General features: G+C 63.0%; 54 protein-coding genes and 1 riboswitch. Of the genes, 29 read left to right on the top strand and 25 right to left on the bottom strand.

Features of this window, described 5'->3' with window-relative positions; translation table 11 throughout:
• The 3 genes from groEL to QM609_RS25200 all read right to left on the bottom strand — a co-directional run.
• The coding region (gene groEL / locus QM609_RS25190) for a chaperonin GroEL (RefSeq protein WP_283337595.1) at nucleotides 1-874 on the bottom strand (874 nt) is incomplete at its 3' end.
• A gap of 273 nt (nucleotides 875-1,147) precedes the next feature.
• The gene (locus QM609_RS25195) at nucleotides 1,148-1,705 is read right to left on the bottom strand and encodes a DUF6764 family protein (protein ID WP_039973364.1); all 558 of its coding nucleotides are present in this window, start codon (nucleotides 1,703-1,705) and stop codon (nucleotides 1,148-1,150) included.
• An 80-nt stretch (nucleotides 1,706-1,785) separates the two neighbouring features.
• Complete coding sequence (locus tag QM609_RS25200; protein WP_003941506.1) at nucleotides 1,786-2,571, bottom strand: HAD-IIA family hydrolase; 786 nt, start codon at nucleotides 2,569-2,571, stop codon at nucleotides 1,786-1,788.
• Between the two features lie 82 nt (nucleotides 2,572-2,653).
• Between QM609_RS25200 and QM609_RS25205 the strand changes: the two genes are divergently transcribed.
• Nucleotides 2,654-3,802, top strand: a complete 1,149-nt coding sequence (locus tag QM609_RS25205) for a PucR family transcriptional regulator (protein ID WP_007733721.1) — start codon at nucleotides 2,654-2,656, stop codon at nucleotides 3,800-3,802.
• A gap of 1,428 nt (nucleotides 3,803-5,230) precedes the next feature.
• Nucleotides 5,231-6,691 (top strand): wax ester/triacylglycerol synthase domain-containing protein, encoded by a 1,461-nt coding sequence (locus QM609_RS25210; protein WP_007733717.1) that lies wholly within the window; start codon nucleotides 5,231-5,233, stop codon nucleotides 6,689-6,691.
• 212 nt (nucleotides 6,692-6,903) lie between these two features.
• On the opposite strand, the gene QM609_RS25215 is transcribed toward QM609_RS25210, so the two are convergent.
• The gene (locus tag QM609_RS25215) at nucleotides 6,904-7,407 is read right to left on the bottom strand and encodes a hypothetical protein (protein WP_042450431.1); all 504 of its coding nucleotides are present in this window, start codon (nucleotides 7,405-7,407) and stop codon (nucleotides 6,904-6,906) included.
• A gap of 990 nt (nucleotides 7,408-8,397) precedes the next feature.
• Here QM609_RS25215 and QM609_RS25220 point away from each other — a divergent pair.
• The gene (locus tag QM609_RS25220) at nucleotides 8,398-9,651 is read left to right on the top strand and encodes an NAD(P)/FAD-dependent oxidoreductase (protein WP_021333986.1); all 1,254 of its coding nucleotides are present in this window, start codon (nucleotides 8,398-8,400) and stop codon (nucleotides 9,649-9,651) included.
• Here the strand turns inward: QM609_RS25220 and QM609_RS25225 are convergent.
• On the bottom strand, nucleotides 9,623-11,014 hold the full coding sequence (locus QM609_RS25225) for an amino acid permease (RefSeq protein WP_021333985.1): 1,392 nt from the start codon (nucleotides 11,012-11,014) through the stop codon (nucleotides 9,623-9,625). The genes QM609_RS25220 and QM609_RS25225 overlap by 29 nt on opposite strands.
• Nucleotides 11,015-11,203: 189 nt before the next feature.
• On the opposite strand from QM609_RS25225, the gene QM609_RS25230 reads away from it, so the two are divergent.
• The 7 genes from QM609_RS25230 to QM609_RS25260 all read left to right on the top strand — a co-directional run bounded on the left by QM609_RS25230 (nucleotide 11,204) and on the right by QM609_RS25260 (nucleotide 18,677).
• Nucleotides 11,204-11,674, top strand: coding sequence for an SRPBCC family protein (locus QM609_RS25230; protein WP_003941500.1), 471 nt, complete (start codon nucleotides 11,204-11,206; stop codon nucleotides 11,672-11,674).
• A 34-nt stretch (nucleotides 11,675-11,708) separates the two neighbouring features.
• A complete protein-coding gene (locus QM609_RS25235) occupies nucleotides 11,709-12,161 on the top strand; it encodes a hypothetical protein (protein ID WP_007733713.1) in 453 nt (150 codons plus the stop codon).
• On the top strand, nucleotides 12,151-13,170 hold the full coding sequence (locus QM609_RS25240) for a DNA polymerase III subunit beta family protein (protein ID WP_042450437.1): 1,020 nt from the start codon (nucleotides 12,151-12,153) through the stop codon (nucleotides 13,168-13,170). The genes QM609_RS25235 and QM609_RS25240 overlap by 11 nt, the downstream gene beginning before the upstream one ends.
• Before the next feature lie 72 nt (nucleotides 13,171-13,242).
• Nucleotides 13,243-13,956: a phosphatidylserine decarboxylase gene (locus QM609_RS25245; RefSeq protein WP_003941540.1), complete on the top strand. Its 714-nt coding sequence runs from the start codon at nucleotides 13,243-13,245 to the stop codon at nucleotides 13,954-13,956.
• 59 nt (nucleotides 13,957-14,015) lie between these two features.
• Entirely contained in the window at nucleotides 14,016-14,846 is an 831-nt protein-coding gene (locus QM609_RS25250) for a CDP-alcohol phosphatidyltransferase family protein (protein ID WP_029254795.1), read from the top strand.
• A gap of 21 nt (nucleotides 14,847-14,867) precedes the next feature.
• Complete coding sequence (locus tag QM609_RS25255; RefSeq protein ID WP_003941536.1) at nucleotides 14,868-17,045, top strand: AAA family ATPase; 2,178 nt, start codon at nucleotides 14,868-14,870, stop codon at nucleotides 17,043-17,045.
• A 9-nt stretch (nucleotides 17,046-17,054) separates the two neighbouring features.
• Nucleotides 17,055-18,677 (top strand): amidohydrolase, encoded by a 1,623-nt coding sequence (locus QM609_RS25260; protein WP_054186906.1) that lies wholly within the window; start codon nucleotides 17,055-17,057, stop codon nucleotides 18,675-18,677.
• A gap of 82 nt (nucleotides 18,678-18,759) precedes the next feature.
• On the opposite strand, the gene QM609_RS25265 is transcribed toward QM609_RS25260, so the two are convergent.
• Complete coding sequence (locus tag QM609_RS25265; protein WP_007733703.1) at nucleotides 18,760-18,912, bottom strand: hypothetical protein; 153 nt, start codon at nucleotides 18,910-18,912, stop codon at nucleotides 18,760-18,762.
• A gap of 198 nt (nucleotides 18,913-19,110) precedes the next feature.
• Between QM609_RS25265 and QM609_RS25270 the strand changes: the two genes are divergently transcribed.
• The gene (locus QM609_RS25270; protein WP_054186905.1) at nucleotides 19,111-20,349 is read left to right on the top strand and encodes an HNH endonuclease signature motif containing protein; all 1,239 of its coding nucleotides are present in this window, start codon (nucleotides 19,111-19,113) and stop codon (nucleotides 20,347-20,349) included.
• Nucleotides 20,350-20,437: 88 nt separating this feature from the next.
• Here QM609_RS25270 and QM609_RS25275 read toward each other — a convergent pair whose 3' ends face one another.
• From QM609_RS25275 to QM609_RS25285, 3 genes are read right to left on the bottom strand one after another with little or no spacing between them, the layout of a single operon-like run.
• Nucleotides 20,438-21,457 carry a DUF2804 domain-containing protein gene (locus QM609_RS25275; RefSeq protein ID WP_007730095.1) on the bottom strand — a complete coding sequence of 340 codons (1,020 nt, stop codon included), beginning with the start codon at nucleotides 21,455-21,457 and terminating at the stop codon, nucleotides 20,438-20,440.
• Between the two features lie 2 nt (nucleotides 21,458-21,459).
• Entirely contained in the window at nucleotides 21,460-22,212 is a 753-nt protein-coding gene (locus QM609_RS25280) for an isocitrate lyase/PEP mutase family protein (RefSeq protein WP_007730096.1), read from the bottom strand.
• A gap of 46 nt (nucleotides 22,213-22,258) precedes the next feature.
• Complete coding sequence (locus tag QM609_RS25285; RefSeq protein WP_003945041.1) at nucleotides 22,259-23,527, bottom strand: cytochrome P450; 1,269 nt, start codon at nucleotides 23,525-23,527, stop codon at nucleotides 22,259-22,261.
• 128 nt (nucleotides 23,528-23,655) lie between these two features.
• Between QM609_RS25285 and QM609_RS25290 the strand changes: the two genes are divergently transcribed.
• The 3 genes from QM609_RS25290 (at nucleotide 23,656) to QM609_RS25300 (ending at nucleotide 27,172) form a co-directional block, all read left to right on the top strand.
• Complete coding sequence (locus QM609_RS25290) at nucleotides 23,656-24,291, top strand: TetR/AcrR family transcriptional regulator (RefSeq protein ID WP_042926208.1); 636 nt, start codon at nucleotides 23,656-23,658, stop codon at nucleotides 24,289-24,291.
• Nucleotides 24,292-24,300: 9 nt separating this feature from the next.
• Nucleotides 24,301-25,725 (top strand): hypothetical protein, encoded by a 1,425-nt coding sequence (locus QM609_RS25295; protein ID WP_054186904.1) that lies wholly within the window; start codon nucleotides 24,301-24,303, stop codon nucleotides 25,723-25,725.
• Between the two features lie 67 nt (nucleotides 25,726-25,792).
• On the top strand, nucleotides 25,793-27,172 hold the full coding sequence (locus QM609_RS25300) for a hypothetical protein (protein ID WP_283337596.1): 1,380 nt from the start codon (nucleotides 25,793-25,795) through the stop codon (nucleotides 27,170-27,172).
• Here QM609_RS25300 and QM609_RS25305 read toward each other — a convergent pair.
• The gene (locus tag QM609_RS25305) at nucleotides 27,129-27,554 is read right to left on the bottom strand and encodes an NUDIX hydrolase (RefSeq protein WP_054186909.1); all 426 of its coding nucleotides are present in this window, start codon (nucleotides 27,552-27,554) and stop codon (nucleotides 27,129-27,131) included. The two genes, QM609_RS25300 and QM609_RS25305, sit on opposite strands and share 44 nt — an antisense overlap.
• 190 nt (nucleotides 27,555-27,744) lie before the next feature.
• Here QM609_RS25305 and QM609_RS25310 point away from each other — a divergent pair, with 190 nt between their 5' ends.
• From QM609_RS25310 to mnhG, 6 genes are read left to right on the top strand one after another with little or no spacing between them, the layout of a single operon-like run.
• Nucleotides 27,745-30,582: a Na+/H+ antiporter subunit A gene (locus QM609_RS25310; RefSeq protein WP_047268846.1), complete on the top strand. Its 2,838-nt coding sequence runs from the start codon at nucleotides 27,745-27,747 to the stop codon at nucleotides 30,580-30,582.
• The gene (locus tag QM609_RS25315; protein WP_003945054.1) at nucleotides 30,579-31,211 is read left to right on the top strand and encodes a Na(+)/H(+) antiporter subunit C; all 633 of its coding nucleotides are present in this window, start codon (nucleotides 30,579-30,581) and stop codon (nucleotides 31,209-31,211) included. Before QM609_RS25310 ends, QM609_RS25315 begins: the two co-directional genes overlap by 4 nt.
• Nucleotides 31,208-32,908, top strand: a complete 1,701-nt coding sequence (locus QM609_RS25320; protein WP_003945059.1) for a Na+/H+ antiporter subunit D — start codon at nucleotides 31,208-31,210, stop codon at nucleotides 32,906-32,908. Before QM609_RS25315 ends, QM609_RS25320 begins: the two co-directional genes overlap by 4 nt.
• On the top strand, nucleotides 32,905-33,477 hold the full coding sequence (locus QM609_RS25325; protein WP_003945063.1) for a Na+/H+ antiporter subunit E: 573 nt from the start codon (nucleotides 32,905-32,907) through the stop codon (nucleotides 33,475-33,477). The genes QM609_RS25320 and QM609_RS25325 overlap by 4 nt, the downstream gene beginning before the upstream one ends.
• Nucleotides 33,474-33,743, top strand: a complete 270-nt coding sequence (locus tag QM609_RS25330) for a monovalent cation/H+ antiporter complex subunit F (RefSeq protein ID WP_003945061.1) — start codon at nucleotides 33,474-33,476, stop codon at nucleotides 33,741-33,743. The genes QM609_RS25325 and QM609_RS25330 overlap by 4 nt, the downstream gene beginning before the upstream one ends.
• The gene (mnhG, locus tag QM609_RS25335) at nucleotides 33,740-34,084 is read left to right on the top strand and encodes a monovalent cation/H(+) antiporter subunit G (RefSeq protein ID WP_003945045.1); all 345 of its coding nucleotides are present in this window, start codon (nucleotides 33,740-33,742) and stop codon (nucleotides 34,082-34,084) included. Before QM609_RS25330 ends, mnhG begins: the two co-directional genes overlap by 4 nt.
• Here the strand turns inward: mnhG and QM609_RS25340 are convergent.
• The 5 genes from QM609_RS25340 to napA all read right to left on the bottom strand — a co-directional run bounded on the left by QM609_RS25340 (nucleotide 34,050) and on the right by napA (nucleotide 38,537).
• Nucleotides 34,050-35,417, bottom strand: coding sequence for a phosphatase PAP2 family protein (locus QM609_RS25340; protein ID WP_054186903.1), 1,368 nt, complete (start codon nucleotides 35,415-35,417; stop codon nucleotides 34,050-34,052). The genes mnhG and QM609_RS25340 overlap by 35 nt on opposite strands.
• 107 nt (nucleotides 35,418-35,524) lie before the next feature.
• Entirely contained in the window at nucleotides 35,525-36,649 is a 1,125-nt protein-coding gene (locus tag QM609_RS25345) for a glutamate--cysteine ligase (protein WP_003945034.1), read from the bottom strand.
• A gap of 90 nt (nucleotides 36,650-36,739) precedes the next feature.
• A complete protein-coding gene (gene sodC, locus QM609_RS25350; protein WP_007730117.1) occupies nucleotides 36,740-37,441 on the bottom strand; it encodes a superoxide dismutase[Cu-Zn] in 702 nt (233 codons plus the stop codon).
• 95 nt (nucleotides 37,442-37,536) lie between these two features.
• Nucleotides 37,537-38,133 carry a LytR C-terminal domain-containing protein gene (locus tag QM609_RS25355; protein WP_054186902.1) on the bottom strand — a complete coding sequence of 199 codons (597 nt, stop codon included), beginning with the start codon at nucleotides 38,131-38,133 and terminating at the stop codon, nucleotides 37,537-37,539.
• 53 nt (nucleotides 38,134-38,186) lie between these two features.
• Nucleotides 38,187-38,537 (bottom strand): nucleoid-associated protein NapA, encoded by a 351-nt coding sequence (napA, locus tag QM609_RS25360; RefSeq protein ID WP_007730120.1) that lies wholly within the window; start codon nucleotides 38,535-38,537, stop codon nucleotides 38,187-38,189.
• Between the two features lie 244 nt (nucleotides 38,538-38,781).
• Between napA and QM609_RS25365 the strand changes: the two genes are divergently transcribed.
• The 3 genes from QM609_RS25365 to QM609_RS25375 are packed head-to-tail and all read left to right on the top strand — an operon-like array spanning nucleotide 38,782 to nucleotide 41,150.
• Nucleotides 38,782-39,381, top strand: a complete 600-nt coding sequence (locus QM609_RS25365) for a peptide deformylase (RefSeq protein ID WP_003945053.1) — start codon at nucleotides 38,782-38,784, stop codon at nucleotides 39,379-39,381.
• Between the two features lie 10 nt (nucleotides 39,382-39,391).
• Nucleotides 39,392-40,333: an N-acetylglutamate synthase, CG3035 family gene (locus QM609_RS25370; protein WP_439131452.1), complete on the top strand. Its 942-nt coding sequence runs from the start codon at nucleotides 39,392-39,394 to the stop codon at nucleotides 40,331-40,333.
• 16 nt (nucleotides 40,334-40,349) lie between these two features.
• The gene (locus QM609_RS25375) at nucleotides 40,350-41,150 is read left to right on the top strand and encodes an exodeoxyribonuclease III (protein ID WP_054186900.1); all 801 of its coding nucleotides are present in this window, start codon (nucleotides 40,350-40,352) and stop codon (nucleotides 41,148-41,150) included.
• A gap of 44 nt (nucleotides 41,151-41,194) precedes the next feature.
• On the opposite strand, the gene QM609_RS25380 is transcribed toward QM609_RS25375, so the two are convergent.
• Nucleotides 41,195-41,545, bottom strand: coding sequence for a GNAT family N-acetyltransferase (locus tag QM609_RS25380; protein ID WP_003945052.1), 351 nt, complete (start codon nucleotides 41,543-41,545; stop codon nucleotides 41,195-41,197).
• Nucleotides 41,546-41,782: 237 nt separating this feature from the next.
• Between QM609_RS25380 and thiD the strand changes: the two genes are divergently transcribed.
• The gene (thiD, locus tag QM609_RS25385; RefSeq protein WP_003945044.1) at nucleotides 41,783-42,625 is read left to right on the top strand and encodes a bifunctional hydroxymethylpyrimidine kinase/phosphomethylpyrimidine kinase; all 843 of its coding nucleotides are present in this window, start codon (nucleotides 41,783-41,785) and stop codon (nucleotides 42,623-42,625) included.
• Between the two features lie 18 nt (nucleotides 42,626-42,643).
• Here thiD and QM609_RS25390 read toward each other — a convergent pair whose 3' ends face one another.
• The 7 genes from QM609_RS25390 to thiO all read right to left on the bottom strand — a co-directional run bounded on the left by QM609_RS25390 (nucleotide 42,644) and on the right by thiO (nucleotide 49,149).
• Nucleotides 42,644-43,495 (bottom strand): adenylate/guanylate cyclase domain-containing protein, encoded by an 852-nt coding sequence (locus tag QM609_RS25390; protein ID WP_007730127.1) that lies wholly within the window; start codon nucleotides 43,493-43,495, stop codon nucleotides 42,644-42,646.
• A 129-nt stretch (nucleotides 43,496-43,624) separates the two neighbouring features.
• A complete protein-coding gene (locus tag QM609_RS25395) occupies nucleotides 43,625-45,076 on the bottom strand; it encodes a M20/M25/M40 family metallo-hydrolase (protein ID WP_187781773.1) in 1,452 nt (483 codons plus the stop codon).
• A 132-nt stretch (nucleotides 45,077-45,208) separates the two neighbouring features.
• Nucleotides 45,209-45,979, bottom strand: coding sequence for an ABC transporter permease (locus QM609_RS25400; RefSeq protein ID WP_047268852.1), 771 nt, complete (start codon nucleotides 45,977-45,979; stop codon nucleotides 45,209-45,211).
• On the bottom strand, nucleotides 45,979-46,983 hold the full coding sequence (locus QM609_RS25405) for an ABC transporter ATP-binding protein (RefSeq protein ID WP_283337597.1): 1,005 nt from the start codon (nucleotides 46,981-46,983) through the stop codon (nucleotides 45,979-45,981). Before QM609_RS25405 ends, QM609_RS25400 begins: the two co-directional genes overlap by 1 nt.
• A gap of 129 nt (nucleotides 46,984-47,112) precedes the next feature.
• A complete protein-coding gene (locus QM609_RS25410; protein WP_007726857.1) occupies nucleotides 47,113-47,865 on the bottom strand; it encodes a thiazole synthase in 753 nt (250 codons plus the stop codon).
• Nucleotides 47,858-48,073 carry a sulfur carrier protein ThiS gene (thiS, locus tag QM609_RS25415; protein WP_003944402.1) on the bottom strand — a complete coding sequence of 72 codons (216 nt, stop codon included), beginning with the start codon at nucleotides 48,071-48,073 and terminating at the stop codon, nucleotides 47,858-47,860. The genes QM609_RS25410 and thiS overlap by 8 nt, the downstream gene beginning before the upstream one ends.
• Entirely contained in the window at nucleotides 48,070-49,149 is a 1,080-nt protein-coding gene (thiO, locus tag QM609_RS25420; RefSeq protein WP_003944311.1) for a glycine oxidase ThiO, read from the bottom strand. The genes thiS and thiO overlap by 4 nt, the downstream gene beginning before the upstream one ends.
• Nucleotides 49,149-49,295: riboswitch (TPP riboswitch) on the bottom strand. Its footprint overlaps the gene before it by 1 nt.
• A gap of 26 nt (nucleotides 49,296-49,321) precedes the next feature.
• Here thiO and thiE point away from each other — a divergent pair.
• Together thiE and QM609_RS25430 are read left to right on the top strand one after the other, a co-directional pair.
• Nucleotides 49,322-50,017 (top strand): thiamine phosphate synthase, encoded by a 696-nt coding sequence (gene thiE / locus QM609_RS25425; protein ID WP_003944422.1) that lies wholly within the window; start codon nucleotides 49,322-49,324, stop codon nucleotides 50,015-50,017.
• Nucleotides 50,018-50,265: 248 nt separating this feature from the next.
• Nucleotides 50,266-50,397, top strand: coding sequence for a hypothetical protein (locus tag QM609_RS25430; RefSeq protein WP_003944354.1), 132 nt, complete (start codon nucleotides 50,266-50,268; stop codon nucleotides 50,395-50,397).
• Between the two features lie 92 nt (nucleotides 50,398-50,489).
• Here QM609_RS25430 and QM609_RS25435 read toward each other — a convergent pair whose 3' ends face one another.
• Complete coding sequence (locus QM609_RS25435) at nucleotides 50,490-51,089, bottom strand: NUDIX hydrolase (RefSeq protein ID WP_042925897.1); 600 nt, start codon at nucleotides 51,087-51,089, stop codon at nucleotides 50,490-50,492.
• A gap of 156 nt (nucleotides 51,090-51,245) precedes the next feature.
• On the opposite strand from QM609_RS25435, the gene QM609_RS25440 reads away from it, so the two are divergent.
• From QM609_RS25440 to QM609_RS25450, 3 genes are read left to right on the top strand one after another with little or no spacing between them, the layout of a single operon-like run.
• Nucleotides 51,246-52,607: a GlnX family signal transduction membrane protein gene (locus QM609_RS25440; RefSeq protein WP_042452116.1), complete on the top strand. Its 1,362-nt coding sequence runs from the start codon at nucleotides 51,246-51,248 to the stop codon at nucleotides 52,605-52,607.
• A gap of 14 nt (nucleotides 52,608-52,621) precedes the next feature.
• Entirely contained in the window at nucleotides 52,622-53,608 is a 987-nt protein-coding gene (locus QM609_RS25445; protein ID WP_003944406.1) for a glutamate ABC transporter substrate-binding protein, read from the top strand.
• A 7-nt stretch (nucleotides 53,609-53,615) separates the two neighbouring features.
• A complete protein-coding gene (locus tag QM609_RS25450) occupies nucleotides 53,616-55,976 on the top strand; it encodes a serine/threonine-protein kinase (RefSeq protein WP_054186926.1) in 2,361 nt (786 codons plus the stop codon).
• A 33-nt stretch (nucleotides 55,977-56,009) separates the two neighbouring features.
• Here QM609_RS25450 and QM609_RS25455 read toward each other — a convergent pair.
• On the bottom strand, nucleotides 56,010-56,970 hold a 961-nt coding region (locus QM609_RS25455; protein WP_283337598.1), incomplete at its 5' end, for an acetate kinase.

Here is a 56,970-nt window from a genome sequence, read left to right on the forward strand (position 1 = left end):
TGGCGATGTCGGCGAGCTGAGCCTTACGACGGTCACCGAAGCCGGGAGCCTTGACGGCAACAGACTTGAAGGTGCCACGGATCTTGTTGACCACGAGGGTGGAGAGAGCTTCGCCCTCGACGTCCTCGGCGATGATCAGGAGCGGCTTGCCGGACTGGATGACCTTCTCCAGCAGGGGCAGCAGGTCCTTGACCGTGGAGATCTTGGAGCTGACGAGCAGGATGTACGCGTCTTCGAGGACGGCTTCCTGACGCTCTGCATCGGTGGCGAAGTACGCCGAGATGTAGCCCTTGTCGAAGCGCATGCCCTCGGTGAGCTCGAGCTGCAGGCCGAAGGTGTTGGACTCCTCGACCGTGATGACGCCTTCCTTGCCGACCTTGTCCATAGCCTCGGCGATGAGCTCACCGATGGACGGGTCGCCGGCGGAAATACCGGCGGTAGCAGCGATCTGCTCCTTGGTGTCGATCTCCTTGGCGGTCTCGAGCAGGCGAGCTGTGACAGCCTCGACAGCCTTCTCGATGCCGCGCTTGAGGCCGAGCGGGTTCGCGCCGGCTGCGACGTTGCGCAGACCTTCACGGACCAGTGCCTGTGCGAGAACGGTAGCGGTGGTGGTGCCGTCGCCAGCGACGTCGTCAGTCTTCTTGGCGACCTCCTTGACGAGCTCGGCGCCGATCTTCTCGTACGGGTCGTCGAGTTCGATCTCCTTGGCGATGGAAACACCATCGTTGGTGATCGTGGGGGCGCCCCACTTCTTTTCGAGAACGACGTTGCGACCCTTGGGGCCCAACGTCACCTTGACAGCGTCGGCGAGGGCGTTGAGGCCTCGCTCGAGGCCACGACGTGCCTCTTCGTCGAACGCGATGATCTTTGCCATTGCGAAGTGATCCTCCGGATAGGGGGTGACACACAAGGTGACCGCTCGTCGGGTCACCTCATCGGCACAAGGCGACCGTTTGACCGGTCACCTCATTACACGGGCGACCGATTTGCCTGGTCACCCATCTACGCCTGTGGTCTAGTCAGTGCCCGCGACGGACGACCGGGGGTGTCTATGGTTCCCGGTCTCACTGCCTCGACCTGGCACTCACGGTTCGCGAGTGCCAACTGCATTTTTAGCACTCGAGCGTGCCGAGTGCAAGGTTGAGCCTCAGCCCGCGATGCAGAACTGTCCGTTACTCAAATTGACCGCGAACGAGAGCACTCCGACGCAGTCGACGCCATTGGCATCGGCTGTAGCGCCCGCCCCGTAACCGGCGATGGCGAAGGTGACATTTCCGTCAGCCGCCCCGGCCCGCGCGATACCGCCGCCGAGCGCGAATGCCTGCGCCTGACCGTTACCGCGAGACGCCCCCAGCGCGGTTCCGAAGCCGTTGGCATATGAATTGGAGTAGCCGTTGTCGGCGGCGACGCTCACTGCCGTACCGCTCTCGGCGGCACCGGCCTGCGCGCGGCCGGCTCCGACGGACTGCGCGCCGCAGCTCGCGGTCTCGGAGACCTGGATGTCATTTGCCGACGGCGGCGAGACACACGCGACGGGCGCCGCGGAAGCAGCTCCCGCACCGGTCAGCGCCAGCCCGGCGGCGAGCCCCATACCTACAGTCATCACAGCCCCTGTTCTCGCCAGGCGGCCCCCCAACCGACTACTGGAAATTCCGCTGACTCGAGAGTATGAGCGACGGAACCAGACTGACGAGATCAAGGGCATAGAAACTCCTTCGTGGAACAAGTTCATTGGATTCGGGCGCGAGAGTACCCGCTCGAGTGAAGTCCGTCACCCCCGCCTGGTCAAGCCTCGAGGACGACCCCGAGAAGGGCCGGGAGATCCGCGACCGAATCGATGACATGATCGGGCTTCTGAACCGAGAGGTCGAGCACTGTTTGCCGAAACTTGCCTGTGCGCACCAGAACTCCGGTCAGGCCGACCCGCTGCGAGGAGAGGACGTCCCCGATCAGATCGTCGCCGACCATCACCGTCGCCTCAGGTTCGACATGCATCAACTCCGTGGCTGTCAGGAACCCCGTGAGAGACGGTTTACCCACTGCGGCGATGTTTACACCCGCCACTTCCTCGAAGCCGGGCAAGTACGTTCCGGTGTCGATCCGAAGGCCGTCTACGGTCTCCCACATCATCCCGCGGTGCATCGCGACGACGGGCACTCCGGCGAGCAATAGTTCGAGCACTCGGCTCAGCGCCTCGTGGGTGAACTCCGGGCCGGCGCCACCGAGAATCACGACCTCGGGATCGGCGTCGTCGAACTCGATTCCCTCGAGATCGGCGGACACGTCACCGTGATTGAGTACCCACGCCCTCGCGTCCGGGTACGTCGCCCGCACGTACTCCCCCGTGAGCCTGGCGGCAGTAACTATCTGGCTCGCCTCCACCTCGATACCGGCGTCGCACAACCCCTGCGCGATGAGTGTCGAACTGCGCGAGGTGGTGTTGGTCAGAAACCCACAGGCCAATCCGCGCCGCCGAACTTCGCGTACTGCTTCCCCTGCTCCCTCGATCGGCTGCCAGGACGTGAGCAGGACTCCGTCGATATCGAACAGAACACCTTCGATGTCGGCCATTGCACCAGCCTATATTCGCCATCGAGGTCCTGCCGAGGCGTCGAAACCCGAAATCCGTCCATCGCTCAGTAGGCTCCCACCCATGGACCTGCGCGACGACGACCTCTTCTCCGTTGCCGGTTCTCTGGCCGAATTGCTCGGCGCTCCCGTCACGATCGAGGACGAGAACTCGACGGTTCTCGCGTACTCCGGCGGCGAGCAGGCCGTAGACGAAGCTCGCATCGGCACGATCCTCGGTCGGCAGGTACCCAGCCGATTCCGCCAATTACTCTCCGATGCAGGAGTATTCGATCGGCTTCACCGAGAGAGCGATCCCATCTACGTCGACCTCGAAGACCCCGCGATCACGCCGCGACTGGTTATCGCAGTTCGCGAGAACGATCACCCCGTCGGCTCGATCTGGGTCGCACTGGCCGGAACACCGACGCCCACACAGGAATCGATACTTCGTTCCGCGGTATCTGTCGTGGCCGAGAGAATCGCCTCGGAGCGTGACCGGGTCGACAGCACACGTCGTCGCCAATCCCAGCGCGTCCAAGCACTGATCGGCGGTGGCGAACCCGCATTCCGCGCCGCCGACGACTTGCGGTTGGCAGGTCCGCTCACGGTGGTCGCGGTCGGAACCGTCACGGGACCACTGCCGGCGGGGTTGGTCGCCTCCTTGAGCTTGTACCTGGACACTCTGGCCGTCGACGCCGTGATCGCACAGTTGATCGACTCGACGTACCTTGTTGTCGGCGCTGACGAAGCGAACGCCCGCCGACTGTTGGAGGACTTCCTCAGCCGCGCCCGCACACGAGCACAACTTGCCGTTGCGGTGGGCCGCACCGTGAAATCAGCCAGCGAATGCCATTTGTCACGCGCCGACGCCGACCATGTTCTGGGCGCGCTGCGACACAACCGGTCCGGCGGGATTGTCGCGGGTATGAACGACACCTTGGCGTCGGTACTGGCCTTACATGTTGCCGACATATTCGACGGACTGAGCACCGCCACACCTATGCACGCCCTGGAAGGGTACGACCGTCGACATGGAAGCGAACTCGTCGCAACGGCCCACACCTTCCTCGACAAGGGCGGTGATGTCGCGAGTTCCTCCGCAGCATTGCATGTTCACCCCAACACTCTCCGCAATCGATTACGCCGCTGCAAGGAGATGTGCGGGGTTGACCTGAGCGACGCGGACACTCGACTGATCCTGATGCTTCAGTTCAAACTACGAAGTTCCTGAGCCGGCGAAGAAGGTATCGGAGCATCTCCCGTGCCGCTCCACTTTGGGGGGTATTCGACAAAATATCACCCAAAAGTATTAACGACCAGTCCGCCAAAAGTCATAATTACCGGCCACGATTCCCAAAACCCAGCAATTCGGCAATCATCAATCTTGCAATCTGGTTAGCGTTCCGCAAGATCTTCCTCTCACGGCCCAAATAGGCCATTTTGGTTGCCTGACCAGCACAAATGAAACACGTTTCAGTTTGGTTCTACAAATTCCTAGTCAAAGTGGACTTGCTCGAGCTAACCTCATTCCCGTCACGCCACATAAGACCCCGAACGCCACACGGATCTCTTAGCAGAACGATCGCAAGGGTCCGTGCACTAGTCGAACCTGCTCTTTGTGGAATGCAACAAGCATGCGCCGATGTACAAAAAGTCTTCCAGATCTATCGAAAGGATGGAACTTCATATGATCGCAATGTTCCTTCAAGCAACGGCTGCGTTGTTCACCGGATTACTGGACAATGTATGGAGCGGATCCCTAGTGCCCGGCATCGAGGGCGCCACCGGCTCGCTAGCCGGATTAATCGAGACCGGCTCATCGCAACCCTGATCCATTTCAGAACATCACCCAACGACAGGAGTAAACGATGGATCTAGGATCGATGGTGCCTTACCTCAAGGAACCGATAATTTTGCAGATCATTTCATTGCTCGTATACAGAGGCTCCATGGCGTCAGTCGACTTCGACTGGCAACCCCCACTCGGCTGACTTCAACAGAATTTCCTACCGTGATAAAAATCTACCGCAAGGAGCGTTAGCATAGTGGATACAGCAAGTATAATCGACGCAGTCACGAGCATTGATTCGCAATCATTGCTACCCCCGTTCGTTTATGTGCAGGCAATAGTCGACGGCATCTTCAAGTCTATCTCCGCAGCCATCAACCTAATGGCTAGCGGTTCTGCAGGTATTGGTGGAAGCATTCAGACCGCCCTCGGCTCGACCGTTGCCCCGTAGTCGGGAGAGGAGACAATAATGTTCGATCTTTCAATGAGCTATCTGTCGGATCTGGTGGGATTTGGCTCAATCGACCTAGTAGGTACGTTCGCGAAGTATCTCAACACCCTGTCCGCGTACACGCCGACGCCGCTCTAAGGAAAGGTGATTTACAATGCTGCAAAGATATATCACCAGTTTGATCGCCTGGGCTACTGGGACCATAGAGTTGACCGGCCTGGGAAGTACCATTCTGCAGAAGTAAATTCTCTGGTGCAACTTCTCTACTCTGAACTTCGATGATCCCCGAGGCTCCAATTCGCCTCGGGGGTCATTTCGCGTTCCAAGCACGAGAGTTTTCCAGGCACGAGAGTTCCGGGCCACGAGAGTTCCGGGGCACGGACACTTTGATCCGGCACCCGCCACGTGAGGAGTTCGACATGAGACTGCCCAACCTGCTGGATGCGGCTGTCACACAGGTGAATCCGCGAGACGCGGACTTCGTCTACAACGAGTCCGCCGGCCACCTGAAGCATCTGGTCGGCGTGTACTTCTTCGAAACATCTCAGCACCCAGCCGCAGAATTCACGCAGGCGCAAGCCGTCGATTGGGTCACCGCCAGGCTCGGACACAATCGCATGTTCACCCACCGAATCCAGCACACGCCACTGGGACTCGGCCATCCGTACTGGGTTCCAGACCCCAACCTGGATGTGGGCGACCACGTGCGGGTCAACGCGATTTCCGAGCCGGGTTGGGCACCATTTCAAGAAATGCTCAGCGCCCTGCTGACCTCGAGAATGGATCTCAGCCGCCCACCCTGGGAACTGCACTTTTTCACGGGGATCGAGGGGCTTGACGCTCTACCCGGCAGGCTGACGGCGGTTGTGCTCAAGTCTCATCACAGCGCGGCCGACGGAATCGCGATCCGAATGCTGGGTGAAGCCATATTTTCGGATGCGCAACGGCCGAGGAAATCAGCACCTGCAATACGGTTCCTACGGGGACGTCTCTTCACGCGATCAGTGCTGAGTTTCCCCGGCCAACTTATCCAGTTCGCCAAGAGCATTCCGGGCAATCGGGCTGCTGCCCGTGCGGTAGTCGAGGCGAAGAGTGCTGGAGAATGGGACGAGTGCATCTACGAAAGTACTAGCACCCGCTTCAACTGCAAGGTAAGCGGGTCGGCATTGGTGGAGCCGATCATCCTCGCAGGCAACGAGGTTCGGCATGTGAAGAACGCAGTCCCCGGAGCGACTGTCAACGACGTCCTTCTGGCTGTGGTCGGTTGCGCGATGGCGCGATACCTTACCGAGAAGAGCGAAGCGCCTCGAGGTTCTCTGTTCGCGATGGTTCCGCGGTCCATGCGCAAGCAAGAGGAGTGGGAGTCCGCAAACCAATTGGTGAATCTGTCCGTGAACATGCACACCACGATCACGGATCCGCTGAAGAGACTCGCTCTCATCGCAGAGTCTGCACGCTCGGAGAAGGCCCGTACGTCCCACACAGCGGTCCGGCGGATGAGCACAGTGTTGGAGACCCTACCCGCTCCGATAGCGCGGTTGATGGCATATTCACGTCACCATGACGACTACAAGCCGGATGGGCCGCGGTATCAGCACACGATGGTGAGTAACATTCCGCTCTCGGTCAACGGACTGACCCTGAACGGGGCATCTGGCACTGCCGTACTCGCTAATCAAGCACCGGTCGACGGTGACGGGCTGCGGCACTTCATGGTAGCTGCGAGTGGCGGCAACCTAACGCTCAACGTGATTGCAGACGCCGCAACGATGCCAGATCTAGGCCACTACCTGGAGTTGCTTCGCGCGAGTTTCGAGGAACTGAAGGAAGCCGCAAAGACGCGTGAGCTCGAGAGCAACTCGACCGTCATCGCATCCTGATCCCTTATTCACCAAGACATTACGAGCCCGGCCTACCACTGCGGTAGGTCGGGATTCTTGTCGAGCGGGTAATTCTGCACGTAACTCGCATCCACATGGTCTGGAAGCGCCTCCCGGCACACACTTCTGGCACTCACGCACAAGACTACGCAAAACAGCGCTGCCTGAGTGGGGTGTCAGGCAGCGCTGCTAATCACCGGGGTCCGGATTGACTATGGATGCAGAACGCCCGCACCCGAATTCAGTGCCGGGTAACTACCGGTCGCACCCACCGCATTGGCGGGAATGCATGAGGTCGGCGCACTGACTGTCCCGAAGATAGGCACTGACGCCTTCGATGTGAAACGGAAGTAATTCGCCGAGAAGTTATACATCTGGGCCGCGGTGCCCTGAGTGTCGAACTTCACGTCCAACGCACTGTTCCGAGTTTGGAAACTAATCTTCGGAAGCTGGTATGTCACGCCTACGCCGACATCCGCACCGTCCACGATCAGTTGCGATCCGGTATCGGTGAGAGTGACCGTGCCTGTGTAGCCCGAACCGGAACCGGCCACCAGTGCGGCCGATCCTGCGACGAACGTCGCTGGGTCATAGCGGTAGACAAGCCTGACGTCATCAATGCCGAGGAATGTGACACCCGAGACGCCAGAACTGCTGGGCGTCGTCGCTGAACCGGGCTGAAGGGTGTATGAATTTACCCCGGGCGTGGCATTCACAGTGACGTGGTTAGCCGTGACCGAGGTTGGAACTACCTGATCCACGGTCTGCCCAACACTTACAGCGCGGCACGCCTGGTTATAGCTCGTCACCGTCGTACCTGCAGTTGCCGACGCCGGTGCAACTGCTGCGAATACCATGCCCGCCGAAGCAGTTGCTACTGCTAGAGCGGCCACCGTACGTTTTGCCGTTGAAACATGCATATCTTCTACTCCTCATTCCCTTTCGGGATCGGTTTTTAGCGTTGATAGCACTTCCTGCCAAAACGCAGTTCGAGTAAAGTTGAATTACTGCATTGACAGCCTCCGCATCACCGGAATTTTCGCGGCGAAGGGGAAGTCTTTGAGGCCGTGCGCAGCACGATAGGATTTGTTCACTACCGATGCACGACCGAAATCTTGACAACGGAGATTAGCGATACGACATCACCCGGGAATCATGTCTCGATTCCGAAAAAGATGACGTCCGACCGTGAGAAACCACCTCCAATCAGCTGGTTTGGTAGCACCCATTCCACTGGATGCTCACACCGAGCGGTAAGTTGGAACAGCTGATCGACGATTGAAGGCCATTCACGATTTGCCGTTTATGTGATGACCGTCACCATACCTCAATTACTAGAACTTGTAACAGTTTTTGAAAGAAATCTCTCGACAACTTGAAATGGCGCCCCCACTTACATCCAGGATTTGCACGCGACTAATACCAAGGAACTAACATTCAGCGAAACATTAATACTAAAGTATTAACAACGCAGCTCATTCGAGAGATGGTTAATACTTTAGTATTAATTCAAAAGTTCCAGCGCATTTACGAACCGACTCACTGTGATTCGCTTCCCAAGCGAGGGCTGTGCACTCGCACAACGCATTCCCCGAAGCTGTGGCCGAACGGCCAGTCCTTTTGCCGCCCCCGCGATTCATGCTTGGGAGAAGAGCCGGATGTGACCGGCGTCTCGGTTCGAGCAGAGTCTGTAGAAGGAGTGCGTCATGGGAACTCGTCAAAGCCCCGATCGTGTGGTCGTGGTCGGTGCGGGTGTTGTCGGATTGTCGACGGCCTGGTTCTTGCAGGAACGTGGAGTCGAGGTCACCGTCGTCGATCGCGACGGCGTCGCAGCCGACGCGAGCTGGGGCAACGCCGGTTGGCTGGCCCCCGCATTGACGCTTCCGCTGCCCGAACCCGCAGTGCTCCAATACGGCTTGCGCGCGATGCTCAGCCCGTCGTCCCCGGTGTACGTGCCACTCACCACCGATCTGAAGCTGATTCGGTTCCTGGTCGGGTTCGCGCGCCACTGCACGCCGTCGAAGTGGCAGGAAGCGATGTCGGTCTACACCGAGGTCAACCGAACAGCCTTGGGCGCGTACGACGAACTCGCCGACGGTGGCGTCAAAGAGCTGACCCGCCTGGCCGATCCTTTCCTCGCCGCGTTTGCGTCCGAGAAGGACCGACAGACCTTGGTGGACGAGTTCCATCACGTCGAAGCTGCCGGCGGAGAAGTCGACTTCGACCTCCTCGACTACGACGCGATTCACTCGCTCGAGCCTTCACTCGGCCAGGGTGTGAAAGCCGGTTTGCGTCTGCGTAATCAGCGTTTCATCGATCCCCCGTTGTTCGTGAACTCGTTGGCGGACGCGGTTCGTGAACGCGGTGGAGAAATCGTCAGCGGTTTCGACGTCACGCAGATCGACGATCGGGTCGGCGGAGTCACTGTTCGCAGTGCACACGGTGATTCACGCGACGGCGACGCCGTGGTCATCTCGAGCGGTGCCCGCTTGAACAAGCTCGCAGCACCGTTCGGTGTGCGCAAACTGGTGCAGGCCGGACGCGGATACAGCTTCAGTGTCAAGCCCGAGCACCTCCCCAAGAACCCTGTGTATTTCCCCACCCAGCGCGTCGCATGCACTCCGTTGCACGATCGCTTCCGAGTGGCCGGAATGATGGAATTCCGCAGCCCTGACGCGCCGCTGGATCCGCGCCGCGTGCAGGCGATCATCGATGCGGCCAAGCCGATGCTCAGCGGCATCGACTGGACTGCGCGGGAAGAGGAGTGGGTGGGATCACGACCGTGCACTACCGACGGCTTGCCGTTGATCGGAGCCACGCGCTCGCCGCGCGTGCACGTCGCCGGTGGCCACGGGATGTGGGGAATCGCTCTGGGTCCGTTGACGGGAAAGATGGTGGCCGACTCGATGACCGGTGCTCAGACGCCGACCGTCATGAGTCACTTCGATCCGCTGCGCTGACAGCCGGTTTCACCCACTTGTAGTACGCGCCCGTCAGCAGAACCAGCCATCCGGCGCCGACGAGCAGCGCAACTCGGGTATCGGCGATGACGCCGAGCAACACGATGACAAAAGCCAGGAACACGATCGCGAAGATCTGACCGTACGGCCACAGCGGCACTGGAAACTTCAGTGCCGCTGTTTCGTCTGCACTCATCTGAGCGCGGGAACGGAACTGCGAGAGCAGGATCATGATCCAGACGAAAATGGTGGCGAAGGTCGCCAGCGAGGCGATGACGAGGAACACCTGGTCCGGGATCAGGTAGTTGAGCACTACTCCCACCAACAGGGCAACGGTCATGATGACAACGGTCATCCACGGAACACCGTTGGCGGAGACTCTCTTCATCACCTGCGGGGCCTGGCCGGCATGCGACATTCCGAACATCATGCGACCCGCACCGAAAACGTCGCTGTTGATGGCTGACAGGGCTGCGGTGATGACGACGATGTTGAGGATCGATGCGGCCGTTCCCAATCCGAGGTTCTCGAAGATCTGGACGAACGGGCTGTTGTCGGAGTTGATGGTCTGCCACGGAATGATCGCCATGATGACGGCGAGGGTGCAGATATAGAAGAGAATGATGCGCACCGGGACCGTGTTGACGGCTTTCCTGATGGTCTGCGCCGGATCCTCGGCTTCGCCCGCGGTGATACCGATGATCTCGGTGCCACCGAACGCGAACATGACGATCGCGAAACACGCGACGAATCCGCCGAAGCCCGTCGCGAAGAACCCGCCGTCCGACCAGAGGTGGCTGATTCCGGCATCGGTGTCGTGAACGCCGAATCCGAACACGATGATCGCGATGCCGCCGGCGATCATCGCGATGATGGCGGTGATCTTCACGAGCGTGAACCAGAATTCCAGTTCGCCGAACACCTTGACGCTCAACAGGTTTATCGCGCCGATGAAGAAGACGACAGCCAGAACCCAGATCCATCTCGGTACGTCCGGGAACCAGAACTGCATGTACAGGCCGAAGGCGGTGACGTCGGCGAGGCACACGATCACCATCTCGAACGTGTACGTCCACCCGGTCATGAAACCGGCGAGTGGTCCGAGGTGCTTGTTCGCGTACTCGCTGAACGAACCGGAAACCGGGTTACGGACCGCCATCTCGCCGAGCGCTCGCAACACCAGGTAGACCGCGATACCGCCGATCAGGTAGGCCAGGAGCACCGACGGGCCGGCTCGTTTGATGGCCTCGGCGCTGCCGTAGAACAGTCCGGTTCCGATGGCTGATCCGAGGGCGATGAAGCGGATATGGCGCGCTGTCAGCCCTCGCTTGAGGCCATCCTGCGTCGCGGCGTCGCTGTTCACTTCTCGGTACTCCAGTCGGATGGATCGTCATACGTGCGCGAACCATTGTCCGCTACCACCGCGCGTGTTCCCGCACGACCCTGTTGGACGGCCGTACAGTGACCTGACACACATGGTCCATTGACGGATCGCTTACGATCGACAAAAGTGTTTGTAACTTTACGTAGCATCAACTCGACTGGAGAGACTGTGTCCAACACCCTCGAAGCAAGCATCGACATCGACGCATCACCGCAGGACGTGTGGGCAATCGTCGCCGACCTGCAGCGCATGGGCGAATGGAGCCCCCAGTGCAAGGTGATGAAGGTAATCGGCGGGACCGTGCGTGAGGGCGCCAAGACGATCAACGTCAACCGCAAGGGCCTGCTGGTCTGGCCGACGTCGTCGAAGGTCGTTCGCTTCGAGCCCAACAAGTCGGTGGCGTTCCGCATCGCGGAGAACCGCACGATCTGGTCCTACGAACTCGAGCCGACCGCTACCGGCACCAAAGTGACCGAGCGTCGCGAGGCTCCCACCGGAACGTCGAAGGTCTCGCAGTTCCTCGTCAAGACCGTCCTGGGCGGAAACGCCGACTTCGAGGTCGAGCTCGTCGAAGGCATGAATGCCACCTTGAAGCGTGTGAAGAGCGAGGCCGAGGCGGCTGCACGCACCTCTGCTTGACCCTCGACCTGGTCGAGGCATCAGGATCCGTTCCATGGATCCCGTGATGACACAGATAGCGCAGGCACAAGAATTGGCGAGCTCCGGCGATCGAGCCGGGGCTCGCTCTGCGTTCGAGAAGGTGTGGGAAGAGATCAGCGCCGCCCCCGATGCGCTCCACATCGTCTCCCTCGCGCACTACATGGCCGACGTTCAAGACGATCCGGCTCAAGAGCTCTGCTGGGACCTGCGCGCCCTCGACGCTGCAGATTCGTTGACCGACGCGCGAGCCCAGGAACACCACGCATCGCTGCAGGTCGCCGGTTTCTATCCATCGCTGCACCTCAACCTGGCTGCCGACTACCGCAAACTCGGACGCGACGCCGAGGCCGTCGAGCATCTGACGAAGGCCGAGGCGTCGGTCGGCACACTCGCCGACGACGGTTACGGCCGGATGATCAGGGGCGCTATCGAGCGACTGCGGGCAGAATTGATCCGTGACCACTAGTTCCGCCCTCTTGACGATCGGCGAGATGTCCAGGGCGTCGGCGCTCCCGATCAGCGCGCTGCGGTTCTACGACAAGGAAGGCGTGCTCGTCCCGCATTCCGTCGATCCGCACACCGGTTACCGCTGGTACACCGACGACCAACTCCGCGACGCACGCGTGATCGCCGGTATGCGGCGCGTCGGTGTTCCGATCCGCGACATGATGGCCGTCCTGACCGGACCGGAACCCCATTCGTGCCTCGACGCCCATCTGCGCAACCTCGAGGACGGTCTCGCCGACGCCCGGGCCGAACTGGGACGAATCCACCGCCTGATCGACGCGCTACCTATCTCCGGCGGCGTGGACATCGACTCGTGGGATCTACGACGCGCACTCGACGCCGTGCTGTTCGCCGTGAACGAGGAATCGGAGTTCCCGATACTTCGCGGCGTCCACCTCGACATTCACGACGGCGTCGCTGCGTTTGTCACCACTGATCAGTTCCGGCTCGCGGTCGCCGAGGTGACAGTTCACTCCGCTCTGACGGTGTCCGCTGTCGTTCCCGTCACCTTCGCGCGATTGTTGCGCGACGTCGCCGGCGTCGTGACGCTGACTTTCTCCGCGCGCACGGTGACTGCGTCGTATCCGGGAGGTGAGGTGTCCAGCCCCCTGATCGAGGACGGAGAGTTCCCCGATCACCGAATCCTGCGCGAGCACCACAACGCCGTCGAACTGAGCGGCGACCACCTTGCCGCCCTGCTCAACGGCACCGAGGACAGTGCCGTCGTCAGCGTCGGCGAAGACGGTGGTGCCCGGGTGGATCCGGGCGGAACGGATCCCCGTGAGAAGTTCCGAGTACTGGTCGACCGGCAGCGACTGCGCGACGCCGCCGCAGCCCAACCGGGGCGGCAACTGGTGATCCGAGTAAGCGGTGCGACGCTCCCGCTGGCGATACGCACCGGCGACTGTGTCGGGTACTACTCGTACTTGATGCCACTACAGCCTGTAGGAGAGAAGGCGTTCACGTAATCTATGGATGCTTTACCACCCCGTACTGTCAGTGCGACCAGCAGAAGACCTACCGAGTAGTTAGAGGAGCCTGTGGCACGCCGACCCACACCCCCCGGAACCCCGCAACCCACCGGGATCGGACATATCGTCGATCTGGTTCGCCATGCGATTCCGCCACTTCATCCCGCCGGCCTGCCGTTCGTGCTGGCCCCGCTGGGAGTTGCAGCTCTGGGCCGCAACCGTAAGTGGGTGCGCCGAGCCGGTCTGACCACCGCCGCCGCATGCGCCACGTTCTTCCGTCACCCGCACCGGGTGCCGCCCAACCGCATCGGCGTCGTCGTCGCACCCGCCGACGGCGAGGTGGCGTTGGTCGACAACGCCGTTCCGCCCGCCGAGCTCAATCTCGGAAGCGAGCCGCGCCCGCGCGTCAGCATCTTCCTGTCGGTTCTCGACGTGCATGTCCAGCGCAGCCCTGTCGGTGGAACGGTCAAAGAGGTCGTTCACCAGGCAGGCAAGTTCCTCTCCGCAGATCTCGCCGACGCCAGCGAGGTCAACGAGCGCAACAGCATGCTGATCGAAACCGCCGATGGTCACGACGTTGCGGTTGTCCAGATCGCGGGACTGCTTGCACGCCGCATCGTCTGCTACGCCGGTGTCGGTGACGTCCTGCCGATCGGCGACACGTACGGACTGATCCGTTTCGGCTCACGCGTCGACACCTATTTCCCCGCCGGAACCACACTCCTGGTCGAGCCGGGACAACGCACGATCGGTGCTGAAACAGTTATCGCGCAACTGCCGTGAAGACGCCGAAGATGAAGTCAGCCGTGAAGAAGCCGGGAGCAGCCCAACCCGGCGCGAAGATGCCCAAACGCACCCAGGCGGTGCGGTTGCTGCCGTCCGTCATCACCATCCTGGCGCTGTGCGCCGGGCTGTCCGCCGTCAAATTCGCTCTCGACGGACAACCCGGTACCTCGCTCGCGATGATCGGCGCAGCTGCCGTCCTCGATTCACTCGACGGCCGCATCGCGCGACTGCTCGACGCCACCAGCAAGATCGGCGCCGAACTCGACTCACTGGCCGACTCCATCTCCTTCGGCGTCGCCCCGGCCCTGGTCCTGTACGTGACCTTGCTGGACGGCACCAGCATCGGCTGGATCATCGCGTTGATCTACGCGGTCAGCATCGTGTTGCGACTCGCACGTTTCAACACCCTGCTCGACGACGACGACGTCCCCGCGTATGCACGTGAGTACTTCGTCGGCGTTCCGGCTCCGGCCGGCGCACTCATCGCCCTCACTCCCCTGGCCGCGACGGCTCAGTGGGGTGACGGCTGGTGGTCTTCGCACTTCGTCGTCATCGTGTGGACGCTCTTCTCGGCTGCACTGATCGTCAGCCGCATCCCGACGCTGGCGATGAAGTCGGTATCCGTGCCGCCGCACATGGCGGCCGGCCTGCTCGTCCTGGTGACGTTGGCTGCAGCCGCACTCATCACCTACCCGTACATCCTGCTGATCGTTCTCATCGCGATCTACCTGGTGCACATCCCGTTTGCCGTGCACTCGAAGCGGTGGGTGGCAGCACGTCCCGAAACCTGGGACATCAAGCCTTCCGAACGCCGCGCGATCCGACGCCAACCCAACGTCGGTGGCCGCCGCTCGGCCGCTCGTCTCGGATTGCGGCGACCCCGCTAGTCCACGACGTACTCTCGAGAGGTGACTTCGCCGGAACTCGCCCTCACCGTTCGACTCAACACCTCTGCCGCCGACCTACGCCGCGGGGTCGTGCGCTTGCACCCCGAAGCGTTGGCGGCGTTGGGCATCCGCGAATGGGATGCCATCGCACTCATGGGAGCCCGCGGCACCGCGACCGTCGCGGGCCGTGCACCCACCGGAACCCCGGCAGGCACGATCCTTCTCGACGACGTCACCATGTCGAACGTCGGCCTGACCGAGAACTCATCCGTCGTGGTCGGTCCGGTGACGGTGTACGGAGCGCGATCCGTCTCCGTCACCGGCTCGTCCATGGCGACAAATTCGATCAGCTCGACGGTTCTGCGACAAGCCCTTCTGGGCAAGGTCGTCAGCGTCGGCGACACGGTCTCGCTCCTCCCCCGCGATCTCGGTCCGGGTACGAGCACTTCCGAAGCCACCCAAGCGCTTTCCCGTACCTTCGGCGTCGCGTGGACATCCGAACTGCTCACCGTCACGGCCGTCGAACCTGCCGGTGGTCCGGTCAGCGTCCAGCCGAATTCGGCAGTCAACTGGGGTTCCGGCTCGGCGGGCACACTGACACCGAGTGCGCTTGTTTCCAGTCCGGCCGCCGTCGCGATCGAGCCTGCACCGTCGGTTCCGCTGGATCACCTCGTCGGCGCGCAAGCGCAGGCAGCCAAGCTGACCGAGTGGCTCGGCCTGGCACTCGACGAACCCGAACTGCTCCGTACGCTCGGCGCCTCCCCGCACCTCGGCGTCCTCATCACGGGCCCCGCCGGCGTGGGCAAAGCCACGTTGGCCCGCTCGGTCCTGTCCTCGCGCAAACTTGTCGAACTCGACGGCCCGGGAGTCGGTGCCACCGAGGCGAATACCCGCCTGCAGCGAATCGTCGACGCCGTTGCTGCCGTGCGCGGCGGTGGTGTACTGCTGATCAGTGACATCGACGCTCTGCTTCCGGCCACCGCGGAACCGGTATCCGCACTGATCCTCGAACAACTGCGCAGCGCCGTCGCAACCCCGGGCGTGGCATTCGTCGCGACCTCCGCCCATCCGGAGACCGTCGACGCGCGCCTTCGCGGCCAGGATCTCTGCGATCGAGAACTCGCACTTACCCTGCCGGACGGCGCAACCCGCAAGGCGTTGCTCGAACTCCTGCTCCGCCGCGTGCCCACCGGAACCCTCGAACTCGACGCCATCGCCTCGCGCGCACCGGGATTCGTGGTCGCCGACCTCGCGGCGCTCTGCCGTGAAGCTGCCTTGCGAGCGGCGACGCGGGCGTCCAAATCCGGTGATTCTCCGGAGATCACGCAGGAAGATCTTGTCGGTGCCCTCGAAGTGATTCGGCCACTGTCTCGTTCGAGTACCGAAGAACTGTCGATCGGCAGCGTCACCCTCGACGACGTCGGCGACATGGTCGAAACCAAACAGGCGCTCACCGAAGCGGTGCTGTGGCCGCTACAGCACCCCGACTCCTTCGCACGCCTCGGTGTCGACCCACCCCGCGGCGTGCTCCTCTACGGCCCTCCCGGCTGCGGTAAGACGTATCTCGTTCGTGCCCTTGCCAGCTCAGGTCACCTCAGCGTCCACGCCGTCAAAGGTGCGGAGCTGATGGACAAGTGGGTCGGCGCCTCCGAAAAGGCCGTAAGAGAGTTGTTCCAGCGCGCACGCGATTCGGCGCCCTCGTTGATCTTCCTCGACGAAATCGACGCCCTTGCCCCGCGTCGTGGTCAAAGTTCCGACTCCGGGGTGTCGGATCGCGTCGTAGCCGCGTTGCTGACCGAACTCGACGGCGTCGAACCGCTACGCGACGTCGTGGTGTTGGGCGCCACCAACCGACCGGATCTGATCGACCCGGCTCTTCTGCGCCCCGGCAGACTCGAACGTCTCGTATTCGTACCGCCGCCGGATGCGGAGGCCCGCAAAGCGATTCTGCGTGCTTCCGGCAAGTCGGTACCGCTCGCCGAAGATGTCGATTTGGACATTCTGGCCGTCGATCTCGAGGGATACTCGGCAGCAGACTGCTCGGCTCTCCTGCGTGAGGCTGCACTCGCCGCCATGCGTCGGAGCATGGACGCGGCCGACGTGACGGCCGCGGACGTGGCAACCGCCCGTGAGAAGGTACGTCCCTCACTCGATCCCGAGCAGGTGGCACACCTACAGGCGTACGCGGACAACCGATAAGGACTGACCATGGCTGCTGATCTGGTTCTGTACGGCGACATCGTGACCATGCACGAGGAATCACCACGCGCCCAGGCGCTCGCCGTGACGGGCGGCCGGATCACAGCCGTCGGCGCGCGCACGGACGTCGAGAAACTGGTGGGGCCGGATACCCGCGTCGTCGACGTCGGAGGTGCCACTGTTCTGCCGGGGTTCATCGAGCCACACGGTCACCCTTTGGAAGAAGCCATCGTGCTCGGGCCTGACGTCGTCGACATCCGGCCTGTCACGATCGCCGAGGCGGACGCCGTAGTTGCTGCCGTCGTCGACACTGTTCGTTCGCGAGGTGCTGCCGGCGCTTCTCTGAACGGTTGGGACCCGTTGCTGCAGAAGGGCCTACCCGACCCGACCATCGACTGGCTGGACTCCGTAGCGCCGGAGTACCCCCTCGTGATCATGCACAACTCGGGACACGTCGCGTATTTCAACACGGCGGCAGCAGTGCAGGCCGGCATCACCCGCGATACCCCCGATCCGATCGGCGGATCGTACGGCCACGACGCGACGGGCGCACTCGACGGAGCCGCGTACGAAATGCCTGCGGTGTTTGCAGTCGCGGGCCACGCAGTCACCATCGGTGACGACTTCCCCGCACTGGTGGCGGCCGAATGCGCCCGGCTGAACGCCGCGGGAATCACCACCATCGCCGAATTGTCGTTCGACCCCAAGATGCGGCCAGCCCTGGCCGCGATAGCTGACGCCGGACTGCTCACCACCCGTCTGCGGCTCTACGAAATGTCCAACGACGCACGCACTACCGAGGCGTCGCCGGGCGACGGAAACGACCTGGTGCGCCAGATCGGCATCAAGGCCTGGTCCGACGGTTCGCCGTGGGTCGGCAACATCGCCACCAGTTTCCCGTATCTCGATACCGAAGCCACCCGTGCGCTCGGGATCGCCTGCACGCACGGGCATGCCAACTACACCGGCGAACAGATCCACGACATCAGTTCCGCTTACTTCGCCAAGGGGTGGCAGATGGCGTGCCACGCCCACGGCGACGACGCGATCACCATGGTTCTCGACGCGTGGGAGCAGCTTCTGAAGGAGCACCCCCGGCCCGATCACCGGTTGCGCCTCGAACATGTCGGCGCGATGCGTCCGGATCAGTTCGCCCGCGCAGCGGAACTGGGCGTCACGGTCAGCATCTTCATCGACCACTTGCACTACTGGGGTGACGTTCTGGTGGATGACCTGTTCGGCCCCGAATACGGATCCGTCTGGGCCGCAGCAGGATCTGCACTCGCGGCCGGGCAACGGTTCACCTTCCACAACGACGGTCCCGTCACCCCCGCCAATCCGCTACGAAACATGCAGGACGCCGTCACCAGGCTTTCGCCCAGCGGTCGCGTCGTCGCACCCCAGGAACGGATCCCCGTGGACGCCGCCGTGCGCGCCCATACGGTCAACGCCGCTTGGCAGCTGTTCAGCGAAGATCACATCGGGTCCATCTTTCCCGGCGCCTACGCGGATTTGGTTGTGCTGTCGGCAAATCCCCTCGACGTCGAGCCGGCCGAGCTGGCCGACATCACGGTGCTCGCCACCGTCCTGGAGGGCCGGACGGTGTACGGGGACCTGAGCGCGATCGACTGATCGGTCGCCGCGGACAAGACTGTTGCCCTCCCTGCTCGAGTTCCAAGGATCGTTGCGAGAACGGAAACGACGCTGGGTGGTCTCAGAGTTCGGTGTGGACGTCGTCAACGACCTGGGCAATCGCATGTTTCGCCCAGGCCGTGATCTGCTCGTTCGTGTCGCGGTAGTACGGCAAGGCAACCAATGCAATCGACAGAGCCCATGCGCGGCCGCGCGTCCAAGTGCCCTCGTCCACGTCAACATGAAGCCGGAATGTATGCCGAGCGCTCGGCGTCAGCAGAGTCCATGCAATGAGGCAGTCGAGATTGCCTGCCGCAAATCGAATGAAGATCCGAAAAGTCCCAGAAATCAGAATTGTCGAAAATTATTGCATAGGAACAGTTTTCGAGACCCAAGTCTTGTGTTCGAAACTTTGTTCGATTAAACTTTGAGCATGGACAGTCGGGAAGCGTGGCAGCTGGATGGCGAGGACCTCAAGAGTGAGGTTCTGGATCTGGTGCGCGCCCGACACGAATTGCAGTCGCGGATGGTGTTGCTGATCGTGGAGATGTTTTCCCGTGAGGTTCTCGGCGGGAAGGGTTTTCGGGCGATCGCGCAGTGGTTGCATGGTTCGACGAATCTGGAGATCGGTGAGTGCAGTCTGCTGGTCGGGTTGGCGCGGTTGTTGATGCTCGAACCTGTTGTCGCGGATGCATTCCATCGCGGTGACGTGGATGCGTTGAAGGCGCGGCAGGTGGCGTCGTTTTGTCAGCATCCGCCGAAGAACATGACGCCGGCGGATGTGGACAAGGCCCGCGGGATTCTGTTGGGGTTGGCGTCGAAGAACATCGCCGATTGTGATGCGGTGCGGGCAGCGATCCGGCGGATCGAGAAGCAGTACGGCAAACGCGAAGACGGCGTTCCGGTGGGTGAGGATTCGGAGCGTAACGAGTTCTACGCCTCGAAAGGCTTGTACGGGCGGGTGACCGTGAAGGGTGATCTGGATGCTGTGAACGGGGCACGTCTGATCACGTTGCTGTCGAGTCTGTCGGCGCCGACGCCGGAGAAAGACGGCGTGAAGGACACGCGTACTCCGGCATTACGGCGTGCGGACGGGTTTTGCGAGTTGTTGCGCCGGTACGAGCGGGCGGGGTTGGGTCCGATCGAGGGCGGGGTTAAACCGCACATCACGGTGACTGCGTCGGCGAAAGATATGACAGACCTTAAAGTTCTGAAAGACCTCTTGCCGTCGACTCAGGAACTGGGTTTCGCGTGGACGGATTGGGTGGGCCCGATCAGCATCGACACCGCCCGGATGTTGGCCTGCGACTGCACGGTCACCCGGATCCTCCTGGATGAGAATGGTGTTCCGCTCGACTGCGGTAAGGAAGCGAGAACAGCAACGGTGCCGCAGCGGCGGGCTCTTGCGGTTCGGGATGGCGGGTGTGCGTTTCCAGGGTGCGGGACGCCGTCGGGGTGGTGCGATGCTCACCATATTGTTCACTGGAACGATGGCGGCCCAACGGATCTCGACAATCTGATCTTGTTGTGCGGTCATCATCATCGGACGATGCACCACACGGAGTGGCGGGTGGAGATCGGGCCGGATCGCAAATCGGTGTTCTATCCGCCGATGTCAGTTGATCCGTATCAGCAGCCGATCGGCGGGAACGGCCCACCGACAGCAGCCTGAAGTGAAACAACTCGAGACGCGAGCACCGGGGCACGATCATGCCCCGGTGCTCATGGTGCGTTCCGTCATCTTCGCGGAGACGTACGGCCTACCAGCGGTTCCGAACCTCCTCGGCAAATCCGAGGAGATCTCGAACCACCACGGAGGTACCGTCGTCGAGGATCACTGTGCCGGAGAACTTTCCGAACACCTGATGCTGAATCGAACGCAGCACCCCGACGTCGAAAGTCGCGGCACGGTCGATGATCGGCTCGAAAGTCATCTCGAAGCGACCATCGTTGCTCGAGAAGTTCCACGGAGCGCCGTCGTACGTTCCCTGCGGGATGCCGAAGTCGATCCTGTCCAGTTTGTGTGCCCGCCCTCCGACAAACACGATGTTCTCGCTGGCCGCCGTAGTATCGCCGAAGCCGTAACCGATGTTGAATCCGAACCGCTCGCCGTTCACCACTCCGGATGCAGAACCCCAGTACCAGGTGTTGTCGTAAGTCCAGACTCCCCTGCCCCAATCGAGAACGCCGAACGAGTCCTCCGAGCGAAATGTGAAGTCGTCGCTCCCGATTCGCACGGTCCCGGCAGCGGGCAGGCAGTTGATCTTCTGGTTGTAGTAAAACGATCGGGACGCCTTCGGAAACGGTGTGGCGATCACCATCCGGTCATCGGCAGGACTCGCCAGGAACAAATCGGCATGAAGACCTCGTCCACCGTCGAAAGCCGGGTAGTCGACGATCAGGTGGCGCCCACCGTCCACATGGCGAAACTCGAAGCGAGCTTTACCTTTCGACACCACCACATCACCGTCGTCCGCGCTTTCGGGCAGGCCGAGCCTTCCCATCGGGAACGGCAGCATCACGTTTTCGGTAATCTCGTGTGGTGTTCGGAAATCGAGCCAGGAGACTCCGAGCAAGCCCATGTACCCGTTGTCGGCGACGGTCAACGCGATGCCGTAATCCGCAGTAAGAACGCAGTAGTAGTCCCACTCCTTGATCCGGAACTTCGGAGCGGCGATCGCAGAGCGTCGATACTTGCGAATCTCCGATGGGGCCCAACCCGTCTCGACCAAATGTCCGCCATCGTCGAGAAGCGGGCCGGGCGACATCAGTGTCTGCATTCTTACTTCCAGCGTCCCAAGATCTCGTTCGCACGGTTGGCCAATGCCATCTGGAAGAACGGACCGAAGCTCACACGTGCCACTCCGAGCGGACCGAAACTTGCCGGGTCGTCCTGATCCGGGATTCCGATCGCATTGATCGGAAGTGGGAGCTCGGACGTCAGGCGGCGCTGGGTCGCGTCGTCATGCCGCCCGACGGGGTAAAGAACGTCGGCGCCGGCGTCGGCCGCCAGCTTGAGGCGTGCGATGGCGCGATCGACGCGATCGGACTCGTCACCGACCTGCTTCACGAACAGGTCGGTGCGCGCGTTGACGACAACGTGAACTCCGGCTGCGTCGGCGGCCTGACGAAGCCCACCCACGAAGTCGGCGTGCTCCTGCGCCTCGCGCAAGCGTCCGCCTTCACTGTGAACGGTGTCCTCGATGTTGAGTCCGACAGCGCCGGCATCGATCAACCCGTCGATGAGAACTGCCGGCTCGAGCCCGTAACCACCCTCGATGTCCACCGAGATCGGGGCGTCGACCGCACCGGTGATCTGCTTGATCCGGTGCAGAAGTTCGTCGAAGGTGATGCCCTCGTTGTCCGGCTTGCCGATGGAATCGGAAACCGGATGACTGCCTACCGTCAGGGCTGCAAAACCGGCAGCCACCGCAAGATTCGCCGACCACGCGTCCCACACCGTCGGGAGAATGACCGGATTACCTGGCTGGTGCAACGCCAGTAGAGCAGTTGCCTTGTCGTTGATCGAAGTCATGCGGTGGCTCCTCGAGATCGTGGGGTGTACCTCTCACCTACCGACTCTAGTGAGCGACCGGGCAGCCTGTGCTCTTGTAATCGACCTGGAACTCCTTGATGCCGTTGATCCAACCCGAGCGCAGACGGCGCGGATCACCGATCTTGGTGATGTCCGGGACGTTGTCGGCGATCGCGTTGAACATCAAGTCGATCTCCATACGAGCGAGGTTGGCACCGATGCAGAAGTGCGCGCCCGTTCCGCCGAAGCCCAAGTGCGGATTGGGGTTACGAGTGATGTCGAACGTCATCGGGTTCTCGAACACGTCCTCGTCGAAGTTCGCGGAGCTGTACAGCATCACCACGCGCTGCCCCTTCTTGATCGACACTCCTGCCAATTCCGTGTCCTCGAGCGCGGTGCGCTGGAAGGCGGTGACGGGTGTCGCCCAACGGACGATCTCGTCGGCCGTCGTCTTGGGACGTTCCTTCTTGTACAGCTCCCACTGCTCGGGGTTGTCCAGGAACGCGATCATTCCGTGCGTGATGGCGTTGCGAGTGGTCTCGTTCCCTGCGACCGCCAGGATGAGCACGAAGAACCCGAACTCCTCCGGGCTCAAGGAGTCGCCGTCGATGTCGGCCTGGACCAGAGTGGTGACGATGTCGTCTGCCGGGCAGGTACGACGTGCGTCTGCCATTTGGTACGCGTATCCGAGGACCTCGGTGGACGCGACTGCCGGATCACCCTGGTATTCCGGGTCGTCGTAGCCCATCATCTCGTTGGACCACTTGAACAGCTTGTCTCGATCGTCCTGCGGTACACCGATCAGATCCGCGATCGCTTGGAGCGGCAGCTCGCTGGCAACCTGCTTCACGAAGTCGCCCGGGCCTTCGCTCACAGCGGTGTCGACGATGCTCCGTGCACGACGGTCCAATTCGTCGCGCATGCCGTTGATCGCGCGAGGCGTGAACAGCTTCGAAATCAGCTTGCGGAGCTTGGTGTGCTCCGGTGCATCCTTGTTGAGCAGAAGATGCCGGAGCATCTCGACGGCCTCACGTGGCATGTCGTCGGCGAAACGCGCGATCGCGGTGTTCTCCCAGCTCGAGAACACATCGCTGCGCTGGCTGACCTCTTTGACGTCAGCGTGACGCGAGACCACCCAGTAGCCCTCGTCCTGGAATCCACCGACCGTCGGCGGCTGCTCACACCACCACACGGGTGCGTTGCGACGCAGTTCGGCGAATTCCTCGAAAGGGATCCGCTCCCCGAGGACAGCAGGATCGGTGACGTCGAATCCGGCCGGCAGGTCAGGCGTGCGTGTTGTGTCCGAGATGGTCATGGCGTCCTCTGATCGGTCGAATGTGCGCTACACCACAGAGTAGCTTTCACTAACGGACTGTCAAGTGAAAGACGGAGAGTCTCGTGCAACTGACCCGTGAGAGCCCCCGCGGCACTAGGATCCTGGTAATGACAGATACCTCCGGCAGACTGACGCTGCGAGAGAAGCAGAAGCAGCGAACCCGCGCAGACCTCGTGGATGCCGCCGGCGCGCTCTTCACCGAACGCGGATACGCGGCTGTCACCGTCGAGGACATCGCCGGCCGGGTCGGTTGCAGCCGAGCCACCTTCTACCTGCACTTTCCCGGAAAGATCGACATCCTCAAGGCGCTCGGCTCGAACACCGTCGTATCCAGCACCCTCGCCATATTCCAGGATCTCGACCACGTACTCGATTCCGGTTCGCGCGAAGAATTCGCCGGCTGGATCAACCGCGCTCTCGACTGGTGCCGCGATCACCACCACATGATGCGGGCGTGGGACGAGGCCATGGTCCTCGAACCCGAGTTCCGCACACTGGCCCGCGAAGGCATCTCAGCACTGCCCAACGCTATGCCGTCGTACCTGGCACGCTGGCCGCAGAGCCGACACGACGAGGCGAAACTCCGGGTCGAGCTCCTGCTGACACAAGTCGAGCGCTTCTTCATTCGCTGGGCGGAACAGGGCGCGATCACCGCGGGTGCGGACGTCGCAGCAGACGTTCTCACCGACATCTGGTTTCCGGCACTCACGCCGCCCACGACCGATGTTGCGGCGCCGCGATAGGTTGGCCCGATGCCACTCGATCTTCGAGCGATCCTCACCACCGTCGCTGCGCTCCTGTCCGGGATACTCGCGGCGCTGGCCCTGACCAATCCGGTTCTCCGTGACTGGGCCATCGTGGCCTCTCCGTCGGAAGTAGATCGCTGGATCAGCAGTGGACCCACCGCTGTCGGGCTCGGCGCCGTGGTTGCCGTGCTTGCCTGCGCACTCTCACAGCGTCGCGGCTCCCGTCGGGCAGCCTGGATCGCGATCACCGTCGGGGTCGCCGTCATCGCGATCATTCGGGCAGTCGTGCCCGAGGTTGCGTCACTGGACCTGCTGATCGCCTTGATCATCGTCAAAAGTGTTGCAGCCGGTGCGATTCTGGGTTGTGTGGTTGCCGTCAGTTGGGATCGCACCGCCACGAAGAACGCCACCCTCCTCGGCGTGCTTGCCGCCTTCCTCGCGGTTCGCACGTTCGCCGGCGGGACGGGCCGGATGAGTACGTCTTCGGTAGGTGAGCCGTCGTGGTGGCTGATCGGCGCCACGGCCGCAGCAGCAATCGCCTGTGCAGTGACCGCGCAATCCGGCTTCCGGATCCGCAAGCCCGACGCGGGCGAAATCCGCATAGCGCTCGTGGTGATCGCCGCGCTGGCGATCGGGCATCGAGTGCTCGGCGCCGTGATCGATCGCCAGCAGTACGCGTCCGAGGCAACTGCCTGGATCGTCATGGTCTTGGCAGCGGGCGCTGCGCTCGCGTTGACATGGATCGCCGCCTACCGTCTCGGCGACACCTCCGGTGCTGGTGGCAAGTTCCTCTGGGCCGCAACCGCTCTGGCCGCTGCGTCGGCTCCGCTGTTCGTCGACATCGCGAAGGGTTCCGGCCACTGGGGAGACCTGAAGTCCCCCTGGGTACTGGTGCTTTTCGCAGCCCTGCCGGTCGCCGTCGGATTGCGACTGCACAAGCAGGTGCCAAACCTCGTTCCCATCGCCGTTCTCGTTGCGGTACCGCTGTCAGAACTACTGCCCTTCGACTCCGCGCACGGTGTCTGGTCAATCGCACTGAAGATCGCCTCGCTGGGTCTCGCCGCCGGATTGCTGTTCGGTGCCCTGGCTCCCGGCAGCCTGGTCGACGCCACACTCGGACTCGCCATTCCCTTTGCCGCAATGACCTTCTCGTCGATCGCTGTTCTCACCGATCAGCTCGCTTTCCCACCGATGATGACGTCGATATACATCCAAGGCCAGCTCGATATCGATGCGGTCTCTCCCCACGGCGACGGAGGATTATTCGGACGCGGCGTCGGAATCACCGTCGACTACGTCACCCCTCAGACCGTCGGCACTGCAATCCTCTTCGCCTTGATCATCGGCTTCTGCGGTGCAGCGATCCTCCGACGGTCCCATCCACCCGTCGACACCACGGAATCTCGGATCGAACCGGAGCCAGTCGACTGACACACCGTCACCGGACTGAGACCTGCTATTGCGGTGCAACTGGTACCGGATTGACTATTTTGGAGCAGTGCCCATCGCCCGCAGGACGCTGCTCGTCGCGCTGAGTGGCGTGACGGCATTCGTCGTCACCGTCGTCGCCCTGGCACCGTTCGTGAACAGCCAGTCGACGTCGATTTCGACGGGCGACAGGTTCTGGTCGATCTCGACGATCGGCGCCGGCGTTCTGGCTGTCGTCGCGGTCGGGACAGCCGCGATGATGGCCCGCTGCCGGTTGCGGACCGCGGCCATGACGGTCTTCGGTGGACTCCTACTCGAACTGCCCGGGCTCTACGATCACAACTTCGAGGCACTCTCACCCGTCGGTGCGGGAGTCGCTGTCGGCGCGGTCACGGTTGCTGCCGCTCCCCGGGTCCGAGCCGCTTCCGTCGCGGGAACGATTGTTGCCATGCATGTCTCGGATTCACTCCTCGACGAGGACGCTATTCCTCGGCGGTACGCAGACTACATCGCCGACAACACCAACCAGTTTCAACCACCAGTGTTGGGGGCAACACTGCTCGCGCTGGCATTGGCCGCCGCCTGCGTCGCCGCGTTCTGGTTCCACGACTTCGACAAGGACCACCCCAAAGAACGGATGGCCGTTCGACCGGTGACTATCGCGGCGGTGCTCACTCTCTTCGGGGTCGCTGCGAATTGGTGGTTCGAGATCACCACCGTCACGGCGGCGGTGCCTCTACTACTCGTCGCGCTGGTGATCACGGTGATCTGCGCGCGGGTGCTGGGCGACGGCAGTCGTATCCTGCTGATGTGTACCGCTGCCGTCGCAACTCTGGCGGCGGTCTCGGCGAACCGTCCCGCAACCGAAGCTATGGAATGGTCGAAAACCCCCGCCTCCACCGCCGTCGTGATCGGACTCGTCATCGTCGCCGCGGCAGCGATCGGCGCGATCGCTCCCTCGCGAGTCGTCGGCTACGGATTGCTCCTGACGGTCACGGTCGCCGGGATCGTCAGCTACGCCACGTCGCCGTCGCCGAAGATCGGTGACGTTCTCACGATCAGCGATCTTCTTGTCGCCTTCACCGCTGCGGTCGTCACATACGCGATCGCCAGCGCGATGTACCGAGAGCCACCGCGGACCGGAGCGTCGCGAGCACTCGTCGGACTCGGTGTCATCTTCGGCCCGACGGCGCTGGCCCTGCTCGTCTATCCGCAGTTCGACTACGGATGGACGGCGTACACGCCGCTCGACGAGAACAAGCCCTTCAACGGCATCACGACGGTCGGCCCGTTCGAAATCTCGACCGACATTCTGATACTCGACGCCGTGGCGCTGATCATCGTGGCCGTCTGCGCCTACGTGAGTCTCCGATTGGGGCGGATCAATCGATCCGTTCCTCCGCCGATCAGTCGATCAGATCCATCGACGCCAGGCGATGGAACACTTTGAGCGATCCTGGCGCCACATCGTCCATCGCTGCGTACTCGGCGAGCGTGAAGTAGCGGAACTCGGCGATCTCGCTGGTCGGGTGCGGGTCTCCGGCCATCTCCGCCAGATAACAACTCATGTGCAGGCCCGTGTCCGCGGAATGTCCGAAAGCGTGAGCCTCGAAGACGTCGAGGAACGTGACCGTCCCGTCGACCAGATCGACGTCGAGTTCCTCCCGAATTTCGCGGTGCAACGCCTGCTCGGGCGTCTCCCCCGGGTCGATCTTTCCGCCGGCCATGTAGAACGCCGTCTTGCCCACGGAGCGGGTCTGGATCAGCTTGCGGTCACGAATGTGTGCAAGGGCAGCGGTACGGATGATCGTGGTGGGTGTCGACGAATTCACGTCGTCCAACCTACGTGTATCAGCGAGTGCCGATGATGTCCGAATCGACTCGCTGCACATCGAAACTGCCACGCCCGGTAATATGTACGCAAAGACAACCTCTCCGACAAGGTGAATTGTCTCGTTAATCCGATAGGTTCGATTTTGTTCGGACACCCCGCCGCCCGCTGACAACACGACGGAGTGCCTTTTGCTCGCTATCTTGCTTGCCCATGCCGTTGCCGCCCTCTTGGCTCCGCTTGTGGTGCGCAGGTTAGGGCGAAACGGCTTCTTCCCCCTCGCGATAGTCCCCCTCGCCGGCCTCGGCTGGGTCATCGACAAATGGGGCACCGTCGAGACGCTGCACATCACCTGGGTTCCAGGGCTGTCGATGGACATCGACTTCAGGTTCGACGCGCTCTCGGCCATCATGGCCGTGCTCGTCCTGGGTGTCGGCACGCTCATCCTGGTCTACTGCGCCCGCTACTTCACCGACGACGAACCTCGACTCGGTATCTTCGCCGCCGAGATGGTCGCCTTCGCGGGTGCCATGTTCGGGCTAGTGACCAGCGACAACATGCTGCTTCTCTACGTGTTCTGGGAACTGACGACGGTCCTGTCGTTCCTGCTCGTGGGTCACTACGCCGAACGCGCCACCAGCCGCCGCGCCGCGACCCAGGCACTGCTGGTCACCACCGCGGGTGGTCTGGCGATGTTGGTCGGCATGATCATCCTCGGCCAGGTCGGCGGCAGCTACAACCTGTCCGAACTGGTCGCGAACCCGCCGACGGGGTGGCTCCCGTCCGTCGCGATCGTCCTGATCCTGATCGGTGCGCTCTCCAAATCGGCAATCGTGCCCCTGCACTTCTGGCTTCCCGGTGCAATGGCCGCGCCAACCCCTGTCAGCGGTTATCTTCACGCTGCTGCAATGGTCAAGGCCGGTATCTACCTCGTCGCGCGCCTGGCTCCCGGGTACGCCGATTCGCCGCCGTGGCGCATCACCATCATCAGTTTGGGTCTGCTGTCGATGATCCTCGCCGGTTGGCGAGCCATGCGCGCGTACGACCTCAAACTCGTCCTCGCCTTCGGAACGGTCAGCCAACTCGGCTTCATGATGGTCCTGGTCGGCATCGGCACGCGTGACGCCGCCCTGGCCGGCATGACGATGGTCGTGGCGCACGCGATGTTCAAGGCCGCACTCTTCATGGTCGTTGGCATCATCGATCACACGACCGGCACCCGTGACCTGCGCAAACTTGCTCACCTGGGTAAAGCGGCACCCGCTCTCGCGATCATCGCGAGCCTCGCTGCCGCCAGCATGGCCGGTCTGCCACCGCTACTCGGATTCGTCGGCAAGGAAGCCGCACTCGAATCGGTGCTCGAAACGAACGCGCTCGGCCACTGGTCGTCCATCGCCGTCGTCACGGTGATCGTGTTGGGCTCGATCCTCACCGTCGGCTACAGCGTCCGCTTCATCTGGGGCGCCTTCGGACGTAAGACCCTGAGCAAGCCGAGCCCAGCCGTGAGCAAGATGCACAAGCCGGGTTGGCTGTTCCTGTTCGCGCCAGGCCTGCTCGCTGTTCTCGGTCTGGCCGCCGGCATTCTCTCGCCCCAGCTCGAGAAGCTGCTGACGCCGTACTCCACCACGCTGGCCCCCGGACCGCACGCCGACTACCACCTCGCGCTGTGGCACGGATTCAACACTCCGCTGCTGCTCACCTGCATCGTCATCGCCGGCGGCATCGCGCTCTACATCGCGCAGCGTCAGATCAGCCGACTGCACTTCGAGCACCCGCCGCTCGGCAACGCCGACCGTATCTACGACGCGACCCTGCGCGGCATGGACACCATCTCGATGCGCCTGACCGGTGCCACTCAGCGTGGTTCGCTCCCTCGCACACAGTCGACGATTCTCGCGACGCTGGTCGTTGTGCCGCTGTTCCTGCTGATCATCGACACCGATGGCGGCGGAGTCGACCTTCGGATGTGGGATTCACCCATCCAGTTCACTATCGCGCTGATGATGATCTCGGCCGCCATCGCCGCGACGCTGATGCGCAACCGACTCGCCAGCGTCATCCTCGTCGGACTCACCGGCTACGGCTGCGGCGTGTTGTTCGCGCTGCACGGCGCACCCGACCTCGCGCTGACCCAGTTCCTCGTCGAGACACTGACACTGGTGATCTTCGTGCTCGTGCTCCGGAAGTTCCCCGCCGAAGTCGACGAGAGCAAGGCGATCGGCTTCAAGTGGCCGCGTGCCGCACTCGCCATCGCCGTCGGTATCACCGTCACCACCATCGCGGCCTTCGCGACCAATGCCCGAAACACTCGTCCGATCTACGAGCTGCTTCCCGACGCTGCCTACGACCTGGGCAACGGCAAGAACGTCGTCAACGTCCTACTCGTCGACATCCGCGCATGGGACACCCTCGGTGAGATCTCGGTGCTGCTGGTAGCTGCGACAGGCGTCGCCAGCCTCGTCTTCCGCAACCGCCGGTTCGGTATCGCGCCGCGCGTCGCGGACGCCCCCTCCGTCATCGTCGACAAGGCAGCTGCCAACTCGGACACGACGTGGTTGCGCGGCGGAGACCTCATCGATCCTCGACACCGTTCGCTGGTTCTCGAGGTCACCACGAGGTTGATCTTCCCGACCATCATGGTGTTGTCGATCTACTTCTTCTTCTCCGGTCACAATGCCCCCGGTGGCGGTTTCGCCGGAGGCCTGACGGCGGGCCTGGCGCTGGTACTTCGGTACCTCGCCGGCGGACGCTACGAACTCGGTGAAGCCGTACCCATCGACGCGGGCAAGATTCTCGGCCTCGGTTTGGCGCTGGCCGCGGGCACCGCCCTGGTGTCGCTGTTCCTCGGCGCCCCGGCGCTCTCGTCCGCCGTCTTCGAGTTCACACTCCCGCTCATCGGCCACGTCAAACTGGTCACCGCACTGTTCTTCGACCTGGGCGTCTACCTCATCGTGGTCGGCCTGGTCCTGGACGTACTCCGAAGTCTCGGCGCCCGCCTCGACGCAGAAATCGAGGTGAAAGCACCATGAGCGCAAACATCGGAATGCTGATCCTGATCGGCGTCCTCACGTCGGCCGGTGTCTACCTGCTGATCGAACGAAGCATCACTCGGATGCTGCTCGGTCTACTTCTATTCGGCAACGCCATCAACCTCTTGATCCTGACCGTCGGTGGATCGGACGGGAATCCGCCCATCGTCGGCCGAGATTCGGTCCACGAGGAAATAGCGGATCCGCTCGCCCAGGGCATGATCCTGACGGCGATCGTGATCACGATGGGTATCGCCGGCTTCGTTCTGGCACTGGCGTACCGGTCTTACAAGATCAACACCGCCGACGCCGTCGAGGACGATCCCGAGGACACCAAGGTTCTCAAGCGTCGCCTGCCTGCCGACGCTCCCGACCACGACCGCTCCGACGACCCGGTCACCGGTGCCCCGAGCATCGGCGGCGACGCATTCGACAAGGACGGCAACCCTATTCCCCTCGAACAACTGGTCAACCTCGAGGACATCGAATGCTACGACGACCTCCACGACGGCGACTTCGAGGACGAACCGGTACCCGACTGGGCCACCGACCTTGCTCGTAAGAAGGAATCCGAGAAGCGGCGCAAAGACGCTCGCCAGACCAAGATCGAGGGAGGTGGAGGCGCATGACCATCTCGGACAACCTGATGGGAGCCCTTGCGCCCCTGCCCGTTCTGATCCCGATGCTGGCCGCAGCTGCGACGCTGGTCGTCGGCCGACGTCCTCGTTTCCAGCGCGTGATCACACTGATCGCGCTCGTCGGCGTCGTCGCGGTGTCGGGCTTGCTGCTCTACCTCGCCGACCGCGACGGTACTACGGCCGTTCAGGTCGGCGGCTGGGACTCCCCCATCGGCATCACACTCGTGGTCGACCGTCTCTCGGCGATGATGCTCGTGGTCTCGTCGGTGGTGTTGCTCGCCGTCATGATCTACGCGATCGGTCAGGGTATCCGCGACGGCAGCGAGGCCCAGCCGGTCTCGATCTTCCTGCCGACCTATCTCGCATTGACTGCCGGAATCTCCAACGCGTTCCTCGCCGGTGACCTCTTCAACCTCTACGTCGGGTTCGAGGTTCTGCTCGCCGCGAGTTTCGTGCTCCTGACGCTCGGTGCCAGCGCCGACCGCGTCCGGGCAGGCGTCTCGTACGTGATGGTCTCGATGGTGTCCTCGCTGATCTTCCTGGCGGGCATCGCCTTCGCCTACGCGGCGACCGGCACCCTCAACATGGCCGACATGGCCCTGCGCTTCGACAACATTCCGCCGGGCACACGAACCGCCATCTTCGCTGTCCTGCTCGTGGCGTTCGGCATCAAGGCTGCGGTCTTCCCGCTGTCCGCGTGGCTACCGGACTCGTATCCGACCGCGCCCGCACCGATCACCGCCGTCTTCGCCGGGTTGCTCACCAAGGTCGGTGTGTACGCGATCATCCGCGCACACTCACTGCTGTTCCCGCAAGGAGAACTCGACAACGTACTGATGGTGTGCGGCCTGCTCACGATGGTGGTCGGCATCATGGGTGCCATCGCGCAGAGCGACATCAAACGTCTGCTCTCGTTCACACTGGTCAGCCATATCGGTTACATGATCTTCGGTATCGCACTGTCCACGACGTCCGGGCTGTCCGGCGCGATCTACTACGTCGCCCACCACATCATCGTGCAGACGACGCTCTTCCTCGTCGTGGGTCTGATCGAACGACAAGCCGGGTCGTCGTCGCTGCGCCGTCTCGGCGGTCTGGCGGCGGCCAGCCCGATCCTCGCGATCGTCTTCCTGATCCCGGCGCTGAATCTCGGTGGTATCCCGCCGTTCTCGGGCTTCATCGGCAAGGTCGCGCTCCTTCAGGCCGGTGCGGCCGACGCCAGCGCGTTGGCTTGGATCCTCGTTGCCGGCGGCACGATCACCAGCTTGCTGACGCTCTACGCCGTCGCCCGCGTGTGGACCAAGGCTTTCTGGCGAGCCCGGGCCGACGCGCCCGAAGGTGACCTCGCCGACGTCAGCCCGTCAGCGTTGATCGACGAGTCCGAAGAGGACATCGCGTTCGTCGACCGCGAGGATGTCGGCAAGATTCCGCTCTTCATGCTGATTCCGACGGTCGGACTTGTCATCGTCGGTCTGGCACTGACGGTGTTCGCGGGCCGGATCATCGACATCAGCGACAGAGCGGCGAAGGATCTGCAGGACCGGTCCATCTACATCGACGCGGTTCTCGGCAACCACCGGCCCGTGCCGGTCGACGAAGCTCCCGTCGCTGCAGACGACCCCGCAGCCGTTCCGAATACCGAGGCCCCGAACACCGACGTCCCGAATACCGAGGAGGCTCCGCGATGAAACGCGAACAGGTACTCCGCGTCGGGATCCTGCTGTGGCTGATGGTCGTATGGATCCTGTTGTGGGGCAACATCAGTTTCGGCAACATCTTCGGCGGACTCGCCGTCGGCCTGATCATCATGGTCCTGCTTCCCCTCCCCCGCGTACCGGTCGAGGGTCGGGTACATCTGCTGTCGATTCTGCGTCTGCTGTGGATGATCGTGTACTACGCGATCCAGTCGAGTATCCAGGTCGCGTGGCTGGCGATCCGTCCGTCGCCGCCGCCGGTCACCGGAGTTCTGCGGTACCAACTCGGGATCAAGTCCGACCTGGTTCTCACCCTGTGCATCGACGTTCTCAACCTGATCCCCGGCACGATGGTTCTCGAGATCGACCAGAACCGACGCATCGTCTACGTCCACGTGCTCGACGTCGGCTCGCAGAAAGCCGTCAGCGCGTTCTACCGCTCGGTGGAGGACCTCGAGCGGTTGTTCATCGCGTCGTTCGAACGTGATTCGGACTGGCAACCCAGCCCATGGCACCAGCGCGACTACGAATTCGATGCACCCCGGCAGGAGGACCAACCATGAACGGGTTCATCACCACGATCTTGATCATTTCCGGAGTGATTCTGCTGATCGCCGCCGTACTGACCACGTTCCGATTGCTCGACGGTCCGAGCTCACTCGACCGCCTCGTCGCCCTGGACACGATCATCGCGGTCTCGATGTGTGGACTCGCGGTCTGGGCCGCGTACAGCAAAGACACGACCATTGTTCCCGCGATCGTCGCGCTGGCGCTGGTCGGCTTCATCGGTTCCGTGTCCGTCGCGCGCTTCCGGGTGAGTGACCAGTGATCGGCAACATCCTCGACACGATCGGGGCCATCTCCATCTTCCTCGGCGCGCTGCTCGCGCTGACCGCCGCGGTGGGAATCGTTCGCTTCCCCGACACTCTGCGTCGTATGCACGCGGCCACGAAACCTCAGGTGGTCGGACTGATCTTGGTCCTGATGGGCGCCGTGTTCCTGCTTCGTGGGAGCGTCGACATCTGGATGTTGGTCCTGGTGGGCATCTTCACGCTGCTGACGGCGCCCGTGATCGCGCACAGCGTCGGCCGAGTCGCCTACCGCGAACAGCGCGAAGAGGACGACCTCATGAAGATCAACGAGCTGGAAGACCCGGACTCTCTCCTGTAACGGCATCCCACTCGCCGTCGCGCTCGCCCCACACCGCAAGAGCAGTGCCGGGGCGGGCGAAGAAGGTGGCGAAGTACGCCACCGACATGAGAACCAGGACAGCCATCAGCAGCGGCCCGAAGATCGCCGGGTACTCGGCCATCTGCACCGCAGCGAACCGGTACGAGAGCAACAATCCCGCCAGGAGTGCCGAGCCACCGATCAACAGACGCACTCGGAACCACCCCCAGCCTCGCTCCGGATCCCGTAGCGCCGCATCGAGGGTCAAGCACAGGACGGCACCGGCAATGAGGTCGACGCCGTAGTGGAATCCGAAACCGAGCGTCGCGGTCAGGGTCGCAACGAGCCAGAACGATCCCAGGCTGCGAATCCACCACGGTCCGCTGCGCGAGTGGATGAACAGCGCGACTGCCCACGCGGTGTGCAGGCTCGGCATGCAGTTTCGTGGCGCGGCGTCGTCGAACGGTAGCGACGACGGTGATGCGAAGTCGAAACTGGGCACGATGTTCGGCCAGTAGTCACCGATCTGGAATCCGAAACCACGCGGACCGAAGGCGAACACCGGGCCGACCACCGGGAACAGGACGTAGAAGATCGGGCCGATCAGCCCGATGAGCAGGAACGTGCGCAGCAGGTGATGCGACGGCCATCCCTTACGTACTTGATAGAGAGCAACCACGATCACTGCGACGGGTAGTTCGACGTAGATCCAGTCGAGGGCTGCGGCACCGACGGGGCCCATGGCGTCGACGATCTGGCCCATCACCCACGACGGATTCCCGAGAGCCTGGTCGGCGAGAAAGACGTACTCGTCCCACACGTCGGTGCCGACGAGAATGGTGATCTCCAGCCACGTCTCGGCAACCTTGGCCGCGATGATGAGCAACGCGCCCAGCGCGACGCCGTGCAGAACGCTGAGTCGACGCTCACCGGACAACTTCCACACCGCGTACACCGCGATGGCCGTCAGCACCCAGGTGCCGCCGGTGCCCATAGTCAGCGGTCCACCCGAGAACCAGCGGATCGCGCCGACGACCACGTCGATCACGACGGCCGCGGATACCGCGTAGATGCGTTCTTTGTTGTTCAGTCCGACGAGCGCGAGAGCGAGGCCCACCCAAGGCATGGTCGCGGAGCGGGGAACGAGGAAGTAGTCACCGAACAGGCTTTCCACCGGACCGAGATAGCCCTTGTACGACGCGAACGCCTGCACGCCCAGGACCAGCAGGGTCAATGCTGCTGTGCCGATCAGAAGGAGTCGGTGAGAACTCGACCACGAACGGTCCGACTGTCCGGGTGCGCCCCCTCGTTGGGACCAACTGTCTATCAACACCGGACAATAGTAAACGGCGTGTGAACTGAATATGGACACCCACTGGACAAACGGTTGGTATGCCCGGATTTCCAGTCCGCGAAACAGTCCTTCGCACTGTGAACCTGCTAGGTGCCCAACTCTGCGACCAAGGCGTCGACGACCGCAACCAGATCGCCGCCCGTCGCTTCCGCTACACGACGTTGCCGCTGGTAGGACGCGCCGCGCCGGGGAATGTCCGCCACCGACGCCAACTCGTCCGCGCAGCCGAGCGAGACCGCGATCGGCGCCAAGTCGTCGAGTAGGCGATCCAGATCGTCAGTGACGAGGCACTCGTTTGCGTCGGAGTCGAGGATGATCTCGGCGTCCAGTCCGTATCTCGCTGCGCGCCACTTGTTTTCCTTGACGTGCCACGGCTGCATGTTCGGCAGAGTCTCACCGGCGCTCAGTCTGCGGTCCAGATCGACGATGAGGCAGTGGACCAGAGCAACGAGGGCACCCAGTTCGGCGCGCGTCGAGACGCCGTCGAAGACCCGGACCTCGATGGTTCCCCACTTCGGCGCAGGACGGATGTCCCAGTGCATGCCACCGATCTTGGTGATCACACCGGTCTTCATCTGGTCGTCGATGAACGACTCGTATTCGGCCCAGTTCTCGAACTGGTACGGAAGACCTGCGGTGGGGAGCTGCTGGAACATCAACGCTCGATTGGACGCATAGCCGGTGTCGACACCGGCCCACATCGGCGAGGATGCCGACAGCGCCAGCAAATGCGGATAGCGCTGCAGCAGTGCGTTGATGATGGGGAAAACGCGGTCCGCGGACGAGACACCCACGTGGACGTGCACGCCCCAGATCAGCATCTGCCGACCCCACCACTGCGTGCGTTCGATGAGCTCGTCGTAGTCGGGCGTCCGGGTGACCAACTGAGTCGACCATTGCGCGAACGGGTGCGTGCCCGCGCTGATGAGGTCGACGCCCAGCGGATTCGCAGCGCGACGCAGCAGATCCAGTGACCTGTCGAGATCACTCATCGCCTCGCCGACCGTCGAATGAATACCCGTGACGAGTTCAACGGTATTTCGCAGTAGTTCCTTGGTGATGTGCGGGGTTTCGGAGCCGGCAAGCTCTTCGACCGCCGAAAACACCTCGGCTGCTGTGTTGGAGAGATCTCTGGTCTTGCGATCGACCAGCGCGATCTCCCACTCCACGCCCAGCGTCGGACGCGGCGAACCTGGAAATGGAACTACCACGCAGAGAATCCAATCACAGTGTCGGTAAAAACACCGTGCTGGCTACTGCGTGGTAGTCGCCGGAAGTGATGCAAAACTCAGGTGAGTTTGTCAGCTCTTGGTGATGACACCGCAAGCAACGCGTCCGCCTGCGTCACCGGTGTCGAGAGTCTGCTGGTCCGGTGCCGGCGCGTAACGCGTCGGGATGTTGCCGAAGTTGTCCGCTCCGGCGTGGATCATGACGGATGTTCCACCGTTTGCGACCAGTTCGTCGACGGTGAATGCATCGGTCGTGGTGACCAGTGTGGCGGTGCCGTCTTCGAGGACCTGAACCGAAGTGAGGTCGCCGCTCGCCGGGTGGCCCGTGTGACCCTCGGCCTGGAAGTGTCCGCCTGCCGAGAGGAAGTTACCCGGCTCTCCGCCGCTGGGGGCAACGGAATTGGTCTCGCACTTGGCGACCTGGTGGACGTGGAATCCGTGGAAGCCGGGGGTGAGGCCCTTGGCGTCGAGGGTGACCTTGACGTCGCTACCTTCCTGCGCGAACGTGACCGTTCCGACCTTGGCGCCGTCGGTGCCGTTCAGCGTTGCGGTGACCGTTTCGGCAGAAGCGCCGGCGTGAGCCGTCTCGGAACCGTGGCCGCCCGCGCTTTCGTGCGCGCTGGGATCGGCTGCACCGGTCCACACCGGAGGAGTCGTGCCGGGGACGCTGCTGGGCTCTTCGCTGTTACTGCAAGCGGTCAAGCCGAAAGCGGCAATCGCGACTACAGGGGCAACGACGCGCCAGGACATACGCCGGGTGCTGCTGGGGGCCATCGAACCGCTCCTTTGAGGTGGCGAGAAAGTGCTTCTGATCATAACGGCGCGTGTAGTAGCTGGAACCGACGGGTCAGTTCCACCTTCACGACCGGTCAGTTGGAGGTCACGATCACGATCACGCCAGGTGACGCGTTCGCGATGCCGGCGAATCGAGGCTCTGCGGAGACTCCGAGTTCAGCCGCGATCTTCTGCGCCGCTGCCTTCTCCGCCGCGGACGATCCGTAATACACCGTCGTCGTACTGACGGTGCCCTCGCTGTAGTTACCCGTCTCCTCGACGTTCCAACCTGCTGCCGTCAATTCCTCGGCGGTGCCTGCTGCCAGACCGGAGACGGTGCTGTTGTTGAGAACTCGAACGCTGACATTCGACGTGTCGGTGCCGCTCGCGGAGCTGGAAGTCGTGGTCGTCGCAGTTCCCGAGGGTCGCGACGTGGTGGTGGTATCGCCCGAAGCGGGTTGCGTCGTCGCTGCCGGATTGGAAGTGGCAGGTGCCGGCGCGGGGGCGCTCGTCGTGGCAGGCGCCGAGGATTCGGTCTGCTCTGCTGCGGTGTTCTCGTCGCCCGATCCACCGTCGCTCGATCCACCCAGTGAGGCTGCTCCGAGACCGATGAACACGATCGCCAACGCGATCAACACCATGGCGATTGCGCGAAGCGGAGGTCCGGACGGCTGCTCTTTCGGGGTACTCACGATGTCGACCTTATCGCCAGTGCGTGGACAGCCCGATCATATGTACGCGTGATTCAGGTGACCTCGAAGCCGAGGCGGCGGGCGGCCCTGGCCTTCTGACGGCTGGCACGCAGACGACGCAGGCGCTTGACCAGCATGGGATCAGCCGCCAAGGATTCGGGGCGATCGACCAAGGCGTTGAGAACCTGGTAGTAGCGGGTTGCCGACATGTCGAACAACTCCTTGATGGCTTCTTCCTTCGCACCGGCGTACTTCCACCACTGACGCTCGAAGGAGAGGATGTCGTGCTCCCGGCGGGTGAGGCCGTCTTCGCCGACCTCGTGCATGCCTGCTGTATCTACTACCGAATCGTCGGCGCCAGTGCCTTCGGACTGGTTCCGACTACGCGCGGTTGCGCCGTCCATGTCACTCCTCGACTGCTGTGCTCGGCGTCAGCGAGACTCGTATGCCCGGTGTTCTTTTTCCGACCGAATTCTCGCGGCCGTGAGTTTCCCGGTCCCCTGGCCCGAAGGTAACTCACAATTTCCCCCGCGGCCCACGTTCCGACCGAGCAACGAATTACATCGCTGTTCTTCAGCAACCATTGAACCATGATCGAGTGTGCGGGCCGTGATAACTACGCGGGCGCGCCGCACTATCCTTGTCCGCATGGCTATCCTCCCCATCCGAATCGTCGGCGACCCGGTACTGCACAAGGCGACAGAGCCGGTCACTCAGTCCCCGGCCGAGATCGCCGAACTGATCGCAGACATGTACGAGACGATGGACGCTGCCAACGGCGTCGGTCTGGCGGCCAATCAGGTCGGTGTTCCACTGCGAGTCTTCGTCTACGACTGCCCCGGCGACGACCGCAGCAGCGAGCGTCGACGCGGCGTCGTCGTGAACCCGGTACTCGAGACGTCCGAAATCCCCCAGACGATGCCCGACCCGGACGAAGACTTCGAGGGTTGCCTGTCCGTTCCCGGCGAGCAGTTCCCGACGGGTCGCGCCGATTGGGCGAAGGTCACCGGCACCGACGCCGACGGCAACCCGATCGAGGTCGAGGGCACCGGATTCTTCGCACGGATGCTCCAGCACGAGACCGGGCATCTCGACGGTTTCCTCTACACGGACGTACTGATCGGCCGCAACGCGCGCGCTGCCAAGAAGATCATCAAGCGTTCCGGTTGGGGCAAGCCCGGTCTGACCTGGACGCCGGGGACCGTCGACGATCCGTTCGGTCACGACGACGACGATTACGAAGACTGAGAATTCTGCTCTGAACGGCAACATTTCGATCGGTAGCCGGGTGGTCTTGCGATACAAGCTCCCACCCGGCTATTCGCATCCCATGACCGACGTCATCGGCATCCTCGAGGGCGCCGATCCCATCGCCGTTCGCGCCGGCGACGGTCGGCTGGTCCAGGTCTCCGCCGATCAGGTGATCGCGCTCAAGAGTCTCTCGGCCCGCCCGATTCGCATCGGCGAGATTCGAAACCTCGAAACGGCTGCTGCGGCGGCGTGGCCGGGGGTCGAGCAGGCGTGGATCGACGGTTGGTTGCTGCGCGCCGGTCACGGTGTCACCGGCCGCGCCAATTCGGCTTTGCCGCTCGGTGGTGCGGGGGCGGTTGCCGGCTTCGACGCGAGCACCATCGAGCGGATACGCCAGTGGTTCGGTGACCGCGGCCTGCCAACCCTGCTGCTCCTCCCCGATCGACTCGGCACCGCTCCGGACGGGTGGACCAGCAAGAAGGAAACCATCGTGATGGCCGCCGATCTGGACAATGTCACGCTGCCGCTCGGTCCTCCGGTCACCTCGTTCGCCGACCGCCCCGACCACAACTGGCTGTCGATGTACGACGCCCACGGCGATCCGGCGTACGTCGAGGCGGTCCTCACGGCTGTCGTGGGCACTGCAACTTTCGGCGCGATCGGAAACACCGACACGACGCTTGCCATCGGGCGCGCTGCGCTCACCGAGGCACCCGACCACAAACGCTGGGTAGGACTGACCGGCATTCACGTCGCCCCTGAACACCGTCGTCACGGAATCGGGTCGCTGATCTGCGGAGATCTACTCTCCTGGGGTCGTGAGAACGGTGCGACGCACGCGTACCTCCAGGTTTCGGCGGACAACTTCGCGGCGATCGCGCTGTACGAGCGGCTCGGATTCGTCGAACACCACCGCTACCGATACGCCACCGATCCTGTCGGCGGCTGACGCTAGGCTTGCCCTCGTGCGCATCGCTACCTGGAACGTCAACTCCGTCCGTGCCCGTACCGACAGGATCATCGACTGGCTCGGTCGATCCGACGTCGACGTCCTGGCAATGCAGGAAACCAAGTGCAAGGACGAGCAGTTTCCGTACGAACGCTTCAAGGAAATCGGCTACGAGGTCGCCCACGTCGGGTTGAGCCAGTGGAACGGTGTCGCCATCGCTTCCCGCGTCGGCTTGGAGGACGTGCAGATCGGATTCGAGGATCAGCCCGGATTCGACAAGGATCCCGAGGCAGACCCGGTCCGCGAGGCACGTGCGATCGGTGCCACCTGCGGCGGTGTGCGGGTGTGGAGCCTGTACGTCCCCAACGGCCGTGAGCTGGAAGACCCGCATTACGCCTACAAGCTGGATTGGCTGGCCAAGCTGCGCGACGACGCGGAGGGCTGGCTCAAGCAGGATCCCGACGCGCAGATCGCCCTGGTCGGCGACTGGAACGTCGCTCCCACGGACGACGACGTGTGGGATCCCGCTTTCTTCGAGGGCAAGACCCACACGTCGGAGCCGGAACGAGCTGCGTTCACCGCCTTCACCGAGTCCGGGTTCGCGGACGTAGTTCGCCCGTACACACCCGGTCCCGGCGTGTACACGTACTGGGATTACACGCAGCTTCGCTTCCCGAAGAAGCAGGGTATGCGAATCGACTTCATCCTCGGCTCACCGGCATTCGCAGCTCGCGTCGAGGCGGCCGAGATCGATCGAAACGAGCGAAAAGGCAAGGGCGCCAGCGATCACGCTCCGGTGATCGTGAATCTCGGGTGATCGTGAATCTCGGAGCCTGATCGTCTGTTTGCACCCTCGGGCTTCTAGTCCTCGACGAGCAGTTCCAGATACTCGGGGTGCTCGCCGAGGTACCGCTGAACATAGGTACACACGGGCCGTACCGACCATTCACGTTCACGGGCGCAGTCCATTGCGAACTGCACGAGTACGGCTGCCAGTCCCTGCCCGCCGTACTCCTCTTTGACGACGGTATGCATGTACGCAACCACGTCGCCCGCTTCGGCTCCGCTCCCCGAAATCTCGTCTTCGTCGCGGTATCCGAGGATGCCGACCAACTCGTCGTCGGAGAGCAGTTCGAATCGTTCGTGCGACGGATTGTCCACGAGCGTGACTTCCGGTGAGGTTCCGGTTTTCGAATTTTCGATGTCGTTCATTGCGGCGACCTCCACGGCACGATGTGCACCTGCGCGATCGGCGACAGCTGCGTTCGCACGCTCTCCATAACTGTGATCCATGCCACTCATAGAATCAGCTACCGACGACGCTGTCCCGGGTTCGACCAATTTTTGCACCGGGAACGACCGGATCGCAATCGCAGTTCGCGCCGTCGTTCCCGCGAGAGGTGGGACCGAGCTGCCGTTTCCCCAGGTCCGATCGGTAGGCTCGTCGTCGTGAAGCTGCTGCCCCTGACCCCCGCCGGACAGACCCCGATTCGGGCATTGACCATCGCCGGAACCGACTCCGGTGGCGGAGCCGGCATTCAGGCCGATTCCCGCACGATGGCGATGTGCGGAGTGCACGCCTGCGTGGCCGTCGCCGCAGTGACGGTCCAGAATTCGGTGGGAGTCAGCGGATTCCACGAGATTCCGCCGGAGATCGTCGCCGACCAGGTGCGCGTCGTGGTCTCGGACATCGGCGTCGGTGCGGCGAAGACGGGAATGCTCGCGTCGACGACGATCATCGAAGCGGTGGCCGCGGTTGCCGCCGAGGTTGGGATCGGCCGCGACCGTCCGATTCCGCTCGTGGTCGACCCGGTGTGCGCGTCGATGCACGGCGATCCGCTGCTGCACGAAGAAGCTCTCGACGCGGTCCGCAACACCTTGATTCCGGCAGCCACGGTGGTCACTCCGAACCTCGACGAGGTTCGGTTGATCACCGGTATCGAGGTCGTCGACGACAAGAGCGCCCGCCAAGCGGCAGAAGCGCTGCATGCGCTCGGCGCTCAATGGTCCATCGTCAAGGGTGGCCACCTTCGTACTTCGGAGTTGTCCACCGACCTGTTGTTCGACGGCGACCGTTTCCTCGAATTCAGCAGTGCCCGGATCGACACCGGCAACGATCACGGCGGCGGAGACACGCTGGCTGCTGCGATCACTTGCGCTCTCGCACACGGCTATTCCGTTCCGGACGCGGTGGCGTTCGGCAAGGAGTGGGTGACCAAGTGTCTCGAGGCGTCGTACGACCTCGGCGCGGGACACGGTCCGGTGTCCCCGCTCTGGCGGCTCCAGGTCTAGCGCTCGAGGTCCAGGGCGCTAGTTCCGGCGCACGCGCCAGATTCCCAGGTCGACGGGAACTCCGTTGGGCGTGGTCGCGAAAAACCCTCGCCGCCATGGCCGGATCGTGAGATCGAGATCCTCCAGGGTGCCGGCTTCGAGTTCCTCGAGAGTTGTCGCCGACATCATGACGTTGCCGTCGCCGCCCAGGCCCATCATCCGGGCGGCGATGGTCACGTCGACGCCGAGCCAGTCGTCACCGATCTGACGCGGGGTACCCGTGTGTAGGCCGACGCGCATGCGTGGGGTGTATCCGTCGAGATCGACTTCCGCGAGCGCGTCCTGCGCGGTGAACACCGCCTTCAAAGCCGCATCCGGGCGAATGAACACTGCCATCAGACCGTCGCCCATCCGTTTGACGACGTGTCCGCCGTTGTCGGTGATCGGAGTTTCCACGGCCTGCGCCACCGCACGCAGAAGGGTCAGCGTCGCGCCGTCACCGGCTGCGAGCGACCAGGTGGAGAAGCCCACCAGATCGGTGAAGACGATGGTCAGTTCTTGATCGCCACGTCCGCGGCCCATCTTTTCCAGCGCTGCCTGCCACACCTGCAGTGCTCCGAGGCTCACTTCGCGAGTGGCTGCCGGCTTCTGATCGAGCAATCTGTCAGCGACGCGCGCCACGGCGCGGGCACCGCCGGGGCCGGCGAGCGAGAGCGGGTCCCCGAACCCTGGATCACCGGGTAGTGCCCGCCTGAGGCGTCGTAGCGCGTCGATGAGCTGCTGCCGACGGTTAAGTTCTGCCGCAGAGTTCAAGACGACGTCGACGACGCCTCGAACCGAGGAGGAAGAAGCACCTGCCGTGTCGGTGTTCTCCGGGGACAGATCAGCCATAACTCAAGCGTAACTCAGAGTTACAGACAGTGTGCTGCCGCCGTTCTCGCACAGTGGCCTCCTGGTCGCTCGCACAGTCGATCATTCGGTCAGTCGATCATTCGGTCAGTCGATCATTCGGTCAGTCGATCATTCGGTTCTGGCCTGTGTCCGGGCATCGCCGACGGGAACTCCGTTCGGCCCGCTCAAATCCTGGGCATACGTCGCAACTCCGAAGGCTACTGCAGAAGCGTTGGCAGCGAGCGCTTCGCGATCGATGTTCGCGAGGTTGTCCTGGGCACTGTGGTAGTTCGGGTCGAAGGTCTCCTCCGCTTCTCCGCCCCACTTCTCGGCCTGTGCCGGCGTCTTGCGCTCGTCCGCGCCGCTGAACACGCCACCCGCCGGGATCCCGATCTCGATGAACGGGCCGTAGTCGGAGCGCCCGTCGAAGTCCGTTCCGTCCGCCGCAATCCCTCGCCCGGCGAGAAAATCGACGAAGGTGCGCTCGATGCCCGCCGACCCCTCGGGCCCGGGCCCCTCCCCGACGGCATCCGAGTTGTCGCCGTCGTAAGCCAGGTATCCGGCGTTGGGCGAACCGAGCATGTCGAAATTCAGGTACAGGGCGATGTCGGCCCGTTCCTGATCGCTCAGACCCTCGACGTAGCGGGTGGAGCCGACCAATCCCACTTCTTCCGCTCCCCAGAAAGCGAAACGCACGGCATTTTCGATGCTCGGTGAGCTTCCCATCTGCAGCGCGGTTTCCAGTACGGCTGCGGTACCGCTTCCGTTGTCGTTGATTCCGGGACCTTCCGGCACACTGTCCAGGTGGGCGCCCACGACAACCACGTTGTCGGTCGCGCCGGTCTTGGTCTGCGCAATCACGTTGCGCGACTTCGTCGTTTCCGTCGACGTGTCGAGAATCAGCGTGAGGTCTCCGGGCGCTGCGGCAAGAGCCTCGCCCGACGCCTTACTCACCCCGCCGGTCGGAATGCGGGCGTCTTCGGGTTCACCCAAGGTAGCCCCGCCCAGCATTGCGTCCTCGTTGTTGGCAACCAGCAACGCCGCCGCGCCGCGATCAGCGGCGATCTTCTGCTTGTCGCCGAACGGGCACACTCCGCGGGTGACCAGCACGATTGCACCGTTCACGTCGCGGCCGTCGTAGTCGGTGGCCTCGCAACCGGGGGTCTCGTCGGCGGGAATCGCCACCAGACGCGCCGTGATTCCGGTCGGTCCCGTGGAGGTGGAATATGTCAGCGCCCGCACCGGAACATCGGAGCCGTCAGCGGCTTTCAGGGATTCGGTGCCGGGATCGAAGGAGCTGAAGTCGAATTCCGGGGTGCTGACCTCGAAACCCTTGTCTTCGAGCAGGTTTGCCACGTAGTCGACACTGGCGTCGTAGCCGGGGGTACCGGCCGATCGATTGCCCTCGTTGTTGGCGGCGATCTTCTCGAGTTGCTCCAGATGCCCGGTCACGGCGTCGACCGTGACGGTCTCGGAGAATGCAACCGGGTCTGTCGGGACGGCCGCTTCACTTCCCGACGAGCATCCACTCACCACGAGTGCTCCAGCCATTGCGACCACAACCACACCGAAGAGTCTCATCTTCGGAGGATATCGGCCGAAGCACAGGAAAGGGACCCAGTACGAATGGTTTTTCGTACTGGGTCCCTACTCTGCTGTCACTCCTGGTTCTCGGTAGGTCTCCCGACAACACCTACCGAGGGAGCGACAAGATCAGGCGTCGCGACGATTCACGATGACGATACTTGCTCCGAAAATCACCAGAACGAAGGCCGCGAAGTAGATCAGGCTGCCCCAGGGTCCCCAGTGGAAGTCGACGCCACCGCTGCTCGCACTGAGGAAGTGGTTTGCATTCGCGAACGGCAGGAACGGGGTGATCTTCTCGCCGAAGCTGCCGAACAGTCCGAACAGGCTCTCGATGAGCAGCGGCCAGAGCAGGAGCAACGCAATTGCGCCGGCCGACTGGCGAATGATCGATCCGACGCCGACAGCGAGAATCACGCACAGGAAGGCGTAGATCGGGATGCCGTAGATCGCGCGCCAGTCACTGCCGCTCGACAGGGTCAATCCGGCACTCGCCTCGGTACCGGCGATGGCCTTGGCCATGGCGTACGCGCCGAAGGCGAGAACAAATGTCAGTACAGCACCGAAAGCACCGATGAGGCCGGCTTTGGCGATCAGAACCGAGGCACGGTTCGGAACGGCCTGGAAGGTGGTGCGGATGGTCCCGAAGCGGTACTCACTGGTGACCGCGAGGGCCGCCATGATCATGAGAACCATGATTCCGAAACCCGAGATGCCGGCCGTGGCAACGGCGGTGTCGAGGTCCGGTGCTCCCTGGACGTCGGAGGACGTCAGAGCCGACTTGGCAACCGCGCCCATGATGGCCGCGAAGCCGAGCGCGAGCACGACGATGATGACCGAGCACCACAGCGGCGACTTGGTCGTGGTGATCTTGATACGTTCAGCACTGAGAACAGCCATTACAGTGCACCTCCCATAGCCTGCTGCGTGTTTGCCTGCTGTGTATTTGCCTGCTGTGTATTTGCGTGGTGTGCACCGACACCCGGATCGACACCGGATGCGTGGTACTGGACATCGTCCCCGGTCAACTTCATGAACGCATCCTCGAGCGACCCCTGCTGAGAAGCCAACTCGTACAACACGATCCCCTGCGAACCAGCCAAACCACCGATCACATCAGTGGTCGAATCCACCACCACCAAAGCCGGGGCAACACCGGAACCGTCCTCACGCACCGTCAACCCCTGCGAGAGCAACACACTGCGCAACGCATCGAGCTGAGGACTACGCACCCGCACCGTCGACTCCGACGAACGATCCACGAACTCCGCAACCGTCGAATCCGAAATCAACCGACCCCGACCGATCACCACCAACTGCTCCGCCGTGAGCGCCATCTCCGACAGAAGGTGACTCGACACCAACACCGTGCGGCCCTCGGCCGCCAACCGCCGCATGAACTTACGAATCCAGACGATGCCCTCCGGATCGAGACCGTTGACCGGCTCGTCGAACAACAACACCTTCGGATCCCCCAACAACGCACCCGCCAACCCCAGACGCTGCGACATACCGAGCGAGAACCCGCCGGCCTTCTTGCCCGCCACCTCGGACAACCCGACCAACCCGAGCACCTCGTCGACGCGGGACTTCGGGATCCCGTTCGAAGCAGCCATCCACTGCAGATGTGCACGCGCACTGCGATTGGGGTGCACCCACTTCGCATCCAGCAACGCGCCGACAGTCCGCAACGGCGTCTTGAGCTCGCGGTACGGCTTGCCCTCGATCAACGCCGCACCCGACGTCGGCTGATCCAGACCCAGGATCATCCGCATCGTCGTCGACTTACCTGCACCGTTCGGGCCCAGGAAGCCCGTCACGATGCCCGGCTTGACCGTGAACGACAAATCGTCCACCGCTTTCGTCGGTCCGTAAACCTTGGTCAATCCCCTCAGTTCAATCATGAGGAGAACTTTGCCCTACCGGCAATGACCAGCACATCGGCCACAGGTCTAGTTCCGAGTGGTACTCAGGTAGGACACGAAGCCGGACAATCTGGGCATAACCCTGAGAAAACACCCGGAAATGGTCCGTCAGGACGATGCTTGGGCCCAGAACCGCTTGGGAATCCGGCCGGCGTGACGCGCTTCGAAACCTGCTACCACTGCGTGCCGCATCGCCGACGCCATCAACGCGGGATTCTTGGCCCGCGTCACCGCTGTCGCAAGTAGGACGGCGTCGCAGCCCAACTCCATGGCAAGGGTGGCGTCGCTGGCCGTTCCGATTCCGGCGTCGAGGATGACGGGCACGCCGGCGCGCTCGACGATCATCTCGATATTGTGCGGATTCGCGATACCCAGCCCTGTCCCGATGGGTGAACCGAGCGGCATGACTGCCGCGCAGCCGACCTCTTCGAGGCGAAGCGCCAGCACCGGATCGTCCGTCGTGTACGGCAGGACGGTGAATCCGTCGTCCACCAATTGTTCTGCGGCGGAGACGAGTTCGATTGCGTCGGGCAGCAGAGTCCGCTCGTCGGCGATGACTTCGAGTTTGACCCAGTTCGTCTCGAGCGCTTCGCGTGCCAACTGCGCCGTCAGGACCGCTTCGGCGGCGCCCCGACACCCGGCGGTGTTCGGCAACGGTTCGATTCCGAGGCGACGAAGCAGGTCCAGAACGCCGGTGCCGCCTGCCGCGTCGACTCGCCGCATCGCGACGGTGGTCAGTTCGGTACCGGAGGCGACAAGCGCTTCCTCGAGCACCGCAAGGTTGGCGGCGCCGCCTGTCCCCGTGATGAGCCGGGAACCGAAACTGCGGCCCGCGATAGTGAGAAGGTCCTGCTCAGCCACCCTGCACCGCCGTGAGGATCTCGATTTCCCAACCACGTCCGACGGATTCGTCCCAACGCCCGCGAGGAAAGAGCGCACCGTCGACGGCGACGGCGATGCCTTTGCTCGGCAACTCGAGGTGCGTCAGAAGTTCGGTCACCGTGACTGCTCGATCGAACTCGAGATCTTCGCCGTTGACGGTGATCCCGATCGGGACCTGCTCACTCATGAATTTTCCTTAGCTACTGCGAACCGCTCGGGTTCGGTTCCTTTTACCTCGACCAAAGATGTGCCGTTCAGCAACGCGACCGTCGCATCGGCGGTGACGGGCGTCAGCAGGACCCCGTTGCGGCCGTGCCCGGTGGAGACGACAACACGATCGGACACGCGCCCGATCAACGGCAGGTTGTCCGGCGTCATGGGACGCAGACCTGCCGCGCACTCGTACAGTTCGTATTCGCCGATCGCCGGCATCAGTGCCTCGGCGTCGTTGATCAGGTCCCGTACTCCGGCCATCGTGACCTGTGTGTCCTCACCAGACTCGTATTGTGTTGCGCCGACGACGATTCCGTCACCGCGCGGGACGAGGTAGGCGGGCCGCCCGTGGACGCTTCCGCGGATGGTGCGGCTGGGCGCCGGGGTGACTCCAGGCCTACTGCGCAAGCGAAGGATTTCGCCCTTGACCGGGCGTACCGGTAGCCCGGGCCACAGCTTGGGTGACGCGATACCGGCGGTGAGCACTATCTGATCGGTATCGAGTTCGGCGAGGTCGTCGACGGCCCGCGCGATCAATTCGACGCCGGATTCCGCACAGGCCTTCTGCAACGCCGCCAGCAGAAGTCTGTTGTCGACGGCGGACTCACCAACAGCCATCAACCCCGACCGGATGCCCCGGCCCAGCATCGGTTCGAGTTCACGGATGCGCGCGCGACCGAGAACTTCGAGTTCGTGCCCCTGCGAGCTCACCCACTCGGCGATGGTCTGCAGGTCCTGCGCGTCGGCAGCGTCGAGTGCAACCGTCAGCGAGCTGTCCGCGGTGAAGACCGATTGCCCGAATTTTCCGAGCTCCTCACCGAACGTCGGCCACCGTTCCAGGGACGCTGCACCGATTGTCAACGCGGTTTCTTCACCCGGCCAGCCTTCGGAAAGCGGGGCAAGCATTCCGCCCGCCACCCACGAAGCACCTGATCCAATGGACGGGTCGTACAACCGAACGGCCCACCCGTCGCGGGCTGCTCGCCACGCGATAGCGAGACCGATGACACCGCCGCCGACAACCGACACCGTACGAGCGTGTGTACTCACGAAACTCCACCTCCACTTCCTGCGCCGGCATGATCCGGGTCAGGTCTGACGGTCGGGATCTGGTCGCGATCCCCTCTCAGCCCTACGAACCTCGCAGTCACGACAAAAAGTGACGACGACGTTTCAGGACTCCCGTGTCGAACCTTGCTCCCTAGAGGCTACCGTTTGCTCCGTGCACCCCACACATCCCAGTAACGACATCGACCGGCGCGAGCGCCTGGCAGCAGCACGGCTGTACCTGTGCACCGACGCGCGCCGCGAGAAAGGCGACCTCGCGCAGTTCGCCGAGGCAGCATTGTCCGGCGGAGTCGACATCATCCAATTGCGTGACAAAGGCTCTGCCGGTGAGCGCGAGTTCGGCCCGCTCGAGGCCAAGGACGAACTGGTGGCGCTGGGCATTCTCGCGACCGCAGCGCGACGCCACGGCGCATTGTTGGCCGTCAACGATCGCGCGGATCTCGCGATGGCTTCCGGCGCCGACATCCTCCACCTCGGCCAGAACGACATTCCCGTCCCCTACGCGCGAACCGTTGTCGGTGAAGACGTAGTCATCGGCCGTTCGACGAGCAGTCGCGCGCAGGCGAGTCTGGCCGCCATCGAAGAGGGCGTCGACTACTTCTGTACCGGGCCGGTCTGGGCGACACCGACCAAACCGAATCGAAGTGCGTCCGGTTTGGAACTGGTTCGATCGACCGCCGACGCCGCACCGCCGCGGCCCTGGTTCGCGATCGGCGGCATCGACGAGGAACGTCTGCCAGAGCTGCTCGACGCCGGCGCCACGCGCATCGTCGTCGTGCGTGCAATCACGCAAGCATCGGATCCCCAGGCGGCCGCGCAACGCCTCGCCGCAGCCGTCGCTGGGCGCTGAAAGCCGGTAACTGGCGTTCGTCAAGTGTTTGCCGGGCGATTTCCGCACAGTTACGGGTCAGCACGCCTGACTCGAATTATGAACGGAAGTTGTCCGATCAGACAACAAACTCCCAGTTCCTAGGTGCGATTGGATGTCCGAAAAGTCGGATTAAGTGATCTTACTCACAGTTGCTTCGATTGCGTGTCACATCCCATTCGGTTTGTTGTAGTTTACCTCCAGTTACTAACTGAACCTAGGAGCACTAAATGGGATCCCTCGACACCGGCTCGCTCAGCACCGAATCGCTCGAAGACCTGAACCTCGGCAAGATCAGCGAGCTGCTCAAGCTCGGTATCACCGCGGTCAGCTTCATCACGGCGCTGAACTCGCTCAGCTGAGCCTCGTTTCGGTCGACGACCGAAACACCGAAGGGCCGGACTCCCGCGGAGTCCGGCCCTTCTGCTGTGTATGAACTGTGAAGACTCGAGTGCTACGACTGCGTACTCGACGCCTCGGACAGGTTCTGGTCACTGCCTGACTGCTCACTGCCTTGGTGGGAACTACCCGACAACCATCCGAATCCGCCGTCCTCGAGCACGACGGTGTGCGGATCGCCGTCCACGGCCACAACAGGCTCGGTCCGGAGGTCGGGCCATGAGGAACCGAAGCCCGGATGCAGCGGCAGTGAGTCGACGTCGGCTTCGCGTACCCACCGCAACTCGGTGCTCTCACCATTGGCAACCGTCGACAGTGGATGCGCCGCGTCAGCCACGACGGTGGTGTAAGTCCACCCGCTCTCGGCGCGCATCGTCACTACTTCCCCGCGGACACGGACGGCGTCCTCGGCGATACCTGCTTCTTCGTGTGCTTCCCGGACGGCAGCGTGCGTCGTGCTCTCGTGTGAGTCCCGCGCACCGCCGGGCAGTGCCCACGTTCCGCCCTGATGGCTCCACGCCGCACGATGCTGCAGCAAGACCATGGGTGATCCGTCCGAATCGGGGGCACGCAGAAGCAGTCCTGCGGCTCCGTGTTTACCCCAATGCCGAGTACCGTCCGATCCGATGGACCAACCGTCACCGTCACCACGCATCGACTACCTCGCTCCGCCTGCTCTCGCCGTTGTCCCACACTAACCGTTTCAATCTGCTCCAGGTGTAGGTGATGCTTATATGCTCGCGAAGATGCCCTGAATCATTTCTCGGCGGCATCATTTCTCGGTCCCGCCTACAGCGAAGTGAGGTGCTCGATGGTCGACCGTGTCGTCCCGTCCATCGAACCCCGGTCGCTGCCGCCCTCCGAGGCCACATCAGTGTCGGCGGAGGACGAGCAGGCACTTCTGCGGCGCGAACTGCAGGCCTTCATGTCCTCGACGCCTGGCCGGTTGACCGTCGTCGGACTGATCCTGATCGCGATCACTTTGATCGCCGGACTCCTCGCCACCGCAGCGATCGAGAACCGCCAGGCGAACCTCGACCTCCTCCTCGTCGAAACCGAGCCTCTCGCCAACTCGGCCCAGAATCTCTACAGTGCGTTGTCCTTGGCAGACGCCGCCGCGGCCACCGCCTTCATCTCCGGCGGCCTCGAACCCGCCGAAGTCCGCGACCGATACACGCAGTCGATCGGTGAGGCCTCTGCGGAGATCGTCCAGGCGTCGGCCGGTCTCGACTCGACCGATCTTGCCGGTCACAGCGCGTTGACCACCATCTCGACCGACCTCTCCGTCTACACCGGGCTGGTCGAAACTGCACGGGCGAACAATCGCGTCGGAAACCCGGTCGGGGCAGCATATTTGAGCGAGGCCTCGCAGTTGATGCAGACCTCGCTGCTGCCGATGGCCCAGCAACTGCACGCCTCGCAGGAGACGCTGGTCTCCCAAGTACAGCGCGATTTCGAGACTCCACCGTGGTGGCCGATCGTGGCGTTCGTCTTCGTGCTGTGCGCGCTGGTGGCGACACAGATGTACTTCTCCCGCAAGAGTCGCCGACGCTTCAATCTCGGGTTGATCCTTGCCTCGCTCGCGGTCGCTGCAGCTCTGCTGTGGCTGCTCACGGTCGGACTGGTCTCCGCACTGGCCACCGGGCGCGCGCTCGACGCCGGGGCCGAGCCACTGCACGAACTGACCGAGGCACGAATCATGGCGCAGCAAGCACGCACCGTGGAAACCCTCACGCTGGCGAGGCGGGATTCGACCGCCGAGGACAACGTGACGTTCACCCGCAAGGTCGATGCTCTGCGGGACATCCTCGAGGGCCTGCAAAGCGACGAACGCGCCCGAGTGAACAGCGAAGTGCTGACCGCCGCACTCGACTCGCGCCAGCAGTGGGTGGCTGCGCACACGCGCATGTACGACCGTCTCGGAAACGGCGACTTCACGTCCGCCGCAGCCATCACCATCGGCGCCGGAGAACAGGATTCGGCCGCGGAGTACGGAAAGCTCGATCACGAACTCTGGCAGGGAATCGTGGATTCGCGCACGAATCTTCGGTCCGACGTCTCGTACGCCTCCCGGGTGTTGGCTGCCTCTGCACCGGGCATGTCTGTATTGGCAGTTCTCGGAGTTGCCGGAATCTTCATCGGATTCTGGCCTCGACTGCGGGAGTATCAGTGACGGGAGTACCGGTGATGCGGAGGAAGAGCCCGGCCGTATGTGTCGCGGTTCTGGCAGCGGCCATGCTGGTGCTCGCCGGTTGCGGTGCGGATCGAGCCGAAGACTTGGACAACGCAGGCGCCACGTCGTACACGGAACCGCCGCTGCCGGCCGAGGCCACCATCGCTCCCAGCCCGACACCGACGACTACCGCGTCGTGCACCAACCTCACCGCGAGCCTGCGGCCCACCCCCGCAGACGCATCTCCGCAGCCACCCACGCCGAGCCTCGACGCCATCCGCGCCCGCGGGCGGCTGATCGTGGGCCTGGACACCGGTTCCAACCTCATGAGCTTTCGCGATCCGGCCACCGGGCGCCTCGAGGGTTTCGACGTGGACATCGCCCGCGAAATCGCCCGAGATCTGCTCGGTGACCCGGAGAAGATCGAGTACCGAATCCTGACGTCGGACGATCGGATCGCCGCACTCCAGGAATCGATGGTCGACGTGGTCGTCAAGACCATGACCATCACGTGCGAGCGGCGCGAGAAGGTCGACTTCTCGACGCAGTACTTCTCCGCTGAACAACGAATTCAGGTCTTGCAGGGGTCATCCGTCCGCGGCATCGACGACCTCGCAGGCAAGCGGGTCTGCGCTGCCCGGGGAACGACCTCGGCGACTCGAATCCAGCAACTCCAACCCGAAGCCACCGTCGTCACCGTCCCGATGTGGTCCGACTGCCTCGTCGTCCTCCAGCAGGGGCAGGTGGACGCGATCAGCACCGACGACACGATCCTCGCGGGCCTCGCCTCGCAAGACCCGTATCTGATGATGGTCGGTGGCTCACTGGGCGTCGAACCGTACGGAATCGGAGTGAACAAGGACAACCCCGACTTGGTCCGATTCGTCAACGGAACACTGGATCGGATCCGGAGCGACGGGACCTGGAACCGTATCTACGACCGCTGGCTCAGCGTCCTCGGTCCTTCGCCCGGTCCCCCGCCGGCCGTCTACCGGGATTGAGGCTGACATGACCGAAGAAACCGGCCCCGAGCCCGACGCCACGCAGGCTTCCATGCGTCCCGAACCCGAAGCCACCGGCGCCTACGAGCGGCCCGAGCCCGAAGCCACCGGCGCCTACGAGCGGCCCGAGCCCGAAGCCACGGGCGCCTACGAGCGTCTCGAACCGACCTCGGCCCAGATACGAGCAACCACGCCGTCCGCGTCCTCCTCCCCTACCGGCCGCTCCACTCGATCCCGCCGCAGCCGGTCGGGGCGAAAGCTGCGCCTCGGCGGCGGCCTGGTCGAGGTTCCCCCCGTCCCGCAGATCGACCCCGCATCTGCGGTGATGAGTGACCCGACCGTCCCCGAGCGGAAACGCTTCTGTTGGAAATGCAACGAACCAGTCGGTCGTAAGAGCGCAAGCACCAAGGCAACTCAGCACGGCACCTGCCCCAAGTGCGGTTCCACTTTCGACTTCCGCCCACTTCTCGAAGAGGGCGAATTGGTGTCCGGTCAGTACGAGGTTCAAGGGCCCATCGCGCACGGCGGCCTGGGATGGATCTACCTCGCGATCGATCGCAATGTCAGCGACAGGTGGGTAGTTCTCAAGGGGCTCTTGCATTTCGGTGATTCCGAAGCGCAAGCCGTTGCGGTGGCCGAGCGTCAGTTCCTCGCCGAGGTCGCCAACCCCAGCATCGTCAAGATCTTCAACTTCGTCGAGCATCCGCGCCCGGACGGCACACCCATGGGGTACATCGTCATGGAGTACGTGGGTGGGCGATCATTGCGCGAGGTGCTGGCCGAATTCCCGGACGGCAAGCACATGCCGATCGAGCAGGCAATCGGCTATGTACTGGAAATCCTTCCGGCGCTGAGCTATCTGCATTCCACCGGCCTGGCCTACAACGACCTCAAACCCGAGAACGTGATGGTCACCGAGGATCAGTTGAAGCTGATCGATCTCGGCGCCGTGTCCGGAATCGAAGACTACGGGTACCTGTACGGTACCGCCGGCTATCAAGCACCCGAGATCATCGAGACCGGTCCGACCATCGCCTCCGACATCTTCACCGTCGGAAGAACACTCGCGGTTCTCACCCTCGACATGCCTTCGAAGCACGGACGGTACCTCGACGGCCTTCCCGAACCCGAGGACGAGCCACTACTGCGCGACCACGAGTTCTTTCACCGTCTCCTGCTACGCGCTACCGACCCGGATCCGAAGAAGCGATTCCAGTCCGCCGAGGAAATCGCGGGACAACTCACCGGCGTTCTGCGAGAAATCCTCGCCGAGCAGACCGGGCAGGAGAATCCCGGACTCTCGCTCGTGTTCAGCAGGCAGCGAACGTCTTTCGGCACCGATGAATTGGTCGGGCAAACCGATGTGTACGTCGACGGTATCAGCCACGACGCCGCTCTCGATCCGCGCGAAGTTGCGCACGCACTTCCCATTCCGTTGGTCGACCCCACCGATCCCAGCGCGCCGTTGCTGGCAGCGGCGGTGCACAGCGAACCGTCTCAGACTCTCGATGCTCTCAAGCATGCCCGCGAGAACGGAATCGACCGAACGTCGGGCACACCCGCGGCCGCCGTCTCGGGCGAAGTTCGACTGGCCGAGGCCAAGGCTCATCTCGATCTCGGTGATCCGGAAACCGCACTGACAGTTCTGGGCGAACTCCAGCAGAACATCGGGGACCACTGGAAGATCGAGTGGTATCGAGGACTTGCGGCGTTACAACTGGACCGATTCGAGCCCGCTTTCAGTCACTTCGAGACAGTTCTCACCGCACTGCCCGGCGAGGCTGCACCCAAGCTGGCGTTGGCAGCGACGGCAGAACTGATTCTCCAGCACTGGGAGAGCGACGACCCGGACCAATGGTGCCGCTTCTCCGAGAAGTACTACCGCACCGTCTGGCGGACCGAACGGAACTACGTCAGCGCAGCATTCGGGCTCGCCCGACAACTCGCCGATCACGGCAACAAGAAGGCAGCCATCGCCGCCCTCGACGAAGTACCCACGTCTTCCCGGCACTACAACGTCGCACGGATGTCCAGCGCTCTGACGATGCTGTCCGGCGTTCCGATCGCCGAACTCGACGAATCGACTCTGCGGGAAGCCGCCCGTCGTGTTCGGGCGCTGCCTGCTGAAGAGAGCCGAAGCCTGCAGATGCGAACCCTGGTGTTGGGCACGGCACTCGATTGGATTCGCTACGGCAATCGCTCGCACACCGAACTCGAACCCATCCTCGACCTGCCCTTCACCGAGCAAGGTCTGCGCACCGGAGCCGAAGCCTGCCTTCGAGCCCTCGCTCGCGCCACGACCTCCCGCACGCACCGCTACGCCCTCGTGGACCGGGCGAATGCGGTGCGTCCGCGCAGCAATTTCTGACGGACGCCCCGAGGTTTACAGTGCTGCAGAAACCTACAGTGCGGCCACCAAAGCCTTCGCCGCGCGGGCGATCGCCAACTCCTCGTTGGTGGGGACCACCAGCACCTCGACGGCCGACGAGGATGCGGAGATACGACGCTCGTCGCGATTCTTCGCCTCGTTGAGAGCCGGATCGACCTCGATACCGAGACGGGAAAGCCCGGCCAGGCTGTCGCGTCGCACGTCGATGTTGTTCTCCCCGACGCCACCGGTGAAGGTGATGACGTCGACGCCACCGAGTTGAACGATGAAGGCACCGATGTACTTACGGAGCATGTGTACGTAAACGTCGTACGCAAGTTGTGCGTCTTGGTCGCCGCCCTCGATCAGTGCGAGCAGGGCACGGAAATCGTTGACTCCCGACAGTCCCTTCAAACCGGAGCGCCGGTTGAGGAGGTCGTCGATCTCGTCGACCTTCATTCCCGAGTTGCGGTTGAGGTGCAAGATGATGCCTGGATCGATGTCGCCGCTGCGGGTGCCCATGACAAGACCCTCGAGCGGGGTGAGGCCCATCGTGGTGTCGATGGCCTTGCCGCCCTTGATTGCCGAGGCCGAAGCGCCGTTTCCGAGGTGCAGGACTATCTGATTCAGCTCGGCCGGATCCTTGCCGAGGAACTCCGCGACCCGTCCAGACACGTATTCGTGTGAGGTCCCGTGGAAGCCGTACCGGCGAATCTGGTTGGCCTTGGCCACATCCCGATCGATCGCATAGGTGGACGCCGCCGCGGGCAGTGTGTGAAAGAAGGCGGTGTCGAACACTGCGACGTGCGGAACGTCTGGCAGTTCTTCGCGCGCCACCTCGATACCGATCACGTTGGCCGGATTGTGCAGCGGCGCAAGGTTCGACAAATCCGCGATGGCTTTCACGACGCCGTCGTCGATGAGAGTCGGCGAATAGAAGATGTCACCACCGTGCACGACTCGGTGACCGACTGCGATGATTCCGGCCTCACTC

It is taken from the genome of Rhodococcus sp. IEGM 1302 (assembly GCF_030056935.1).
Classification (GTDB): Bacteria; Actinomycetota; Actinomycetes; order Mycobacteriales; family Mycobacteriaceae; genus Rhodococcus_F; species Rhodococcus_F qingshengii.

What these genes read in the sequence shown, in the direction of transcription:
- QM609_RS25195 (WP_039973364.1), bottom strand. Translation starts at nt 1,705, where the DNA reads ATGCCCTTGATCTCGTCAGTCTGGTTCCGTCGCTCATACTCTCGAGTC.
- QM609_RS25200 (WP_003941506.1), bottom strand. Translation starts at nt 2,571, where the DNA reads ATGGCCGACATCGAAGGTGTTCTGTTCGATATCGACGGAGTCCTGCTC.
- QM609_RS25205 (WP_007733721.1), top strand. Translation starts at nt 2,654, where the DNA reads ATGGACCTGCGCGACGACGACCTCTTCTCCGTTGCCGGTTCTCTGGCC.
- QM609_RS25210 (WP_007733717.1), top strand. Translation starts at nt 5,231, where the DNA reads ATGAGACTGCCCAACCTGCTGGATGCGGCTGTCACACAGGTGAATCCG.
- QM609_RS25220 (WP_021333986.1), top strand. Translation starts at nt 8,398, where the DNA reads ATGGGAACTCGTCAAAGCCCCGATCGTGTGGTCGTGGTCGGTGCGGGT.
- QM609_RS25235 (WP_007733713.1), top strand. Translation starts at nt 11,709, where the DNA reads ATGGATCCCGTGATGACACAGATAGCGCAGGCACAAGAATTGGCGAGC.
- QM609_RS25250 (WP_029254795.1), top strand. Translation starts at nt 14,016, where the DNA reads ATGCCCAAACGCACCCAGGCGGTGCGGTTGCTGCCGTCCGTCATCACC.
- QM609_RS25260 (WP_054186906.1), top strand. Translation starts at nt 17,055, where the DNA reads ATGGCTGCTGATCTGGTTCTGTACGGCGACATCGTGACCATGCACGAG.
- QM609_RS25270 (WP_054186905.1), top strand. Translation starts at nt 19,111, where the DNA reads ATGGACAGTCGGGAAGCGTGGCAGCTGGATGGCGAGGACCTCAAGAGT.
- QM609_RS25275 (WP_007730095.1), bottom strand. Translation starts at nt 21,457, where the DNA reads ATGCAGACACTGATGTCGCCCGGCCCGCTTCTCGACGATGGCGGACAT.
- QM609_RS25280 (WP_007730096.1), bottom strand. Translation starts at nt 22,212, where the DNA reads ATGACTTCGATCAACGACAAGGCAACTGCTCTACTGGCGTTGCACCAG.
- QM609_RS25285 (WP_003945041.1), bottom strand. Translation starts at nt 23,527, where the DNA reads ATGACCATCTCGGACACAACACGCACGCCTGACCTGCCGGCCGGATTC.
- QM609_RS25290 (WP_042926208.1), top strand. Translation starts at nt 23,656, where the DNA reads ATGACAGATACCTCCGGCAGACTGACGCTGCGAGAGAAGCAGAAGCAG.
- QM609_RS25295 (WP_054186904.1), top strand. Translation starts at nt 24,301, where the DNA reads ATGCCACTCGATCTTCGAGCGATCCTCACCACCGTCGCTGCGCTCCTG.
- QM609_RS25315 (WP_003945054.1), top strand. Translation starts at nt 30,579, where the DNA reads ATGAGCGCAAACATCGGAATGCTGATCCTGATCGGCGTCCTCACGTCG.
- QM609_RS25320 (WP_003945059.1), top strand. Translation starts at nt 31,208, where the DNA reads ATGACCATCTCGGACAACCTGATGGGAGCCCTTGCGCCCCTGCCCGTT.
- QM609_RS25325 (WP_003945063.1), top strand. Translation starts at nt 32,905, where the DNA reads ATGAAACGCGAACAGGTACTCCGCGTCGGGATCCTGCTGTGGCTGATG.
- QM609_RS25330 (WP_003945061.1), top strand. Translation starts at nt 33,474, where the DNA reads ATGAACGGGTTCATCACCACGATCTTGATCATTTCCGGAGTGATTCTG.
- sodC (WP_007730117.1), bottom strand. Translation starts at nt 37,441, where the DNA reads ATGGCCCCCAGCAGCACCCGGCGTATGTCCTGGCGCGTCGTTGCCCCT.
- napA (WP_007730120.1), bottom strand. Translation starts at nt 38,537, where the DNA reads ATGGACGGCGCAACCGCGCGTAGTCGGAACCAGTCCGAAGGCACTGGC.
- QM609_RS25365 (WP_003945053.1), top strand. Translation starts at nt 38,782, where the DNA reads ATGGCTATCCTCCCCATCCGAATCGTCGGCGACCCGGTACTGCACAAG.
- QM609_RS25380 (WP_003945052.1), bottom strand. Translation starts at nt 41,545, where the DNA reads ATGAACGACATCGAAAATTCGAAAACCGGAACCTCACCGGAAGTCACG.
- QM609_RS25390 (WP_007730127.1), bottom strand. Translation starts at nt 43,495, where the DNA reads ATGGCTGATCTGTCCCCGGAGAACACCGACACGGCAGGTGCTTCTTCC.
- QM609_RS25395 (WP_187781773.1), bottom strand. Translation starts at nt 45,076, where the DNA reads ATGAGACTCTTCGGTGTGGTTGTGGTCGCAATGGCTGGAGCACTCGTG.
- QM609_RS25400 (WP_047268852.1), bottom strand. Translation starts at nt 45,979, where the DNA reads ATGGCTGTTCTCAGTGCTGAACGTATCAAGATCACCACGACCAAGTCG.
- QM609_RS25405 (WP_283337597.1), bottom strand. Translation starts at nt 46,983, where the DNA reads ATGATTGAACTGAGGGGATTGACCAAGGTTTACGGACCGACGAAAGCG.
- thiS (WP_003944402.1), bottom strand. Translation starts at nt 48,073, where the DNA reads ATGAGTGAGCAGGTCCCGATCGGGATCACCGTCAACGGCGAAGATCTC.
- QM609_RS25430 (WP_003944354.1), top strand. Translation starts at nt 50,266, where the DNA reads ATGGGATCCCTCGACACCGGCTCGCTCAGCACCGAATCGCTCGAAGAC.
- QM609_RS25435 (WP_042925897.1), bottom strand. Translation starts at nt 51,089, where the DNA reads ATGCGTGGTGACGGTGACGGTTGGTCCATCGGATCGGACGGTACTCGG.
- QM609_RS25440 (WP_042452116.1), top strand. Translation starts at nt 51,246, where the DNA reads ATGGTCGACCGTGTCGTCCCGTCCATCGAACCCCGGTCGCTGCCGCCC.
- QM609_RS25445 (WP_003944406.1), top strand. Translation starts at nt 52,622, where the DNA reads ATGCGGAGGAAGAGCCCGGCCGTATGTGTCGCGGTTCTGGCAGCGGCC.
- QM609_RS25450 (WP_054186926.1), top strand. Translation starts at nt 53,616, where the DNA reads ATGACCGAAGAAACCGGCCCCGAGCCCGACGCCACGCAGGCTTCCATG.